Source organism: Bailinhaonella thermotolerans (genome assembly GCF_003594875.1).
In the GTDB taxonomy this organism is placed as follows: Bacteria; Actinomycetota; Actinomycetes; order Streptosporangiales; family Streptosporangiaceae; genus Bailinhaonella; species Bailinhaonella thermotolerans.
In genome coordinates, this window is record NZ_QZEY01000004.1 from 565,279 (window position 1) to 622,949 (window position 57,671).

Consider the following 57,671-nt stretch of genomic DNA (forward strand, 5'->3'; position numbering starts at 1 on the left):
GAGTCGGGCCCGGTGCCCGCGCAAGGGAACATCGCCCAGCAGATCTTCTGGTACACCGCCTTCACCGCCGACCTCACCAAGCCCGGCCTCCCGGTCGTCAACGCCGACGGCACCCCCAAGTGGCGGATGGCCCCGAGCCCCCACGGGGCGTACTGGAAGGAGGGCAACAAGCTCGGCTACCAGGACGCCGGCTCCTGGACCCTGCTCCGCAACACCCCCAAGGAGCGCCGCGCCGCCGCCTGGCTCTACGCCCAGTTCGTCACGTCCAAGACGGTGTCTTTGAAGAAGTCCATCACCGGCCTCACGTTCATCCGCGACAGCGACGTGCGCAGCGACCACTTCACCCAGAACGCCAGGAAGTACGGCGGGCTGATCGAGTTCTACCGCTCCCCGGCCAGGAAGCAGTGGACCCCGACGGGCACCAACGTCCCCGACTACCCCAAGCTCGCCCAGCTCTGGTGGCAGAACGTCGCCACCGCCGTCACCGGCGAGACGACCCCCCAGCAGTCGATGGACAACCTCGCCAAACAGCAGGACGACATCCTCTCCCGCCTGGAGCGGCGAGGCTACGGCGGCCCCTGCGCCCCCAAACTCAACCCGCCCCAGAACCCCCAGACCTGGCTGAACGCCCCCGGCGCCCCCGCCCCCAAACTCCCCGACGAACGAGGAAAACCCGAAACCCTCCCCTACGAAAAACTCCTCTCCCAATGGTCCGACTGACCCCGCCCTCCGGCGAGGACACCGGCCACCGGGTACGGCGGGCTCCCTCGGGCCCGCCGTACCGGAAGGCCCGCGCGGCGCGGGGTTGCCGATATGAGGCGAGGGGGCGTAGACCTCCTTCTGTCAGCCTGAATCGGCCGGGAGTCGTCGTGAACGAGCCGGAATCCGCCGCGCCGGAGATCGTCGGTTTCGGCGCGCTGAACGTCGACTACATCGCCGGGGCGTCGAGGCTGTCGCAGCGCCTGGCGGACCGGGTGACGGAGTCGACCGCGCGCTTCGAGTGGAACCGGGAAGGCCCGGTCGACCAGGACACCATCCTGCGCGCGGTCGAGAGTCTGGGGGCGGCCTCGCTCAGCTACTCCCTGGGCGGCTCCGCCTGGCTGACGATCTACTCGCTGGCGCAGATGCGGGTGGGCCTGCGCCTCGGTTACGTCGGCGTGGTGGGCCGGGTGGAGGCGCCGGGCCTGTCCTTCGTCGGGCAGATGGACGACCTGGGCATCGACCGTCGGTGGGTCGTCCGCCATCCGTCACGCCCGTGCGGTCTCTGCCTGTCGTACATCGACGACACCGACCGGGTGATGCTCACCCATCCCGGGGCCAACTTCGAGATGGGCCGCCTCATCCGGGAGAACTTCGAACCCCTGGCGGAGTACCTGGCCTCGGCCCGGTTCGTTCACGTCACCTCGTTCCTGGACGACGACACGCCCCGCGAGGTGCGGAGGGTGCTGGCCAGGGCCCGGGCCCTCAACCCCTTGCTGCGCGTGAGCTTCGACCCCGGCTTCACCTGGGCCGAGCGGCCGGGCCCGGACGTCATGGGCATCCTCGCGATGACGGACCTGCTGTTCATGAACTACCGGGAGTTCAAATCGCTGGGCCGGTACGCCCCGGGGGAGCGCGACGAGGTGGTCGCCCGCCGGCTGCTGGGGCTGTGCGCGCCGGGCTGCACGGTCTTCGTGACCAAGCGGTACGACGTGGTCGAGGTGTTCCACCAGTCCCCGGCCGGGATCGTGGCCCAGCGGTTCGAGCAGGCCAGGCCGTTGCGCGAGACGGAGCTGGAGGACGCGACGGGGGCGGGGGACGTCTTCGCCGCCGCTGTGCTCGCCTCGCTCGTCGCGCGCCGCCTCCACGTCGAGCTGGGGGCCTTCGTCGGCCTCTACCTGGCCAGGAACAAGCTGCGGTCCCCCGTCGCCGGCGGCTTCCGCGCGCCCGATCTGAGCAAGGGGTTCCTGCGGCAGGCCGAGACCCCGCCTGGCGAGGTCGCGCCCGGCGGGGTCTGCGTGGTGCACGCGGGGAACCCGCAGTGCGGCACCGTGCGCAGGTTCCTCGAGCGCGACTGCGGCCTCGCGACCGTGGAACTGGACGTGTCCGGCGTGGAGACCGACGTGGCGGCCGTGACGGCCCGCGCCCTCGCCGGCTGCGGGTTCGCCGTGTGCCTGCTCGCCGCCGGGGCCGCGCCCCCGGGCGGCCGGGCCCGGGCGGACCAGAACATCGTTTACCAGGCCGGGGTCTTCCAGGGCCGATACGGTTTCGGCAGGGTGGCGATCCTGGTCGAGGAGGGCTGCGACACGTTCTCCAACATCGCCGGCCTGATTCAGCTCGACTTCCGGGACGGGGCGGTGGACGCGACGTTCTTCGAGCTGGAGCGCATGTTGCGGCGGGAGGGCTTCATGGCGAGGGGGCGCTCATGACGGACGATCCGCTGGAACACCTGCGGGCGCGCGAGCCCGGCGACCGGCACACGCTCGACGTGGTCGGGATCGGGGCGCTCAACCTGGACTACATCGCCGACGTCTCGGCCGCGACGGGGGGCGTCGTGGCGCGGATCTCCCGGGTGGTGGAGCGGTCGGGGCCACCGCTGGAGTGGGGGACCGAGCGGTGGGTGGACGAGCAGACCATTCACTCGGCGATCGAGGAGGTCAGCTCCGCCCAGCCGGTGACCGCGCTGGGCGGGTCGGCGTTCAACGCGATCTACGCGATCGCCCGCAGCGGGGTCGGGCTGCGGCTGGGCTACGTCGGCGTGGCCGGGCGGGTCCCGGTGATCGGGGTGTCGAGCGTGCAGCAGCTCGAGTCGTTCGGCGTGGACCACCGCTTCGTCGAGCGCGTGGACGATCGCCTGTGCGGCATCTGCTTCTCGGTGGGAGAGGACGGCGACCGCACCCTCCTGACCCACGCCGGGGCCAACGACGACATGGCCGACCACATCGACCGCCGGTTCGGCGAGCTGGTGGACTACCTCGGCCGCGCGCGCGTCGTCCACGTGACCTCGTTCCTGGACGACCGTACGGCGGGCCGCCTGCTCGCCCTGCTCCGCGCCGTCAAGCGGACCTCCCCGGGGACGCTGATCAGCTTCGATCCCGGGCACGTGTGGAGCGCGGACGGTGGACCAGAGGTGGCCGGCCTGGTCAGGCTCTCCGACTTCCTGCTGGTCAACTACCGCGAGTTCCGCGAGCTCGGCGGCCACGTCCCAGGGGAGCCCGACGAGCGGGTCGCCGGCCGGCTCCTGGACGGCTTCGACGATGAGGGGGCGGTCGTCATCGTCAAACGCCCCACCGGCATCTCGGCCTACCGGCGCGGCGAGGGCGGGGACGTGACAGCCGAGTTCTACCCCCAGTCGCCGCTGCCGGCCGAGGAGATCGAGGACGCCACCGGGGCGGGGGACGTCTTCGCGGCGGGGCTGCTGATCGCGCTGGCCTGCGACCGCATGCAGGTGGAACTGGGATCCCTGCTCGGCATGCGCCTCGCCCGTCACAAGCTCCGCTACGTCGGCAGCGCCGGCCACGCCCAGTTCGCCCAGGTGACGCGGGAGTTCATCGGCCGCCTCGACCGGGAGCGCCGGTCCGACCCCGCCAAGGGCGTGTTCATCGCCCACGGCGCCAACCCCGAGTGGCGCGCGGTGCAGCGGTTCATCGAGGAACGGTTCGAGCTCCCGGTGTTCTCCTTCGAGAGCGGCTCCTGGGGCGGCCGCCAGGTGACCGAGGCCCTGGCCGCCTACCTGGAGCGGTGCAGCCTGGCCGTCTGCGTGCTCACGGCCGAGGACTTCACCGGTGACGGACGGCGTCTGGCCCGGCAGAACGTCGTGCACGAGGTGGGCCTCTTCCACGGGCGGCACGGGTTCGACCGCGTGGTGGTCCTGGCCGAGGAGGGGTGCGACTTCATCCCCCAGACCGCGCGCCCCCACGTGATCCCCTTCCCCCGGAACGGCATCGACCGCACCTTCTACCGCCTGGCCGAGATGATCCGCGGCCACGGCTTCCCCCACGCCGGCGAATCCTGATCCCGCGGCCCTGCGCCCCGTGCTCCCCTGGCGTGGCCCGCCGCTTCTCGCGGGCGGACGGGTTCCGTGCTCCTCGGTGGGGGTCGGGTGGGAGGTCACGAGGGTGGGGGGCCGAGGGCGCGGACGGTCCAGAGGGAGAAGTCGTGGGGGTGGGGGGTGCGGAAGGTGAGACGGATGTGGCGGGCGGGGGTGCCGGGGAGGGGGATCTCCTCTTCTGCGGAGCCGGTGGGGCGGACGAGGGTGGTCTGCCAGGTCTCGCCGTCGTCGGAGAGGTGGATCTCGTACTCGCCGGGGGGTTCGCCGGCCCATTCCAGGGTCACGCGGTTCACCGGGAGCCGGGCGCCCAGGTCCACCTGGAGCCAGGCTTCGCGGGTGGGGCCGGAGGACCAGCGCGTCAGCCGTACGCCGTCGAAGGCGTGGGCGGGGTCGAGGGCGGAGGAGGAGGCCGTGGCGGGGCGGCGGTGGGAGAGCTCGCCGGGCTCCGCCGCGCCGATCGTGCCCCGCACCCGGGTGAGGGAGGGGCCGGGGGCGACGTCGCGCAGGTGGCCCATGAAGGCGGCGTACGGCACGCCCGCCTCGGCGCCGCTCCACATCTTCTGCGCGAGCAGCCCGAACGTGGGCTCGACCAGGCGGTGGACGTCGAGTTCGGTGTACTCGCGGCGGACCAGGTCGTTCCAGACGGCCGACATCGCGCCCTCCAGGAGCGGCTCGCCGGGGGAGACGCTCTGGCCGCCGGGGAACACGTGCGGCTCCCAGTTCTCGTAGAGGTGCCGCCCGTCCAGGCCGTTCCCGTGGTAGTACTTCGCGAACGGGACGATGTACAGCAGGCCGCCGTTGGTGTTGATGAAGCGGTATCCGTCCGCCTTCGCCGCCCGCGGGCCGTACCACTTGTTGCTCCAGGTGTTGATCGTCACGTCGCGGTCGTAGCCGTCCGCGCCGCCGCTCATGGCCGTCGCGCTGCCCCACGCGCGCGGGTGCTTGCCGAGGGAGCGCAGGTGGGCGGCCATGTCGTTGAAGTAGCGGCGGAAGAGCACCGGGTCGCCGCGGTACTCGTCCGCGCCGAAGTGCACGTCGGGGGAGCGGAACCAGGGCGTGAACTCCCCGAAGACCCGCTTCATGAACGCGGTGCTCTCCGGTTTGGCCAGGTCCAGGTGGTCGGAGTTCCCGCCGTTCAGCCCGAGCGAGGGCCGGAACGCGACGAACGCGCGCGCGTGCGCGGGCGCGTCGATCTCGGGGACGAGCGTGACCGCGTGCGCCGCCGCGGTGTCCTCGAAGGAGTCCCAGTCCCGCCGGTCGTACGACCCGTCGGCGGCGGCCAGCCCGGCCAGCCCGGGATCGGCGGTGCGCAGCCGGAACGCGGAGTAGGCCCTGGACCAGTCGCCGCCGGGCGCGCGGATCTCGTTGTCGTTGAGGTGGAGCTGCAGCTCGTTCAGCTTGAACCAGCCCATCATCCGCAGGTAGTCGCGGATGAAGCCCGGCGTGAAGAAGCGCCTGCCCACGTCCAGCATGAACCCCCGCACCCGGTGGCCGGGCCAGTCCAGCGCGGTCCCGGCCGGGATCGAGTCCCGGCCCGGGTCGCGCAGCAGGATCTGGAGCACGCTGCGGGTGCCGTAGTAGACGCCGCGCGCGGTCGGGGCGGTCACGCGCACGCGCTCGCCGGTCACCTCCAGCCGGTACCCCTCCCGCCGGAACCGCTCGCCGCCCGCCGGATGCGCCATCGCCGGGTCGAGGCCGAGCACCAGGTCCCCGCCCGGCCCGGGGATCGCGCGGGCGGCCCGCCCGGTCACCTCCCCGAGCTCGTCCGCGACGCGTCCGGCCAGCGCCCCCAGCCCGGCGTCCTCCGCCGACACCCGCGCCCGCGCGGGCAGCTCGAATCGCCCGCTCCCGCCCGCCCACTCCCGCATCGCCGGCACCACCACCGGCTTCGGCTCCCCCCGTACGGCCGCCGCCGGCCCCGACGGCGAGGCGGCCGCCGACGGTGACGCGGAGACGGCCGCCGACCCGGACGCGGCCGCCGACCCGGACGCGGCCGCCGACCCGGACGCGGGCGCCGACCCCGACCCGGGCGTGGACCCCGACCCGGGCGTGGACCCCGACCCGGGCGTGGACGCCGACCCGGACGCCGGCGCCGACCCGGCCGTGGATGGCGACCCGGCCGCCGCCGGCGGCGCGGTCTCGGACGGCGGCGCGGTCTCGGACGGCGGCGCGGTCGTGGTCGCGGTGGAAGGGCCCGTGGCGGCCCCGGGGGCCAGGGTGGCGAGGACGGCGCCGGCGGCGACCACCCCGCGCCCGGCGAGGGCGATCGCGCCCCCCAAGCGCTCGTTCACGGCGCGAGTATGCGCACAACCTGATCGAAAGGATCAACGAACACGCGGAAGCGCGCACCCAATCATCACGAAACCCTGGAACGCCGCCGACGACGCGAGGGCGAGGAGTGCTCGACGGGTCTCAGGGCCACCTGCCCGGCCCGCCGCCCGCTCAGCCCTCCCAGCCCCCCTCCCGCCTCGTACGGCGCGGCCGGGCGGGGCCGGCGCGCGCCGTACGGGCTCGCGGGCCGCCCGTCAGCCTCCGGCGGCGAGGTAGGCGCCGGTCAGGAGGTGGCCCTTGCCGCCGCCGGCCACGTACACGGCGGAGGCGCCGGGGACCACCGCCAGGGACAGCAGCCGGACCTCCTGGGTCGTCCCCGAGCGCGGCGCGGGCGTGGACGTCCACGCGCCGTCCCGGTAGGCGAGGACGGAGCCGCCGGCCACGTCCCACAGGACTCCGTCGCGGTCGGCCGACAGGCGGCGCGCGCCGCCGAGGCGCTGCGGGTCGGGCAGGTCGGCCCAGGCCGCGCCGTCCCAGCGCTTGAACAGCGGGACGCGCGTCCCGTCGCCGCCGACCGCCTCACCGGACACCACCACGTCCGCGGCCCCGCGCGGCGCGACGGACGTCAGGCGGATGTCCTTCCCGGGCGCCCCCGGCACGTCGACCCGGGACCAGGCGCGGCCGTCGGTGCTGCGCAGCAGGAAGGCGCCCCAGCCGTCGGTGTGCACGCCGGCCGGGGCCGCGAGCGCCCACACGTCGGTCGCGGTCCTGGCGACGATCCGGTGGACGCGCACGCCGGGCACGGCCGAGGACTCCCACCGCCCGCCCGCGCGGCGGTGGACGACCGCGCCGCCGTTCACGCCGTTGACCGCGACCCAGACCCCGTCCGGGCCCGCCTCGACGGCCGGGAACGCGCCCGGGTGCTGGAACGCGAACTCCGGCCGCTCCCAGCCGGCGCCGTTCCAGTGGGTGACGAACGGCGCGTACGGCGTCCCGCCCGCCACCCAGACGTCGTCGGGGGCGGCGGCCTCCAGGGCCGTGACCGTGTGCAGGTCCACGGCGGGGGGCTTGTGGTCGCGCCAGGCCGTCCCGGTCCACTGCCGCAGCACCGGGTTCCCCGTGGGGACGGAGCAGCCCGGGCCGCACCGGAGCGCCTCCACGCCGTGGACCCAGACGTCGCCGGGCGCCGACGCGGAGACCAGCCGCAGTTCGGCCGTGGGGACGAGCGCGGGCGCGTCGAGGACCCGCCACCCGGCGGCCGCCGCGTTCGCCGGGGAGGGCGCCGCCGCGAGCGCGGCGGCCACCAGCGTGCCCGTGAGAAGGGCGATGAGTCGTCTCATGGCGGCCACTATGACGATCATCACACCGGGAGTCTCCGCCCCGGAGCGCCAATGATCGTCTCCCGTTTCGCCGCCGCCGCCAATCCCGGCCGAGAGCGGCGATTCGCCGGTCCGATTCCCGCTTTCCGCCCAGGTCGGAACCCGCTCCGAGGCTCGCGCGCCCCGCGCCGCCGTACGGCCGGGGCGTACGGCGCGGCGGGCGCGGGCGGGCGCCGTACGGCGGGCGGATGGGGGAAGGGCACAACTTTTCCGGCGAGTGGATCATCAAACCGGGCATGCAGACGACATCGAGCCGCGGGTTCGCGGCCATCGCCGCCGGGGTCATCTCGGCCACCTCCCTCCTCGCCGGACCCGCGCAGGCGTTCGCCCCGGGCTCCGCCCCGGCACCCGCCACCGCCTCCGCCAGGACGCCCGTCACCGTTTCCCTCCAGAGCTCGGCGCAGGCGGCCAAGCCGTGCCCGCTGCCGACCAAGGCCGACATCCGCCGGTCGGCGGCGACCGCGGAGGACCGTCCCCCGCGTAAGGGGACGAACGCGCTCAAGGGCGTCCGGGTGGGGTACGTGCCGAAGGGCTTCGTCTCCGGGGGAGTGACGGTCAACCGGCACAAGGGCCTGGTCGAGTACAGCTACACGTGGACGGACGATCGGTCCGATATGGATTACCGGAGGCGGACGCTGTGGGTGCGCGTGGTGTGCGCGCCGAAGGCGACCAAGCTCGACCACCTCCGGAAGACGCCGTTCGACCTGGGGAGCTTCGGGAACGCGCGGCAGGCGACCTACGGAGGCCGTCGCGTGCTGACCCAGTCCGCCGACGGAGCGCTGGGGCACGGCCGCTACCTGGGCTGGGTCGAGCGGCCCGGCACCATCGTCACCGTCCTGGCGAGCCAGCCCCTCGTGCCGCAGCTCAACAAGATCGTCAAGGGCATCCGCCTGCCCTGACCGATCCGCGCCTCCCGCGCCTCCCGCGCGTCCGCCCGTCCCGGCCGCTGACCGCGCCCCGGCGCGTGCGCCCGAGGGCCCCCGCTGAGCCCCCGGCCGCCGTCGGCGCGTTCAGGGAGCCGGGCGGCGGAGCGCGGCGACGCGATCCTCCAGGTCGGGGAGGAGGACCGTGCTCTCCTGCTCGCTGGGATCGGTGCGGGCGATGACGGCCTCGGCGGGCTCGGTCTCGCTGAGGTTGACCGGGAGGTGGGGCACGTCGGCGGGGACGTACACGAACTCGCCGGGCCCCACCTCCTGATAACCCCGCAGGCCCTCGCCGTACCAGACGCCGACCCGGCCCTTGAGCATGTAGATGGCGCTCTCGTGGTGCTCGTGCTTGTGCGCCCGCCCCGCGGCCCCCGCCGGGATCGTCAGCAGGTGCATGCAGATGCCGCGCGACCCCACCGTCTCGGCGGCGATCCCGGAGAAGAACTTCAGATCCTGCTTGCCCTCGTACATCGGGGCCGAGCGCACGATCTTGACCTCGCCCCCGTCACGTGTGTCCCCCATGGCCGTCCCCTTCCCGGCGGAACCGCCGCCAATCGCTCGCACCTCCCGTCACACGCGCCCGTCCCGTCGCCGGGCCCTCTAGTCGCGGGCTTGCGGGCCCGCCCGGGCAGGCTTCCCGGACCGCACCCGGCCGTACGGCGCGACCTGCCCCTTCGGGCGGTCCACTAGCGGCGGACTAGAGCCCCGCAAGCGCCGCCGTGGAACGTGAGCGGCGTGCCAGACCAGGGGCCGGCGCGTCACGAGCGGCCGTCCCCGGGAGCCGAGACGACGGCGGGGAGCCGAGATGACGACAGTCGTCAGTGGCGCGGTCGGACCACGGGACGTGACGACCGCGATGGACGAGGGGCGCGACGACGGCCCCGCCCTGGTGATCCTCAATCCGGGGGCCGGGGCGGAGGCGCTGCGGCGCGTGCTCGCCCGGGAGGGCTGGCGGATCCGCACGGCGTACGTGCCGGACACCGACGGGGACTCCTGCGCGGAGGGCGTCATCGGCCTCCTCTCGGAGCCGGAGAGCCCCGGCCGTGCCGCGCTGCTGGCGTACGGCGTCGCGGCCGCGGCGGCGGCGGAGGTCGCCGACCGCCACCCGGAGCGGGTGACCGCGATCCTGGCCGTGGACCCGCCCGCCCGCGAGGCCGGAGAGCCGGAGCCCTGCTGCCCGGTCCTGACCGTCTCATCGACCGGCGCCGGACCCGGGACCGACACCGACACCGACACCGACACCGACGCCGACACCGACGCCGACACCGACGCCGACACCGGCGCCGACACCGGGGCCGGGGCCGGGGCGGGCGCCGGGGACCTCGTCACGGCCGCCGCGGCCTTCCTGACCGAGGCGGCGGGCCGTACGGCGGAGCCCGCGACGTGCCCGGTGCGGCTGCCGGCGCTGACCCCGGTGCTCCTCAACGACCCCGACGTGATCCGGCGGTTCCGCGAGCTGGGCCCGGTCCACCGCGTGGACGCGCCGGGCGTGGCGACGTCCTGGATCCTGACCGGGCACGCCGCCACGACCGCCGCCCTCGCGGACTCGCGGCTGGCGGGCGAGACGGAGATCACCGCCGGGTTCCGGCCGCAGTCCCCGGCGATCGAGCACCGGGGCGAGCAGGACCTGATCACGATCGGCGCGGCCGAGCACGCCCGGCTGCGCCGCCTCGTCGGCCAGCACCTCACGCCCCGCCGCGTCGAGGCCCTGGCCCCGCGCCTGCGGCGGGAGGTGGACGCCCTGCTCGACGCGATGCCCCGCCACGAGCCCGTGGACCTGGTCGCCGCGTTCGCCCGGCCGTTGCCCGTCATCGTGCTGTGCGAGCTGTTCGGCGTGCCCGCCCGCGACCGGGACTACTTCCACGACTGGCTCGGGGAGCGGCTGCGCCGGACGCCGCCGGACCCCTGCGAAGACGTGGACGACTACCTGCGCGGCCTGATCGCCGAGCGCGCGGAGCGCCCGGCCGACGACCTGCTCGGCTGGATCGTCGAGGCCGAGGGGGACGCCCTGTCCGTGCCTGACCTGGTGGCGGCGGCCCGGTTCCTGATGGTCGGGGGTCACCGCGCCCCGACGGCGCTGCTGGCGAACGGCGTCGCCGCCCTGATGCTGCACCGCGACCAGTGGGACCGGCTCGTGTCCGACCCCGCGCTGGCCGCCCCCGCCGTGGAGGAACTGCTGAGGTTCGTCACGCCGTTCCCGGTCGGGCTCGCCCGCACCGCCGCCCGCCCCGCACAGATCGCGGGCGCGCGCGTCCCCCGGGGTGACCTGGTGGCCGCCTCGCTCGTGGCCGCCAACCGGGACCCGGCGGTCTTCGCCGGCCCCGACGAGTTCGACATCTCCCGGCCGGCGAACCCCCACCTGTCCTTCGGCCACGGCCACCACTACTGCCCCGGCGCGGCCCTGGCCCGGGCCCAGGCCCGGATCGCCGTCGGCGCGCTCGCGGAGCGGTTCCCGCGCCTGGACCTGGCCGGCGGCGCCCTGCACTACCGGCGGAGCCGCGTGCGCTACCTGCTCGAACTGCCGGTCGTCCTCGACCCGCCGTCCCGCTGACCGACGCCCCTCCTCCTCTCCCCTGGGATCCACGATGGACGACGCCTTCCCCCAGCTCCTCGCCTTCTGCCAGGCCGACCCCGTGTTCTTCGAGCGGCTCGACCGCCTGCCCGACGACGCCACCCGCTTCCCCGCCGCGCGCCGCGACCTGCCCGCCGGCTGGAGCTCGTGGGAGGAGAACCTGTGGGTCGTGCTCCGCCCGCCCGGCGCCGCGCTGCCGGAGCAGGGCTGGAAGGTGCACGTGTCCGCGACCGACGCGGACGCCGCCCGGGTCTGCGACCTGGTGCTGGACTTCTGCCTCGCCCGGGACCTGCCGGTGAAGTTCCTCCGCAGCCGGGCCGCCATGCGCCTGCTCAACAGCAAGTACGCCGCCCGGGGGAGCAGCGGCAAGCTGATCACGATCTACCCCGGGGACGAGGAGCGGCTGGCCGGGGTGCTCCCGGCGCTCGCGGACCTGCTGCGCGGGTTCGCCGGGCCGTACATCCTCAGCGACCTGCGCTACGAGGACTCGCCGGTCTACGTGCGCTACGGCGCGTTCCGCCCGATGACCTTCCGGAACGCCGCCGGTGAGACGGTGTACGGCGTCCGCGCCCCGGACGGGCGGCTGGTCCCGGACGAGCGCGGGCCGGTGTTCCGCGTGCCGGAGTGGGTCACCGTGCCCGAGGTGCTGCGCGAGTCCGTCGCCCGGCTCGGGACCGCCGACGACGGCGAGTTCCCGTACGAGATCGAGCGCCCGCTGCACTTCTCCAACGGCGGCGGGGTGTACCTGGCCAGGGAGAAGGGCTCCGGCGGATACGTCGTCCTGCTGGAGGCGCGCCCGCACGCGGGGCTGGACGCGGCCGGCGTGGACGCCGTGACCCGGCTGGCCCGCGAGCGCGCGATCCTCGACCGGCTGGACGGCCTGGACTGCGTGCCCCGGGTGCTCGGCCACACCGTGGTCTGGGAGCACCACTTCCTCGTCGAGGAGTACATCGAGGGCAAGACCCTGATGGAGGAGGTGTTCGACCGGTATCCGCTGGTCGGGCCGGAGTCCTCGGCCGAGGAGACCGCGGCGTACGTCCGCTGGGCGACCGGGGTGCTGGCGAAGGTGGACCACGCCCTGATGGCGGTGCACGCCCGCGGCGTCCGGTTCAACGACCTGCACCCCGGCAACGTGATCGTCCGGCCCGACGGCCGCGTCGCCCTCATCGACTTCGAGATCGCCTGCGACCTGGACGACCCGGACTCGCCCGGCCTCGGCGCCCCGGGGTTCATCGCCCCGGGCGGACTGTCCGGCCGGGCCGCCGACGAGTACGTCATGAACTGCCTGCGCCAGTGGGTGTTCCTGCCGATCAGCCCGCTCCAGGAGCGGGACCCGGCCAAGCTGGCCTCGCTCACCGAGGTCATCGCCGAGCACTTCCCGGTGCCGCCCGGCTTCGGCGCCCGGCTGGTACGGCGGTTCGCCGCCGCCCGCGGGCCCCTCGGCGAGGACACGGCGGGCGGCCTGTTCCGCGGCGGCGAGGCGGACTGGCCGCGGATCCGCGACTCGCTGGTCGCGGGCATCCTCGCGAGCGCGACGCCCGGACGGGACGACCGGCTCTACCCCGGCGACCCCGGGCAGTTCCCGACCGGCGGCATCTCCGTCGCCACCGGCGCCGCCGGGGTGCTCTGGGCGCTGCGCGAGGCCGGCGCGGACATCCCGGAGGAGCACGTGGACTGGCTCGCGGCCGCCGCGCGCCGCGCCGCCGACCCGCGCCCGGGCCTGCTCGACGGGCTCCACGGGGCCGCCGCGGCGCTGGACGCGCTCGGGCGGCGCGACGACGCCCTCGACCTGTTCGACCGCGCCAGGAAACAGCACGCCGACCTGGCCGCGCCCGGGATCCACGGCGGGCTGGCCGGGGCCGGGCTGAGCCTGCTGCACTTCGCCGGGGTCACCGGGGACGAGAGCCTGCGGGCCGAGGCCCTGGACATCGGCGCGCGGCTGGCCCCGCACGCGGAGGACCCGGACCTGGCCCCCTCCCGGGTCGGCCTCGAACACGGGCTGACCGGCGTCGCGCACTACTTCCTCCGCCTGCACGCCGAGACCGGGGAGGACCGGTTCCTCGGCCTGGCCAGGACGGCGCTGCTGCGCGAGATCGACCGGGGCCGGCGGCTGCCCGACGGCACCTTCCAGCTCCTTGAGGACAACCGGTACCTCAGCTACCTCGGCACCGGCAGCGCCGGGCTGGCCCTGGTCCTGGCCCGGTACCTCGCGCTGCGGGACGAGCCCGGCTTCGCGGAGGTCGTGGACGGGGCGCGCCGCGCCTGCCGCGCGCCGTTCATCCGCCACCCCGTCCTGCTCATGGGGCGGGCGGGCGCCATCGCCGCGCTCGCCCTGCTGGGCCGGGCCGAGGACCGGGACACCGTGCGCGACCACGTGCGGCGGCTGTCCTGGCACGCCCTGTCCTACCGGGGGCACCTGGCCTTCCCCGGCAACCAGCTCCTGCGGCTGTCCATGGACCTGGCGACGGGATCCGCGGGGATCCTGGCCGCCCTGAACGTCGTGTCCGACCCGGGCGCGTCGATCATCCCGCTCCTCGACCTGCGGCCCGACGCGGGCGGGGAGAAGGAGAGGAGGTGAACAAGATGGCCTACGTACTCCAGCTCCAGGCGCTCGACGCCGGCGAGGGGCGCGCGGCGCACCCGTGCTACAGCCACGTCACGTCGTACAACAACACCGCCTGCAAGACCGTCGCCACCACCAGCTAAGACGGTGCGGCGCGGCGCCGGGCCCCCGCCCGGCGCCCGGACCGGCCCGGGAGCGCCCGTCGCGCTCCCGGGCCGGTCGCCCGAAGACATCCGGACATCCCTGTGAGGAATCCCGTGGACACCCAGCGCGTCCCGCCCCCGGCCCCGCCCGGCGCCGCCGAGCCGTCCCCCGGCCGGATCGCCCCCTCAGCCGCCGCTCCCGTCGCGGCGGAGGCCGCCGGCGACGGCCCCGTCTGGCGGGCGCTGCTGGGCTACCTGCGGCCGTCGTGGCGCTGGCTCGTCGCGGGCGGGCTGCTGAGCCTGCTCACGGGGGCCGTCGGGCTGACGCTCCCGCTGGCGGCCAGGGAGCTCGTGGGCGACCTCGGCGCGGACCGGCCGCTGGCCGGCGCGCTGGCCACGATGACCGCGCTCGTCGTGATCACCGCCGCGCTCGGGCCGCTGGGGGAGTACGTGCTCCGCCGCACCGGGGAGTCGATCGTGCTCACGGCCCGCCGCAGGCTGGTCTCCCACCTGCTGCGGCTGCGGATCCCGGCCGCCGACCAGACCGAGCCGGGGGACCTCATGACCCGGGTCACCTCCGACACCACGCTGCTGCGCCAGGTCGCCACCGACTCGCTGGTCGGCACCGTCACCGGGGGCCTGACGCTCCTCGCCTCGGTCGCGCTGATGGCGGTCCTCGACCCCGTGCTGCTGGCGATCACCCTCGGCGTGCTGGCCCTGTCCGGGGCCGTCGTCCGCCTGGTCATGTCCCGCGTGAGCCGGGCCAGCGCCGCCGTTCAGGAGTCGGTGGGGGCGATGGGCGCCGCCCTGGAGCGCGTCCTCGGGGCGCTGCGCACGGTGAAGGCGTCCGGGGCCGAGCACCGCGAGGAGGCCGCGGTCCACGGCGCCGCCGAGGACTCGTGGCGGGCCGGCGTGCACGCCGCCAAGTGGCTCTCCCTCGCCGGGCACACCGCCGAGCTCACCCTCCAGATCGCCTTCTTCACCGTGCTCGCGGTGGGCGGGGCCCGGGTCGCCGCCGGGGCGATCGACGTGGGCACGCTGATCGCGTTCCTGATGTACGTCTACTACCTCGTGCTGCCGCTCCAGCAGCTCGTCGGCGCGGCCGGGCAGTACCAGGTCGGGGCCGCCGCCGTCGCCCGGATCCGGGCGGCCGAGCGGCTGCCCGCCGAGCCCGCGGGCCCGGCCGTGCCGCTCCCCGCGCCGGGCGCGCCCCCGGCCGCGCTGGAGTTCCGCGACGTGCGCTTCCGGTACGGCCCCGAGCTGCCGCCCGTGCACCGCGGGCTGACGTTCGCGGTCCCGGCGCGCGGCATGACGGCGTTCGTCGGCCCGTCGGGGGCGGGCAAGACGACCGTGTTCTCCCTCATCGAGCGGTTCTACGAGCCCGGCTCGGGCACGATCCTGCTCGACGGGCGCGACCTCGCGGACTGGGACGTCGCCGAGCTGCGGGCCGCGATCGGGTACGTCGAGCAGGACGCGCCGGTCCTGTCCGGCTCCCTCCGCGACAACCTGCTGCTCGGCCACCCCGGCGCCTCCGATCACGAGCTGCGGCGGGTCCTGCGGACGGCCCGGCTCGACGGGCTCGTGGCGCGGCTGCCCGCCGGCCTGGACAGCCTGGTCGGCCACCGGGGCACGAAGCTCTCCGGGGGCGAGCGCCAGCGCGTGGCCATCGCCCGCGCGCTCCTGCGCCGCCCCCGCCTCCTGCTGCTCGACGAGGCCACCTCGCAGCTCGACGCGGTCAACGAGGCGGCGCTGCGCGACACCGTGGCCGAGGCCGCCCGGACGACGACCGTGCTGGTCGTGGCGCACCGGCTGTCCACCGTCACCCTGGCCGACCGGATCGTGGTCGTGGACGGCGGCGTCGCCCGCGCCGTCGGCACCCACGCCGAGCTGGTCGCCGCCGACCCGCTGTACGCCGAGCTCGCCGCCACCCAGTTCCTCGCCGCCGCCCCCTGACGCGCCCGCCCCGAAGGAGCCCGCCATGGACACCCCGGACACCCTGGACACCCCGGACACCCCGGGTATCCCCGACCGCCCGCTGGAGGTCATCTGGGACGTCACGTACGCGTGCCCGCTGCGCTGCGTCCACTGCTACTCGGAGTCCGGCCGCCGCCCGTCGCGCCAGCTCGCCCGCGACGACCTGCTGCGCGTCGCCGACGCGATCATCGCCATGCGGCCGTACGGCGTCTCGCTGGCGGGCGGGGAGCCCCTCCTCGTGCGCGGCGTCCTGGAGGTGGCCCGGCGGCTGACGGCGGCGGGCGTCCACGTCGCGCTCTTCACCGGCGGGTGGTCGCTGCGCCCGGAGACGGCGGCGGAGCTGTTCGAGACCTGCTCCAGCGTGAGCGTCAGCCTCGACGGCGCCACCGCCGGGGTCCACGACCGCATCCGGGGCCGGCGCGGCTCGTTCGACCGCGCGATGAACGCCCTGGGGGTGCTGGACGAGGCCGCGCGGGCCCGTCCCGGGGACGACCGGCCCGCCTTCGGCGTGGACTGCGTCGTGATGCGGAGCAACCTCCACCAGGTCGCGGACCTGTGCACCGAGATCGCCCCGCGGTTCCCCGCGCTGGGGCACCTGTCCTTCGGGGCCGTGGTCCCCGAGGGCCTGGCCAGCCGCCCCGGGTTCGCCGAGCACGAGCTGCTCGCCGACGACCAGGTCGCGGCCCTGGGCGACCCGGCGTACGGCGAGCGCCTGCGCTCCCTGGCGCCGCCCGGCGTCCAGGTGAGCGTGACGGACAACCTCGCGCTCCAGATGCGCCCCGACCTGATCCGCCGGGGCGTGTTCTTCCCGGCCCTGCAGATCGAGCCGGACGGCGCCGCCCGCGCGATGCCCGCCTACGAGGGCACGGTCGGGAACGTCCTCACCGACCCCCCGTCCGTCCTGTGGCGGCGGGCGGTCGAGCGCTGGAGCCACCCGATCGTCGTCGAGACGCTGACCCCCGTGCGCACGATGGCGCAGTGGGCCGAGGCGACCCGGCGCATCGACCGGCACTTCGCGTCCGGGGCCGACCGCGACCGGCTCGCCCGCCGCCCCGACTTCACGCCGTCCCTCCCCGCCGCCCGGGGCTGAGGCCGTACCGGGCGGCGGGGAGCGGGGCGCCGGAGCGGCGCCCCGCGGGACCGTCAGGCGCGGGCCATCTGCCGGTCGTCCTCGGCCTGGAGCTCGTCCAGGTCCGTGCTGATCACCGCCGTGGGGAGGGCGTCGGGCAGCTCGTCCTCGATGTGGCGGAGGCGGCGGATCCGGGGCCCGATGACGCCCCACAGCGTGAGCAGCACGCCGGAGGCGGCCAGGAGCACCCCGATCGCCGGGCCGGTGCCCTTCCCGGTGAGCGACTGGGCCCAGGCCGTGAGCGGCGCCGCGGTGAGGTACCCGATGGGCGTCATCGCGGTGGCCAGCATCTGGTTCGTCGCCAGGACGCGGCCCTGGAGCTCCATCCTGACCTTGAGCTGGATGATGGACAGCCAGTGCGCGTTGATCACGCTGCTGGCGCCCCAGCGCAGGGCCAGGCCGATCGCGACCAGCGGGAGCCAGGCCGCCGCGCCCGCCAGACCGGCGACGACGGTGGCCACGCCCGCGACGGCGACGAAGCCGACCATGCCGTCGGCCAGGCGGCGGGTGCCGCCCCAGACCATCATGACGACGCTGCCGAGCACGGCCCCGACGCCGCCCACCGCCGTCACCACGCCCAGGTCCGCGGCGTCCCCGAGGGAGAGCACCATCGGGGAGACCACGGCGAGCGTGAGCGCGGTGAAGTAGTTGACGACCATGAAGTACCCGGCCATCACCATCAGCGGGGGACGCCGCGTGAAGTACCGCCACCCGCCGGCCACCGCCGCCCGGAACGTCTCCTCGCGCCGCCGGAACATCCGGTCCGGGATGCGCACGGTGAGCAGCGAGACGAACGCGAGCACGAACGTCAGCACGTCCGCGCCGATGACGACCGGGAGCCCGGCGAGCGCGACCAGCGCGCCGCCGGCCAGGGGGGCGATCAGGTTGCCCAGGCCCAGGCCCGCCTGGGCGAGCGCGTTGGCCTGCGGCAGGTACGGCTTGGGCACGAGCTGGGCGATCGCCGCCAGGTACGCCGGGCGGTGGAACGCCGTCACGATCGAGGTCAGCGTGACGATCGCGCAGACCACCGGGAACGTCAGCCCGTCCAGCCACAGCAGCGCGGCCACGAGGGTCATGCCGAGCCCGTTGAGCGCGTCGCAGACCAGCATGACCTTCCGCCGGTCGAACCGGTCCGCCACCGCCCCGCCGACCGGGCCCATGAGCACGGTCGGGAGCAGCGCCAGCATCGTGATCAGCGCGAAGTCGAAGACCGCGCCGTTCTGCTGGAAGGTCCACACGCCGAGGCCGAAGGAGCTGAGCGAGCTGCCGACCATCGAGGCGAGCTGCCCGAACGCCACCGTGTAGAACCCGCGCAGGCCCCGCGGCTCAGGAGCCACGGGATCGGGCTCGGCCGGCGCCTCGGGCGGGCCGGAGTCCTTCCAGCGTTCGAGCGCCGCCGACACGTGCCCGGCGAGCTCGTCCGGCTGGTGCCGCAGGAAGTAGTGCCCGGCGTTCGGGATCACCGCCAGCTCGACGTGGTGGGCGAACGCCGTCCACTCGCGGTGGCGCTCCTCGTACAGCTCGGTCGCGCGGTCGGCGCCGCCGACGATCACCAGGACCGGCGCGCGCAGCCGCCGCCGCCGCGGGTCGGACAGCCGCCGGGTGAACCAGGCCTGCGCCTGCCGGGCGTCGTGCCGGAGCGCGGCCACGGCCGTCTCGACCGCCGGGCCCTCCAGGTCCTCGGGCAGGCCGCCCATCGCGCGCAGCACGTCGCGGTAGGCGCGGTCGGACAGCCACCGGTCGGCGGGCAGCCGCCGGTTGATCCACGCCGACAGCTTCCCGGGGAGCCGGGCCGTGGGGAAGCTGCCGCCCAGGAACACCCCGGTGACCTCGACGCCGGTCTCCTCCAGGCGCAGCGCGAGCGCCGTGGCCAGCGCCGTGCCGACGCAGTGGCCGTACACCGAGATGGGGCCGTTCTCGCGCGCGGCCAGCTCGGCCACGCAGCGCTCGACCACCTCCTCCAGCGGCCGCGGCTCCTCGTCGGGCCGGGCCGGGTCGTGGCCGGGGAGTTCGAGCGCGAGCAGTTCCACGCCCTCCGGCAGCTCCTCCGCGAGCGGCCGGTAGACCGCCGCCGAGCCGCCGCCGTACGGCACGCAGACCACGGTCGCCGTCGCCTTCGCGCCCTTCTTCGGCCCGCCCAGGCGGTGCAGCAGCCCGGCCGGCCCGCCCGAGCCGCCGTCCAGGTGGGCGGCCAGCTCGCGCGGCGTCGGGTTGGTGAACAGGTCGATCACCCGCAGCCCGGGGTCGATCTCGTGCACGGCCTTCACCGCGGTGAACGAGTCGCCGCCCAGCGCGAAGAAGTCGTCGGTCGCCCCGACGGAGTCCAGGCCGAGCAGCCGCGCCCAGACCTCCGCGACGCGCGCCTCGGTCTCGGTCTCCGGCGCGACCTGCTCGCCGGGGGCCGCCGGGGCCAGCTCCGCGACCAGCCGCGCGCGGTCCACCTTCCCGTTCGGGTTCAGCGGGAACGCGTCCAGCAGCGTGATCGCCGACGGCACCATGTAGTCCGGCAGCGCCTCGCGCAGCGCCGCCCGCACCTCGTCCGCCGTCAGCGCGCCGTCCGGCACGAGCCAGGCGGCCAGCCGGCGGCCCGTGCCCTCGCCCACCGGCAGCACCACGGCCTCCGACACCCCGGGCAGAGCCCGGCAGACGGCGGCCACCTCGCCCGGCTCGACCCGGTATCCCCGGATCTTCACCTGGTCGTCGACGCGCCCGAGGAACTCGACGTACCCCTCGGCCGTCACCCGAGCCCGGTCGCCGGACCGGTACCACCGGCCGTCCTCCCGCGTGACGTACCGCGGGTCCTCCGGGTGCCCCAGGTACCCGCGCGCCACCTGCGGCCCGCCGAGCCACAGCTCGCCCGCCACGCCGTACGGCAGGGCGCGGCCGGACCGGTCGGCCACGAAGCAGCGGGCGCGCGGCAGCGGCGTGCCCAGCGGCACGTTGGCCGTCGCCCGGGGCGCGGTCGCCGCCGAGCACCCGAGGACCGCGACCGTGGTCTCGGTGGGCCCGTAGTGGACCTGCACCTCCAGCTCCGGCCGCACTTCGGCGATCCGGTCCACCAGCGACCACGGCACGGCCTCGCCCGCGAGCACGAGCACGCGGCGCGGGAGCACCGCCGCGAGGTCGCCGTACGACGCCAGCAGCTCCAGGTGGCTCGGCACGCACTTGAGGAAGTCCACGCCCTCCATCCGGGCGGCGAACGCGGGCGGGTCGGTGGCGGCGTCGCGGTCGATCAGGTGGAGCGCCGCCCCGGTGGTCAGCGCGCCGAACACGTTGAGGATGCCCAGGTCGGCGGCGGCGGTCGAGGCCAGCGCCCACGACCCGAGCGGCCCGGCCGGGGCCAGCCGGGACAGGACCCCGTCGAGGTAGGCGGTGATGTTGCCGTGCTCGACCGCCACCCCCTTCGGCGTGCCCGTGGACCCCGACGTGAAGATCACGTACGCGAGGTCGGCCGGGCCCGTCTCCACGGGATCGTCCCCGGCCACCGCCTCGTCCGGGGCCCAGGGCCGTACGGCGACCGCGTCCTCCGGCAGCCGGGCGGCCAGGTCGTCCGCGCAGACGACGACGCGGGCCCCGGCGGTGGCCAGGACCGACGCGATCCGGTCGGCGGGCGCGGCGTCGTCGATGGGCACGTAGCCCGCGCCCGCCTTCATCACGCCCAGCATCGCCACCGGCAGGTCCCGCGTGCGCTCCATGAGCACCGCCACGCGGTCCCCGCGCTCCACGCCCGCCGCGCGCAGCCTGGCGGCGAGCAGGCGGGCGCGCTCCTCCAGCTCGGCGTACGTGAGCCGCCCGTCGACGGCGACGACCGCGACGGCCTGCGGGCTGGTGACGGCGTGCGCGGAGATGCGCCCGTGCAGCGTCGGGCCCCCGGCGGGCTCCCCGGGCGGGCCGGTCAGCTCGGTGGCCGCGCCCGGGTCCAGCTCCAGCTCGCCGACCGGGCGGGACGGGTCGGCGGTGAGCTGGTCCAGGACCGCCAGGTAGAACCCGGCGATCCGGCGCGCGGTCGCCTCGTCGAACAGCTCGGGCCGGTAGGCCAGCGCCGCCCGGAGCGCCGTGCCGGTGTCGCGCACGGTCCAGCTCAGGTCGAACTTGGCCGTGACCGGCTTCAGCTCCACCGCGTGCGCGTCGAGCCCGGGGAACCCGGTGACGGGGCCGTGCGCGTCGTACACGTTGAGCAGCACCTGCGGCGCGACCGGGGGCATCGGCTCGTCCGCGTGCGCGAACGCGTCGAGCGTGCCCGAGCGCGCCAGCTCCACCAGCTCCGCGCCGGTGAGCTCGTCCGCGACCTCCGTGCGGATGATCAGCGTCTGCAGGAAGCACCCCACCAGGCGCTCGGCCTCGGGGTGCCGCCGGCCCGACTCGGGCACGCCGACGGGGATGTCGGACCCGCCGGACACCCGCGCGAGCATCGCCGACAGGCCCGCGAGCAGCACCATGAACACCGTGGCCCCGCTGGAGGCGGCCAGCTCGCGCACGCGGGCGGCCAGCTCGCCGGGCAGGTCCAGGTCCAGCAGGCCGACCCCGGTCCCGGGCCCGGCCTGCCGCACCCGGTCCACGGGCAGCGCGATCTCGGCGGGCACGCCGTCCAGCCGCTCCGCCCACCAGCCCGCGTCTGCGGCCCGGGCGCGCTGCCACTCGGCCACGTCCGCGAACTGCCGGTCCAGCGGCTCGGGCGCGGGCCGCACCCCGGTCCGCGCGGCGTACAGGTCGGCGAGGTCCCGCAGCAGCACCCCGCGCGACCACGCGTCGCTGGCGATGTGGTGCAGCACCAGCGCCACCACGTGCTCGCGCGGCCCGGCCGTGACGACGGCCGCCCGCATCGGGCACTCCTCGGCCAGCCGGAACGGCCGCCGGGCCAGCCCGGCCACGAACCCGGCCCACGCGGTCTCCTCCAGCGACCCGTCCTCGTACGCCGGGGGCGTGGCCGGGCCGGGCTCCGCGAGGCCGGCCGCGTCGACCACCTCCACGGGGATCTCCGCGGCCGGGCGCACCGCGGCGTACGGCTCGGCGTCGCGGACCTCGACCACCGAGCGCAGCACCTCGTGGCGCTCGGCCAGGTCCGTGATCGCCAGCCGCATCGCCTCCACGTCCAGGCCGCCCTCGAACCGGACCACGATCGGCACGTTGTAGGCGGCGCTGTCGGGGTCCACCTCCCCGGCCAGCCACATCTGCCGCTGGACGGGGGTCAGCGGGACGGGCCCGCCGCCGGTCCGGCGCGGCACGCGGTCCCCGGCGGGCGGCGCCGCCGGGTCGCGGGGGAGCGCGTCGAGCGCGGCGGCCAGCTCTTCGAGCACGGGATGCTCGAAGAGCACCCGCAGCGGGACCGTCATCCGAAGGCCCACGCCGAGTCGGCCGGCCGCGCGCACGGCGGTGAAGGAGTTCCCGCCCAGCGCGAAGAAGTCCGCGTCGGCGGAGACCTCCGCGACCCCGAGCAGTTCCTCCCACACCCCGGCGATCAGCCGCTCGGTGCCGGTCTCCGGCGCGCGCCCGGCGCCGCCGCCCCCGGCGGTCCCGGCCGCCGGGTCCGCCGCGAGCCCGGCCAGCAGCGCGGCCCGGTCCACCTTGCCGTTGGCGTTCAGCGGCAGCGCGTCCACGGCCAGGATCGACGAGGGCACCATGTAGTCCGGCAGCGCCCGACGCAGGCCCGACCGGACCGCGTCGGCGGGCGCCGTCCCGACGACCCACGCGGCCAGCCGGCGCGCCGCGCCCTCGCCGACCGGCAGCACCACGGCCTCGGCGACCCCGGGCACCTCGCGGCACGCGGCCGCGACCTCGCCCGGCTCGACCCGGTACCCCCGGATCTTCACCTGGTCGTCGGCGCGCCCGAGGAACTCCACGACCCCGTCGCGCCCGATCCGCACCCGGTCCCCGGACCGGTAGTACCGCCCGTCCGGGCGCTCGGCGAACCGCGCGTCGCCGGGCGCCTGGAGGTACCCGCGCGCCACCTGCGGCCCGCCGATCCACAGCTCGCCCGCCACGCCGTACGGCAGGGGCCGCCCGGCCGCGTCGGCCGCGAAGCACCGGACCCCGGGGAACGGCGTGCCCAGCGGCGCCACCGCGCCCCGGCGCGGGACGTCCGCGACCGCGCAGCCGAGCACGGACACGGTGGTCTCCGTCGGTCCGTAGTGGACCTGCACCGCGAGGTCCGGCCGCGCCGCCGCGATCCGGTCGACCAGCGTCCACGGCGTCGCCTCGCCCGCGAGCACCAGCAGCCGCCGCGGCAGCACGTCCGCCAGCTCGCCGTGCGCCGCCAGCAGTTCGAGCTGGCTCGGCACCAGCTTCACCGCGTCGATCTCGTGCCGCCGCAGCCAGTCCGCGTACGCCTCGGGATCGACCGCGACCTCGCGCCCGAGCAGGTGCAGCGCGGCCCCGGTGGTGAGCGCGCCGAACACGTTCAGCAGGCCGAGGTCGGCCGCGAACGTGGAGACCAGGGCGTACGACCGCATCTCCCCGACCCGGGACAGGACCGCGTCCAGGTAGGCGGTCACCTGCCGGTGCTCGACCGCCACCCCCTTCGGCGTCCCCGTGGACCCCGATGTGAAGATCACGTACGCGAGGTCCTCCGCCGTGGCCTCCTCCGTCTCGCCGCCGGCCGTGCCGTCCGCCTCGCCGCCGGCGGCGCCGGAGCCGCCCGGGACGTCCGCGTCGCCGTCCGCGTCGCCGTACGGCGGGGCGGGCGAGAGGCGGGTGACGTGCCCGGGCAGGCGGCCGGCCAGGTCCGGGGCGCAGACCGCGACCTCGATCCCGGCCGCGGCCACGATCGCGGCGATCCGGTCTGCGGGGGCGGCGTCGTCGACGGGGACGTACGCCGCGCCGGCCTTGAGGACGGCGAGCACCGCCACCGGGAGATCGGCGCCGCGTTCCATGAGCAGGGCCACGCGATCGCCCCGGCCCACCCCGGCCGCGCGCAGCCGCGACGCGAGCGCCGCCGCCCGCTCCTCCAGCCCGGCGTACGTCAGCTCGCCGTCCGCGGCGACCACCGCGACGGCCTCCGGCGTGCGGCGGACCTGCTCGGAGATGCGCCCGTGCAGCGTGGGCGCGCCGAGGGCGGGGGCGGGCGGCGCGGCGAGCGCGTCCTCCGCGCCCGGTTCGAGCTCCAGCTCGCCCACCGGCCGGTCCGGGTCCTCCGCGAGCTGGGTGAGCAGCGCGGTGAACCAGCCGGTCAGGCGGGCGGCGGTCTCGGGGGAGTAGAGGCCCGTGCGGTACGCCAGGTGGCCGCGCAGCGCCTCACCGTGATCGTGGAACGTCCACGCCTGGTCGAACTTGGCGGCGACCGGCTTGACCTCGACCGTCCGGGCGGTGAGGCCGGGCAGCCCGGACACCTCCTCGGGGTTCTCGTACACGTTCAGCAGCACGTCGATGAGCGGCGCCGCCGTGCCCGAGCGCTGGGGGCGGACCCGCTCGACCACGCGGTCGAAGGGCGCGTCGGCGTGGCCGAACACGTCCAGCGCCAGCGTGCGCGCCCGGTCCACCAGCTCCCTGCCGGTCAGGCCGCCGTGCACCGACCCGGGCATGACCAGGGTCTCGACCAGGCAGCCGACGACCTTCTCGGCGTCCGGGTGCCGCCGTCCGGCCTCCGGCACGCCGACCAGCACGTCCACGGCCGCGTCCTCGCCGGTCCCCGCCGTGCCCGACACGCGGGCCAGCGTCGCCTGGAGCGCGGCGAGCAGCACCATGAACACGGTCGCGCCGGACTCCGCGGCCAGCGCGCGCACCCGCGCGACGGTCTCGGGGGAGAGGTCCACGTCCACGGAGGAGGCCCGCCAGTCCGCGGGCCCGGGCAGGTCGGGCGGCAGGACGGGCACGGGCGAAAGGCCCGCCAGCCGCTCCTCCCACCAGTCGATCGTGCGCTCGGTCTGCTCCGACGTCGCGCGCGCGTTCGCCCAGGCCGCCACGTCCGCGTACGTCAGGGACGGCTCTGCGGGGGCGTCCCCCCGCCCGGTGTGGAAGCGGTACGCCGCGGCGAGGTCGTCCAGGAGCAGCGGCATCGCCCACGCGTCGATCGCGATGTGGTGCATGTTCAGGAGCAGCGTGTGCTCCCCGGGCGCGGCGGTCAGCAGATGCGCCCGCATCGGGCGCTCCGCCGCCAGGTCGAACGGCCGCAGCACCAGCTCCGTGACGCGGTCCTCCAGCGCCCCGGCGGCGACGTCCTCCACCGCGAGCTCGACGGCCGCGCCGCCCGGCACGGCGTACGGCTCGCCGTCGCGCACCGCGACGACGCCGCCGAACACCTCGTGCCGCCCGGCCACGTCCGCCACGGCCCGCCGCAGCGCGTCCACGTCCAGGTCGCCGCGCAGGTCCAGCCGGAACGGCACGTTGTAGGCCGGGTCGGAGGCGTCCAGCGCCGACGCCAGCCACATGCGCCGCTGCACGGGGGACAGGCGCCAGGGCCCCTCGTCCTCCCGCCGCGGGATCGCCGCCGCCGCCGTCTGGCGGGCCCGCGCGATCCGCTCGCTGAGCAGGTCGCGCATCCGGTCCTCACTCGAGGCGAGGGTCATGACTGGTCCTCCTGTCCGGTCATCTCCGAGATGACCAGTCGTTCCACGGCCGCCGCGTAGTCCGCGAGGACGGGATGGTCGAACAGGGCGCGCACGGTCAGGTCGCAGGCCAGCGCCTCGCGCAGCCGTACCGTCACGCGGGTGGCCAGCAGCGAGGTGCCGCCGAGCGCGAAGAAGTCGTCCCGGGCGCCGACCCGGGGCAGGCCGAAGGTCTCCTGCCAGATCTCGGCCATGAACTCCTGCATGGGCCCCTCGGGCGGTGTGTACGCCGCGGCCTCGGCCTCGACGCCCGCCAGGGCCCGCCGGTCGATCTTGCCGGTGGCGGTGTACGGCAGCGCCTCGTGCGACGCCCACCGGCGCGGCACCATGTAGCCGGGCAGCCGGGCGGCGGCGTACTCCTCCAGCTCGGCGGTCGTCCCCGTCCCGCGCCACACCACGTGGCCGATCAGGTGGGCGTCGGCGCCGGTGGTGGCGACGACGGCGAAGTCGGCGACGGCGGGGTGGCCGCGCACCACGTTGTCCACCTCGCCCAGCTCGATCCGGTAGCCGCGCACCTTGACCTGGCCGTCGGCGCGGCCGACGAAGTCGAGCACGGGCTCGCCGGCCGCGTCGCGGGTCCAGCGCACCACGTCGCCCGTGCGGTACCGCCGCGCCTCCGGGGACTCGGGGTCGGGCACGAACGCGGCCGCCGTCAGGTCGGGCCGGCCCCGGTACCCCACGGCCACGCCCGCCCCGCCGATCCACAGCTCGCCGGGCACGCCGGTGGGGAGCGCCCGGCCGAGGGGGTCCACGACGTACAGGCGCTCGCCGGGCATGGGACGGCCCACGGGCACCGAGTCCCCGACGGGCTCGGTGACCCGGTGGGCGGTGGAGGCCACGGTCGTCTCCGCCGGGCCGTACACGTTCCACACCTCGCCGGAGATGGCGAGGAGGCGGCGCGCGAGCGCGGGGTCGAGGGCCTCGCCCCCGGCCTTGACGCGCATCCCCGGCCGGCCCCGCCAGCCCGACTCCACCATGAGCCGCAGCCGGCTCGGCGTGGTGAGCACCATCGTCACGCCCGCGGAGTCGCACAGCTCGGCGAGGGCGCGGCCGTCGAGGGCGGTCACGGAGTCGGCGATGACGACCCGGGCCCCCGCGGCCAGCGTGGCCCACAGGTCGAACACCGAGGAGTCGAACACCATCGGGGCCGCGGCGAGCACGGCGTCCCCGGCCTTGATGCCGGGGTACTCCGCGTGGGAGGCGACGTAGGCGGCCAGGCCGCGCTGGGTGATCTCGATGCCCTTCGGCCGCCCGGTCGAGCCCGAGGTGAAGATCAGGTAGGCCGGTCCGTCCGGGTCGGCCTCCGGGATCCGCCCGCGCGGCGTCTCCAGCAGCGCCGCGGCGTCCAGCACCTCGGCCCCGCCGATGCCCGCGACCGCCGCGTGGGCCTCCTCGCCGAGCGCGAGCACCCGCAGCACGCCGCCGTCCTCGACGATGGCGTTCATCCGCCCGGCGGGCAGGTCGGCGTCCATCGCGACGTAGGCGGCCCCCGCGCGGATCACGCCGAGCAGCACGGCGGGGAGCCGGTGGTCGCGGGGCAGGCACGCCCCGACCGCCTCGCCCGGCACGACCCCCGCCGCGACCAGGCCGGTCGCGACCCGGGCCGACAGCTCCTCGAGCTCGCCGTAGGTCAGCCGCCCGCCGGCGGACTCGGCGGCGATCCCGTCCCGGTCGTGCTCCAGGATGGCGTCCACGAAGGTCGCCCGGGGGCGCACCTCCGCGCCGGTCCCGGCCGCGCGCAGCGCCGCCAGCTCCTCGCCGGGGACCAGCGGCAGCTCCGAGACCCGGGTGCGCGGGTCGGCCAGGCCGAGTTCGAGGGCGCGCAGCAGGGCGTCGGCCACCCGGCCGGCGTCCTCCTCGGTGAACCGCTCCGTGGCGTACTCGACCAGCAGCTCCGGCCCGTCCGCGCCCGCGTTGACGAGCACCGACATCTCGCCCATGGCGCAGCCGCAGTCCAGCTCGCCCGCCAGCTCCACGCGGATCGGCGCCGCCCCGCCGCCGGGGGACGCCTCCAGCACCACCGGCACGTCCTCGGGCTGCACGGACAGCATCACCGGCGTCGGCACCGCGCCGGGCGGCCGGGGCAGGGCGTCCGACGCCGCCGACCCGACCAGCTCCCGGTGCGCCAGCGCCCCGGTGATCGCCGTGTTCGCCGCGGCGACCAGGTCCCCGAACTCCGGGTCGTCCTCGAACCGCAGCGGGATCGGCACCGTCCCGAACAGCGGTCCCATGACCCGCTCCAGGCCGGGCCGGTCCCGCTCGGCGGCGGTCAGGCCGATCATCGTCTCGGCCCGCCCGCTCAGCCCGCCGGTCACCGTGGCCAGCGCCGCCAGGTGCACGGCGGCGGGAGTCGCGCCGAGCTCCGCCGCCACCCGGCGGATCGCCGCGTCCAGCTCCGGGTCCAGCGGCCGCCGGGCCCGCCTGCCCCGGTGGGTGAGCGACACGCCCTCGCGCCCGAACAGGTCGTGCGGCACGGCGACACCGGCCAGGACCTTCCGCCAGTGGGCGCCCTCGCGCGCCAGCGCCTCCGCCCGGCGCTCCTCCTCGGCCAGCGCGACGTCGCCGAGCTGGATCTCCGGGTCGGGCACGTCCTGCCCGGCGAGACCGGCCGCCAGCTCCTCGATCAGGATCCGGGTCGACCACCCGTCCGCCACGATGTGGTCGCTGATCAGCACCACCTCGGCGGTGTCCTCCCCGGTCCGGAACAGCTCGGCGCGCAGCAGCGGCACGTCGGCGGTCAGGTCGAAGGGGGCGATCCCCGGCCCGCCGAGGCGCAGGATCTCCGCCTCCCGCTCGGCCGGGGCCAGCCCGCGCAGGTCGTGCTCCTCCAGCGGGACCGGCGCGGGCGGGCGCACCCGCATCATGGGCTCCCCGCCGACCGGCTCGATGACGCTGCGCAGCGGCTCGTGGCGGCGCACGATCGCGTCGAGCGCGGCCTGGAAGCGGGCGGGGTCGGCGGTGCCGGTGACCCGCAGGCGCGTGGAGATCAGGGTCGCGCGGGCGTCGGGCGCGATCTGGAGCAGGGCCCAGAACTGGCGCTGCATGTCGGTGAGGGGATACAGGTCGCGGCCGGTGTTCCGGGTCAGGGGCGCGCGGCCCCCGGGCGCCGAGCGCAGGCGGCGGGCCAGGGCCTCCACCGTGGGCTCGGCCAGGAACTCGTGCAGCGGGACCTCGGCCCCGAACTCGCCCGCGGCCCGCGCGACCACGCGCGCCGCCGCCAGCGAGTGCCCGCCCAGCTCGGGGAACCGGTCGTGGACGCCGACCGAGGGCAGGCCCAGCACGTCCGCGACGATCGCGGCGACCCGCCGCTCGTCCTCGTCGCGCGGGGGCGTGCCTGAGCCGGCCGCCGCGGCCGGCCGGACGTCGGCGAGGGCGCGGCGGTCGATCTTGCCGTTGGGGGCCAGCGGGAGCCGGTCGAGCACGGTCACCCGGTCCGGCACCATGTACCCGGGCAGGAGGCCGCGCAGGTACTCCCGCAGCTCCCGCTCCCCGGCCCCCTCGGCCTGCGCGTAGCCCGCGAGCCGCCGGGTGCCGTCCGCGTCGGGCAGCGCCAGCACGGCGGCGGCGGTCACCTTGGGGTGCCCGGCCAGGGCCCGCTCGACCTCGCCCGGCTCCACGCGGTGCCCGCGGATCTTGACCTGGTCGTCGGCCCGCCCGGCGAAGTGGTACATGTCCCCGTCGAACCGCACCAGGTCGCCGGTCCGGTAGAAGCGCCCGCCGGGCTCCTCGCGGAACCGGTCGTCGTCCGGGCGGTTCAGGTAGCCGCGCGCGACCACCGGGCCGCCCACCCACAGCTCGCCCGTCTCGCCCTCGGGCACCTCCCTGCCGTCCGCGTCCCGCACGCTCAGCACCGCGCCGGCGATCGGCCGGCCGATGGGCGGGTCGCCCGCGCCGTCCCGCGGGATCACGCAGGCCACGCACTGGATCGTGCACTCGGTGGGCCCGTACAGGTTGAACACCCGCTCCACCTGCGGGTGCGCGTAGATGTCGGCGATCAGCTCCGCCCAGGCCGGCTCCGCGCCCGAGTGGACCAGGCGGGTGCGCGGCGGCAGCGGGCCGGTGCGCAGCAGCGCCGACAGCACCGACGGCGGGCCGCCGAGCGCGGTCACCTCGTCCCGCGCGGGCAGGTGCGGCAGCGCGAGCAGGTTGTCGGCCAGGATCACCGTGCCGCCGCACAGGAGCGGCGCGAAGATCTCCATCACCGAGGGGTCGAAGCAGATCGAGGTCGAGGCGAGGTTCCCGGCCAGCGCCTCGGGCCCCCAGGTCTCCACGAGCCAGGAGAGCTGGTTCAGCACGCTCCGGTGCTCCAGGGCCACGCCCTTGGGCCGCCCGGTCGAGCCCGAGGTGTAGATCACGTACGCCAGGGAGTCCTCGGGCACCGCCGTACCGGGGTCGTGTCCCGGGGAGTCCGCGTCGTCGATCCCCGCGAGGATCACCCGCGCCTCGGCCGGCGGCTTCAGTCCCGGCCGGGTGATCACGGTCTTCAGCCCGCTGTCGGCCGCCATCAGGCGCAGCCGTTCGGAGGGATAGGCCGGGTCCAGCGGCACGTAGGCCGCCCCGGCCTTGAGAACGCCGAGCAGGGCGGGGAGAAGGTGCTCTCCACGGTCGAGGAGCACGCCCACCGGCTCCTCGCGGCCCACGCCGTCGCGTAGCAGGGTGTGCGCGATCCGATTCGCGCGCACTTCCGTCTCCTTGTAGGAGACTCGCAGGTCACCGGCTATATAGGCGATCGCATCAGGTGTGCGCGCCGCCTGCGCCGTCATCGCCGCATGAATGGTCACGGGCGCCGACCATAGACAGCATGATCATCGGTCGTACCGAATGTCACTCATCTGGTGTGGTACCGGTATAAAACTGCCGCCAACCCCGCTATTGCGGACAACCGGATCGCATGCGATCCTCAGCCCGGAAATCCCCGCCGCCTTCCGCCGCCGCTGATCCCGCCCGGGCCGTACGCCGGGGGCGCGGATCGCCGGCCGCGCCGGGCCCGTCCGGGGATGTGGCCGGACCCCACTCTCGCGCGCCCCGGCTGTGGGCGGATCACATGGACGCGCGCCCCGGCGGTGCCTACGGTGTGGACCATCCCGGCCGTCCGGTGACGGGAGCGCCGGCCGGACGCGAGCGGGGGAGGACAGGCGGTGGACGTGACGACGGGCTCGTTCCTGGAACTGCTGCTGGCCGACGCCGAGGCCGAGGAGTTCGACGCGCCGCCGGCGCGGGCGCGGGCGCGCGGGGAGCCGCCGGAGACGCTGGCGGAGCTGGACCGGCAGCGCCTGCTGGCGCTGCGGCTGCGCGAGATCCTCATCGGCCAGCGCCGCAACGGCGCCGAACTGCGGCTCCTCAACGACACCGCCAACGACCTGGCGTCCCTGCACGACCTCGACACGATCCTGCAGGCGATCTCCGACCGGGCGCGCCGCCTGCTCAACTGCGACCTGGCCTACATCAGCCTCAACGACGAGGACGAGAGCACGTACGTCAAGGCGGCCTCGGGCAACATCTCCGGGGCCCTGCGCGAGCTGCGCCTGCCGAAGGGGACGGGCGTGGGCGGGCTGGTCGCGCGCACGGGCGAGCCGCACCACGTGCTGTCCTACTCCGAGGACGACTCGATCGTGCACCGGCCGGAGATCGACAAGACGGTGCTGGCGGAGGGCATCCGGTCGCTGCTCGGCGTCCCCGTCAAGCTCAAGCAGAGCGTCATCGGCGTGCTGCTGGCCGCCCACCGCAGCCCGCGCACCTTCAGCTCCCGCGACATCAGCGCGCTGGCCATGCTGGGCGCGCACGCGGCGGTGGCCATCCAGAACGCCCGGCTGCTGGCCGAGACGCAGGCGGCGGTGGCCGACCTGCGGGTCGCGAACGCCACCATCCGGTCCCACGCCGAGGACCTGGAGCGCATCGCCGACGTCCACGAGCGGCTGACGAGGCTGGTCATCCACGGCAAGAGCGTCGAGGACGTGGTCGCGGTCGCGGCCGCCTCGGCGTCCGGTGCGGTGGCGCTGCTCGACCGGGACGGCGCCGTGGTGACCGCCGCGGGGCCGGCCCCGCTGCCGCCCGGCCCGGGCCTGGCCTCGGTCGCGGCCCGCGCGCAGGAGTCGGGCCGCAGCGTCGTGCGCGACGGGCTGTGCGCCGTCCCGATGATCGCCGACTCGGAGGTCCTGGGCAGCGTGGTCATGCACGGCGTCGCGGCGGTGAGCGACATCGACCGGCGCACGCTGGAGGTCGCGGCGCTGGTGGCCTCGCTGGTGCTGGTGACGCGCCGCCGCATGGCCGAGGTCGAGGCGCGGGTGCGGGGCGAGCTGCTCGAAGACCTCCTCGCCACCTCCGCGCAGGACCACGACCTGCTGCGCCACCGCGCGTCCCTGCTCGGGGTGGACCTCGGCGCGCGCCACGTCGTGGTGGTGGCCCGGGCCGACCCGCAGGTGCGGGACCGGCTGCACACCGCCGCGAACGCGCTCGCCCGCCGGTCCGGGGGCCTGGCGACCGGCCGCAAGGACGAGGTCGTCCTCCTCCTGCCCGGCGCGAACCCGGGCGCCGTCGCCCAGGAGGCCGTGCGCGAGCTGTCCGGGGCGACCTCCCGGCCGGTGACCGCCGGGGGCGCGGGCGGGGGCGGCGCCTCGATCGCCGCGGCGTACGACGAGGCGTCGCGCTGCGTGCGGGCGCTGCTGGCGCTGGGCCGGGCCGGGGAGGCCGCGGACGCGCGGGACCTGGGGTTCGTGGGCATCCTGTTCGGCAGCCGCCCGGACATCGGCTCGTTCATCGACGCCACGGTCGGGCCGCTCATCGAGTACGACCGCGACCGCGGCGGCAGTCTGCTGGAGACGACCGAGGTGTTCTGCGCCACCGGACAGAACACGACCGCCACGGCGCAGGCGATGCACCTGCACCCCAACACGGTGGCCCAGCGGCTGGCCAGGATCGCCCGGCTCCTCGGCGACTCCTGGCGCGAGCCCGACCGGATGCTGGAGATCCAGGTGGCCCTGCGGCTGCTGAAGGTGGGCCGCCGGTAGCCGCGGGGCGTCCCCGGCCGGGAGCCGTCAGGCCATGTCGCGGTTGATGAGCTGGTACATCACGCAGTCCTGCCAGCGCCCGGCGATCCGCAGGTACTCCGGGGCCAGGCCGTACCGCTCGAAGCCGGCGCGCTCCAGGATCCGCTGGGAGGCGGCGTTGTGCTTCAGGGTCTCGGCCTGGATCCGGTGCAGGCCCAGGTCGCCGAAGGCCACCGCGATCATCGAGCGCAGCGCCGCCGTGGCGTGGCCGCGCCCGTTCGCGTGCTCGGAGACCCAGTAGCCCACGCTGGCGGACTGGAGGGAGAAGCGCACGATCCCGCTCAGCGTGATCCGGCCGACCACCCGCCCGTCGTCGTCGACGATGACGTGCGGCACGTGCGTCCCGGCCTCGTACCAGTCCAGCGCGTCCCGCACGACGGCGAGCTGGCCCTCCTCGGTGAAGTACGAGTCCTCGCGGTCCGGCTCCCAGGGGGCCAGGAAATCGCGGTTGGACCGGAGGAGCGCGGCAAGGACGGGGGCGTCTTCGGGGCTCATGAGCCGGGTCGTCGTCACCATTCAATGATCTCATGCAATTTTTGTCAGGTTTCGGCGGGACGCCCGGTTATTGGGGGTGTGTCGTCTATACGCTGATATTTAAGTCAATGCAAGATCTTGTAACCCCACGATGGCGGTGTTACCTCTTGCGGAGGTGTGTGCGATTCGCGCGCCCTTTGCTGGCAGGAGGGAATGTTGTCGTCTAGATCCTGGTTACGCAGGGCCACTATCGCCACCGTCGCGGTGGCGGCTCTCCCCCTATCCGCGGCGGCGGCCCGCGGGGAGCCCGGCGCGCAGGCCCCGGCTCCGAAGGTGCTCGACTTCCAGGGCGAGGAGCACGGCATGCCCGACCTGGACAACCGCAAGGGCCGGGTCGCCCCGCCCGCGGGGGTCCAGGCCCGCAAGGCCGGCCCCGAGGCCACGATCCGCTGGAACGCTCTCGGCACCCCCGCCGTCGTGACGAGCGCCAAGCCGCTCGCCGAGGGCCTGGGCGACGACCCCGAGAAGGCGGCCCGCGCCTACCTGAAGGCCAACGAGAGCCTGTTCGGCCTGTCCGCCGAGGCGGTGGACGCGCTGGAGAAGGTCGCGGTCAACCCGATCGGCAAGGGCCACGCCGTACTGCTGCGCCAGCGTTTCGGCTCACTCCCCGCGGGGGTGGACGGCCTGGTGAGCGTGGGCGTGGCCGGCGGCAAGATCCGCCACGTGACGTCCTCGCTGTCCCGCGAGACCGAGGCGCCCCCGGCCGCCAAGATCACGCAGGACAAGGCGCTGGAGGCCGCCGCGCGCGACGCCGGGATGGACCTGGCGACCGCGACCACCAAGCGGGTCACCCCGGTGGCGGTGCCCGCGCCCGACGGCGTGCACAGCGCGTTCGAGGTCGTGCTGATCGGCGGCACCAAGGCCGAGCCGATCGCGGTCACCACCCACGTGGACGCGGTCAGCGGCGCGGTCCTGGTGCGGGAGAACCTGGTCGACCACTTCGACCCGGACAACCCCAAGTGGAAGGTGTTCCCGGCGAACCCGCCGGCCGACTACTCCTCGACCGACAACCGCCAGACCTGGTGCCACGAGTCAGACCCGGACTGTGACTACGTGCCCGGGGGCGACCCGCGCACCGGCAAGGCCTGGGACGTGGACCACACCACGAACGCCCCGACCAACACCAGCCTCGGCAACGCGGCGCGGACCTTCGAGAACCGGGCCAACCCCGACCCGTTCAGCGTCGGCACCCGCAGCAACGCGCCGACCCCGAGCCGCAACTACTTCTTCCCCTGGAAGAACACCTGGTTCAACGCCAAGTGCAACCCGGCCGTGTTCGACCAGCCGGGCGAGGCCGACCTCGAGGCCGCGATCTCCAACCTGCACGTCATGCACAACCGCATGCACGACTGGTCCTACCGCCTCGGCTTCACCGAGACGGCCTGGAACATGCAGGTCAGCAACGGCGACCGCGGCGGGCTCGGCAACGACCCCGAGCAGGGCAACGCCCAGGCCGGCGCGCGCGACCTGACCGTCCGCGACAACGCCAACCAGATCACCGGCCCCGACGGCGTCGCGCCGATCACCAACATGTACCTCTGGCAGCCCATCGCCGGCTCGTTCTACGCGCCCTGCGTTGACGGCGACTACGACATGTCGGTCATCGGGCACGAGTACACCCACGCGATCTCCGGCCGCATGATCGGCGGCCCGAACGCCGGCTGGAGCGGCGCGCAGGCCGGCGCGATGAACGAGAGCACCTCCGACCTGTTCGCGATGGAGTACCTCAACGAGTACGGCTTCCGCCCGCGCGGCGACACGCCGTACGTCACGGGCGGGTACGCCACCGGCGACTCCGGGCGCGGCATCCGCAACTACGACATGTCCAAGTCGCCGCTGAACTACAGCGACATCGCCTACGACATCGTGGGCCAGCAGGTCCACGCGGACGGCGAGATCTGGTCGGCCACCCAGTTCGACGTGCGCGAGGCGTTCGTCAAGCGGTACGGCGCGGGCGACGCGAAGACCCAGCGGGCCTGCGCCGACGGCAAGAAGCCCGTCGAGGAGTGCCCCGGCAACCGCCGCTGGGCCCAGCTCAGCTTCGACGCCCTGCTGCTGATGGCCTCCGGCGCGGTGTCCTACGTGGACCACCGTGACGCGCTGCTCGCCGCCGACGCGATCCGCTTCGACGGCGCGAACCAGGACATCATGTGGCGCGCGTTCGCCGAGCACGGCCTCGGCGCCGCCGCCGCCAGCAACGGCCCGAACGACCCCGACCCCACGCCGAGCTTCGTCGACCCGATCGGCAAGAACGGCAAGCTCAAGATCAAGCCGGCGCGTGACGCCGAGGGCGCGGTCGTGCGGCTGTACGTCGGCGACTACGAGGCGCGCGCCGTCCCCGTCGCCGACACCGACCCGAACACCCCGCTCGGCGACACCGTCGAGATGGCCGCCGGCGGGTACGACTTCGTGGCCGTGGCCAAGGGCTTCGGGCACAAGCGGGTGAAGGCGATCGTCTGGCCCGGCAAGGAGTTCCCGCTCAACCTGGAGATGCCGCGCAACCACGCCTCCTCGGCGAACGGCGCCACCGCCAGCGGTGACGGCGTCAACCAGGCCCGGCTGATCGACGACACCGAGGCCACCAACTGGGCCTCGCTCACCGGCGCGCCCAAGGGCAAGTCGGTCGTCGTGGACCTGGCCGGCGACGAGCCCGTCAACGTCCGCCGCTTCCAGGTCAGCGCCATGCTCCGGCCGGCCGTCGCGGGCGACCCGGACGCGGGCGGCCAGAACCGGTTCTCGGCCCTGCGCTCGTTCGAGGTGCTCACCTGCCTCAAGGACTGCGCGAACCCGGCGAACTTCCGGAAGGTCCTGACCAGCTCGGACAAGGCGTTCGACACCGCGCTGCCGCGTCCGCGCGGGGCCGACCTGCTGATCAAGTCCTTCCAGATCCCGATCCCCGTCCCCGCCACCCACGTCATGTTCCGCGCGCTGACCAGCCAGTGCACCGGCAACCCGCTCTACGCCGGGGAACAGGACAACGACCCGAACAGCGCGACGGACTGCGCCACGGCCAGCCCGTTCCGCGACCAGATCCGCGCCGCCGAGTTCCAGGCCTTCTCCTGGTGATCCCGGCACGCTGATCCGCGGTGACGGGCCGGCCCCCCGGCCCGTCCCGACCGGGCGATCCGCACGGCCCGCGTCCAGCCGGGCGCGGGCCGTACGGCTGCCCGGGGGCGACGGCGGCGGGCCGGGCCCTGAACGGGGACGGAACGCGCGGGTAGATCAACGGCAATGTCACTGAGAGCGGCGGGCCCCGGCGGTCAGGGTAGGTGTTCGTCCGCTACAGACCACCTCACGTCGCCCGGAGGCGCGGCCTCCGGGCGACGCGTCGTGTCGCTCTCGGAAGGAGACTTCATGTCCGCAACCCGCCGGGCCCTCACCGCGGCGGCCGCCGCCGCGGCGACCGCCCTCGTCCTCGCCGACCCCGCCGGCGCGGCGAGCGCCGGGACCGCCCCCGAGGCGAGCGCCGGGACCGCCGCCGGGCACGCCAAGCCCGGCAAGGGCCGCTGCCTGGTGATCGGCGCCGCGAACGGCAGGCTCCAGGTCCTGCACCTGGGCAAGAAGTGCGGCCCGGCCGGCACCTACCACATGGACGTCTGGAGCGGGAAGCTGCGCCGCAAGGTGCCGCCCTACCGCTACGACGGCAGGCTCCGGGCGTTCGGGAGCCGCTGGAACGTGCCGCGCGGCACCCGGATCTGCGCCCAGCTCTGGTACCACAAGCCGGGAGGCGGCCTGGCGAACTGGGGCCGCGCCTGCACCACCATGTGAGCCCGCGCGAGGACGTGCCCGGCGGGCCGCGGCCCGCCGGGCACGTCCCGGCCCCGTCTTGCCAGGGCTTGTCAGAACGCGACCCCGCAGCGCAGGATCACGTTGGCGTACGGCCGGGCCTCGCCGGTCCTGACGACGAGCCGGACGCCGCGCGCGCGGCGCTTGAGCTCGTCGTGCGGGACGTGGACCAGCCCCGGCAGCCGCCCGGCGAGCAGGTCCGCGCAGTCCGGGTTGGCCTCGCGGACCTCGCCCGCGGCCACCGCGCCCTCCACGACCAGCTCGGCCAGCAGCCCGTCCAGGACCTCGGCGAACGCCGGCACGCCCGGCCGGAACGCCAGGTCCACGACCTCGGCGCCGGGCGGGATCGGCATCCCGCTGTCGCACACGAGCACCTCGTCGGTGTGCCCGAGCCGGGCCAGTGCGCCGGACAGGGCGGCGTTGAGGATTCCGCCGCGCTTCACAGGGCCTCCACCTCCTCCGCCGTGGGGAACGAACTCTGGGCGCCGGGCCTCCGCACCGCCGCCGCCCCGACCCTGGCCGCGAACACCGCGGCCTCGCGCAGCCCGTCGCCGCGCGCCAGCCGCCAGGCCAGCGCGCCGGTGAAGGCGTCGCCCGCGCCCGTGGTGTCCACGGCGGTCACGCGGGGACTGGGCACCCGGCCCTCCCCGGCGACGACCGCGCCCTCGGCGCCGAGCGTGACCACGACCGACCGGGGCCCGAGCGTCAGCAGCGCCGACGCCCGCTCCTCCGGATCCTCCGGGGCGTCCTCGCCCAGCAGGAACGCGGCCTCGTGCTCGTTGACGATCAGCGGGTCGCACAGCGCGAGCAGCCCGGCCGGCACCGGGGCGGGCGGCGAGGGGTTGAACACGACCCGGGTCCCGGCCGCCTCCGCCGCGCGGGCGGCCGCCAGCACGGCCGGGAGGGGCACCTCGAGCTGGAGCGAGAGGACCCGGGCGGCGCCGATCAGGTCCGCGGCCCCGGCCACGTCCTCCTCGGTGAGGCGGGCGTTGGCGCCGGGCGAGACGATGATGCTGTTGTCTCCCTCGGGCCCGACGGTGATCAGCGCGACCCCCGTCGGGCCCGGGGTGGCGGCCAGGCGGGACACGTCCACGCCGTCCCGCTCCAGCGATGCCCGCAGCAGCGCCCCGTGCCCGTCGTCGCCGACCCGCCCCAGCAGCGCCGTGCGCGCGCCCAGCCGGGCGGCGGCGACCGCCTGGTTGGCGCCCTTGCCGCCGGGGAAGGTGGCCAGGTCCGACCCGGCCACCGTCTCGCCGGACGCGGGCCGCCGCTCGACCCGCACCACCAGGTCCGCGTTGGCCGAGCCCGCCACCACCACGTCGTACGGCCGGGCGGCGGGCTCCCGCGCGCTCATCGGGCCGGTGGTCATGACGTGGCGAACTGGGCGGCGTTGTCCTTGTTCGCGATCGTGACCGGGACGGCGACGACGGACTCGATCTTCTCGCCCTTGGCGGCCTTGATCGCGTTCTGGACGGCGGTCTGGCCGAGCAGGGCGGGCTGCTGGGCGACGGAGGCGCTCAGGGTGCCCGCCTGGATGGCCTTGATGCCGTCCGGGGTGCCGTCGAAGCCGACGACCTTGACCTCCTTGCCGGCCTTGGCCCCGAGCGCCTTGATCGCGCCGAGCGCCATCTCGTCGTTCTCGGCGAAGACGCCGGTGATGCCGGGGTTGGACTGGAGCAGGTTGGTCATGACGTCCAGGCCCTTGGCGCGGTCGAAGTCGGCCGGCTGCTTGGCGACGACCTGGATGCCGGGGAACGCCTTGATGCCCTCGGCGAAGCCCTGGCCGCGGTCGCGCGAGGCGGAGGTGCCGGGCACGCCCTGGAGCACGACGACCTTGCCCTTCTCGCCGAGCTGCTTGGCCAGCTCCTGCGCGGCGAGCTTGCCGCCGGCCACGTTGTCCGAGGCCACGGTCTGGGTGACCGGCGCGCCGTTGACGCCGCGGTCGGCCGCGATCACCGGGATCTTCGACCGCTCGGCCGCCTTCACGGCGGGGGCGGCGGCGTCGGAGTCCACCGGGTTGAGGATGACGGCCTTCATGTTCTGGCTGGTGAAGTTCTGGACCTGGTTCACCTGCTGGGAGGCGTCGTTCTGCGCGTCGGTGACGGTCAGCTTGACGCCCTGCTTGGCGGCCTCGTCCTCCGCGCCCTTGCGCAGGTGCACGAAGTAGGGGTTGTTGAGCGTGGAGACCGACATGCCGATCTTGATGTCGCCGCCGCCCGAGCCGCCGGAGCCGGAGCCGCCGGAGTCCCCGGAGCCACCGGAGCCGCAGGCCGTCACGGCCAGGGCCAGGGCGGCGCCGGCGGTGGCGAGGGTGAGCATTCGCTTCATGGTCTTACCTCGTTCGTATCAGTTGGACGCCTTGCGGCGGAGGGTGTCGAGCAGGACCGCGAGCGCGATCACCACGCCGATCACCACCTGCTGCCAGAAGGCGGAGACGGAGAGCAGGTTCAGGCCGTTGCGCAGCACCGCGAGGATGAGCGCGCCGACGAAGGTTCCGAACGCCCGGCCCTTGCCGCCGGACAGGCTGGCCCCGCCGATGACGACGGCGGCGATCGCGTCCAGCTCGTACCCGGACGCGGCCTGCGGCTGCGCCGAGGCGAGCCGGCTGGCCAGCACGACGCCGCCGACGGCCGCGAAGGCCCCGGACAGCGCGTAGGTGACGAGCTTCTGCCGGTTGACCTTGATCCCGGAGAGCCGGGCGGCCTCCTCGTTGCCGCCGATGGCGTACATCGCGCGGCCGGGGTAGGTGCGGTTGAGCACGACCGCCGTGATGACGCCCATGAACACCATCACCAGCACGGGCACCGGCAGGTACTCCGCGATCGTGTCGCCGAGGTGCGCCACGGTCTCCGGCATCGGGATCGGGCTGCCCTCGGACAGGACGAGCGCCAGGCCCCTGGCCACGCCGAGCATGGCCAGGGTGGCGATGAACGGCGGCAGCTTGCCGTACGCCACGAGGGCGGCGTTGACCAGCCCGCACAGCAGGCCGACCGCGAGCGCGAGGAGCGCGGCCAGCGGCCAGGGCAGCCCGGCCTCCGTGGCGGACCAGGCCAGCACGATCGCCGACAGCGCGGCCACCGCGCCGACCGACAGGTCGATGCCGCCGGTGATGATGACGAACGTCACGCCGAACGCCAGGATCGCGGTGACGGCGGCCTGGACGCCCACGTTGAGCAGGTTGGTCACGGTCAGGAAGTCGCCCGACAGCAGCGCGAGCGCGACCACGAGCACGACCAGGCCCGCCAGGGAGCCGTTCTCGGCCAGCCAGGCGGACGGGCGCTTGGACAGCACGTTAGTGGACACGAGCATCCTCCACCTCGGTGACCGCGAGGGCCATCACCGAGTCCTGTGTCGCCTCACCGGCGTCGAGCTCGCCCACGAGCCGGCCCCGGGCCATGACCAGCACACGGTCGCTCATGCCGAGGATCTCGGGGAGATCGCTGGAGATCATGAGCACCGCGTGGCCGGAGGCGGTGAGAGAGTTGATCAGTTGGTAGATCTCGACCTTCGCGCCCACGTCGATCCCGCGGGTCGGCTCGTCGAGGATGAGCACGCCGACGTCGGCGAGCAGCCACTTGCCGATGACGACCTTCTGCTGGTTGCCGCCGGAGAGCGTGCGGACCTCCTGGTCCAGCCCGCTCATGCGCACGCCGAGCTGCTCGGCGACCCGGGCGGCGGCGGCGCGCTGCCCGGCCCGGTCCACGAACCCGCCGCGGCTGGCGCGGCCCAGCGTGACCAGGCCCAGGTTCTCGCCGATCCCGGCGCCCAGCACCAGCCCCTGGCCCTTGCGGTCCTCGGGGACCAGCCCGAGCCGGGCGGCCAGCGCGGCCTGCACGTCGCCCCGGGGCAGGGCCCGGCCGTTCACCAGGACCTCGCCGGAGTCGTAGGAGTCCGCGCCGAAGATCGCGCGGGCGACCTCGGTGCGGCCCGCCCCGACGAGCCCGGCCAGGCCCACGACCTCGCCGGCGCGCACGTCGAAGGAGACGTCCGCGAACGCGCCCGCCCGGGTGAGGCCGCGCACGCTCAGCAGGGGAGCGCCGGGCTCGCCCGCCTCGCGGGGGTACTGCTGGTCGATCGGGCGGCCCACCATGAGCCGGACCAGCTCCTCCTCGGAGGTCGTCGCCGGCACCTCGGCCACCGAGCGCCCGTCCCGCAGGACCGTGACGCGGTCGCCGATCTGGGCGATCTCCTCCAGGTGGTGGGTGATGAACACGATCGCCACGCCCTGCTCGCGGAGCTGCCGCACGATCTGGAACAGCCGCTCCACCTCGGTCGTGGTCAGCACGGCGGTCGGCTCGTCCATGATCAGCACCCGGGCGTTGAGCGCGAGCGCCTTGGCGATCTCGACCATCTGCATGCGGGCGATGCCGAGCCGCCCCACCGGGGTGCGCGGATCGACGTCCACGCCCACCCGGTCCAGCAGCTCGCGCGCCTGCGCGTGCATCCGCTTGGTGTCCACGAGGCCGAAGCGGCGCGGCGGGCGGCCCAGGCACAGGTTCTCGCCGACCGTCAGCTCCGGCACCAGGTTGAACTCCTGGTAGATCGTGGAGATGCCGAGGCGTTGCGCGTCGCCCGCCGTGCGGATCTCCACGGGCTCGCCGTCCACGAGGATGCGGCCCTCGTCCGGGTGGTAGGCCCCGGAGAGCATCTTGATCAGCGTGCTCTTGCCCGCGCCGTTCTCGCCGAGCAGCACGTGCACCTCGCCGGACCGCAGCGCGAAGTCCACGCCGTCCAGCGCCACGACGCCCGGGAACCCCTTGCGCAGTCCCTCGACCCGCAGGATCTCCCGCGACTCGCTCACGACCGGCTCCTTTCGTCACCCTGACCGGGATCGCCCGCGCCCGCGCCGCGGGCCGCCGCCGGGCCTCCGCCGTACGGCGTCTCGCCGCAGGAGGTGCGGACGACGAGCTGCGCGGGGAGCGCGGCCGACTCGGCGGGGCGGCCCTCGACGCGGTTGAGGATCATCCGTACGGCGGCGCGCCCGAGCTCGGCGGTCGGCTGGGCGATCGCGGTGATCGCCGGGTCGACGTGGACGAACCACGGCACGTCGTCGAAGGAGGCCAGCGCGACGTCCCGCGGGATGCGCAGGCCGCGCGCCCGGATCTCGCCCAGCGCGCCCAGCGTCATCAGGTTGTCGCCCGTGAAGATGACCTCGGGCGGCTCGGGCAGGTCGAGCAGGCGCGCCGCGCCCGCCCGGCCGCTGCCCTCGCGGAAGTCGCCGGCCTCCAGGTACTCGGGGGGGACCGCCAGCCCGTGCGCCGCCATCGCCGCGCGGAACGCCTCGGTGCGCTCGCGTCCGGTGGACAGCGTGGCCGGGCCGGAGATGAACGCGATCCGCCGGTGGCCCAGCGCCTTCAGGTGGCCGATGAGCTCCCCGATGGCCGCGGCGCTCTCGACCCGCACCGAGGGCACCTCGATGCCGGGGAGCGTCCGGTCCAGGAAGACCAGCGGCCGGCCGGCGCGGGCCACCTCCTCGATGAGGGAGGTGACCTCGGCGGTGGGGCAGATGAGCAGCCCGTCCACCCGCCGTTCCAGCAGCGTGCGCACGTAGTGGTCCTGCTCGTCGGCGCGTTCGTCGGCGTTGCCGATGATCACGGTGTACCCGGCGAGGCGGGCCTCGTCCTCGACGGCCCGGGCCAGCTCGGTGAAGAACGGGTTCAGGATGTCCCCGATGATCAGTCCGAGCGTCCGGGTCGCCTCGGTGCGGAGGGAGCGCGCGACCGCGTTGGGGCGGTAGTTGAGCGCCGTCATGGCGGCGTAGACCCGGTTCCGGGTCTCCTCCGTCACGGACGGGTTGTCGTTGAGCACCCGGGAGACCGTGGCGACGGACACGCCGGCGTGCGCCGCGACGTCCTTGATGCGTGCCATCAGTCCTCCATGTAATCGATTTCATGAGGTTATGTAATCGATTACACGACTGACAACCTGAGACGGGTGTGAAACGGCTCACAGGCCCGGCCTCCCGTGCGGGGTATCGGGGCGCGCCCGCCCCGGGGGCTCACGCGGGGGGGGGGTCACCGGGGGAGGTCCAGGTCGAAGCCGTGGCCGGCCAGCTCCGTCAGGAAGGGCACGGGGTCCACGAGCCGCTCGATGTGGGAGACGCCGGGAGGCAGGAGCGGCAGGCGCTCGGCGAGGAGGGCGGCCGCGAGACCCGTGGCGCGGCTCTGGAGGCGGCCGGAGAAGGACGCCCCCGCGCCGCCGGCCTCGACGGTCACCGCGAAGCCGTCCCCGCCGACGTGGACCCCGGCCAGCGCGGACAGGAGCGCGGCGCGGACCCGGGGGCGCCGGAGCAGGCGGGCCGCGGCGGGCCGGCCGGCGGCGGCCAGCAGCGCCGTGAACGCGCGGGAGTCCAGGCACAGCCCGGTGACGGCGTCCGCGAGCCCGAGGGTGGCCGGGAGCGTGTGCTGGTCGGAGAAGGGGAACCGGTGTACCGTGCGCTCGCCGTACGGCGCGGGGAAGCGGGCCCGCCACGAGCCGCCGAGCCCGGCCAGGCCGTCCAGCGTCCACGCGAGCGCGGCCGGCCCGTGGTGCTCGCCGGATCCCAGCAGTACGGCGACGCGCACGCGGTCCGCGCCGGAGCGCTCGGTGACGTGCCGGGCGAGCAGGTTGGTCACGCCCGGGGCGAGGCCCACGCTGAGGGCGGCGGCCGACCCGCGCTCGCGGGCCAGGCCGTCGAGGCCGGCGATGGCGTCCAGGGTCGGGTGGGACGCCGAGACGTCCAGGTAGTGGATCCCGCGTTCCAGGCAGGCCCGCGCCACCCGCGCGTTGTCCCGCTCCGCGCACATCAGGACGGTCCCGGTCCCGTCCAGCGCGGCGGCCAGGGAGGCGGGGTCCGCCGCGTCCACCCGCGCCGTCCGGCTGCCCGGGACCGGCCTGGCCCGGCCCGGATCGCGCCCGGCCACGACCACGTCGTGCCGCCCGGCCAGCGCTGCCGCGGCGTGCCGGCCCACCGCGCCGTATCCGCCCAGGATGAGGATCGCCGTACTTTTTGTAGTCACACTACAAGAATGTTTTTGTAGTGCTGCTATAGTCAAGTCCCGTGAGCGAGAACGCGGGAACCGGGCGGGGCCGGACGGACGGCCGCGCCGCGCGGGCGCGGGCGACCCGCGCCAAGATCACGGCCGCCGCCGCCGAGCTGTTCACCACCGCCGGATACGCCGCCACCAGCATCGGCGCCATCGCCGCCCGCGCCGGAGTGAGCGAGCAGACGGTCTACTACGCCTTCGGCACCAAGAAGGCCGTCCTCGCCGCCGCCCTCGACCGGGCGGTGGCGGGCGACGACGAGCCCGTGCCCACCCTCGAACGCCCCTGGGCCCGCGCGGCCCTGGCCGACCCCGACCCCGTCGGCCAGATCCGCCGCCAGGTCGCCGGCGCCGGTGACATCTACCTCCGCGCCGCCCCCCTCCTCGACGCCGTGCGCGGCGCCGCCCCCGCGGACCCCGACCTGGCCGAGGTCTGGGCCCTCAACACCGCCCAGCGCCTCACCGTCCAGCGCGCCTTCACCGAGGCCCTGGCCCGCAAGACCCCCCTCCGCCCCGGCCTGACGATCGAGACCGCCGCCGACACCGCCCTGGCCCTCCAGTCCCCCGAGACCTACACCCTCCTGGTCCACACCCGCTCCTGGCCCCACACCCAATGGCTCACCTGGTCCGAGACCACCCTCACCACCCTCCTCACCACCCTCCCCCCACCCCCCTGACGCCGGCCCCCCGAGGACCGGGGGCGCGGTGGCGGTGGCCGCCGCCGGATTCAGAGCGAGGCGGTCTTGGCCAGGGCGGCGAGGAACAGGACGGCCAGGGCTTCCAGGCCGTAGACGATGTTGCGGCCGGTGGGGCCGAAGAACATGAACGCGACCGCGGCGGCGAGGCAGGCGAGGGTGAGGACGACGTCGACGAGGCCGAGGATCAGGGCGGCGATCAGGCGGAGGAGGAACCACGCGAAGCCGGCGCCGTACCCCTGGGAGATCGTCGAGTCGTCGTAGGCCCAGCGGGACAGGGCGAAGGGGGAGTAGACGCAGTCCTTCCAGTACTGGTCCCAGCGGTCGAACGGGCCCGCCGTGCGCTCCCGCACGGTGACGGCGGCCTCCCTGAACTCGATCGTCCGCACGTTCCCCGCGGTGACGTCGATCAGCACCCGGCCCTCGACGACCTCGATCGTGGTCGAGCCGTTGACCACCGCGGTGAGCCGGCCGCCGTGGCCCCGGAGCTTGTAGATGTGGTCGAACCCGAGGCTGCCGGGATCGCCGGGCCGGCCCTTCGCGTCGCGGATGACGACGTAGGTCGCGTCCTTCTCCCGTTCCGGGAGCGCGTATTCCGCCCCGATCGAGAACACGCCGACAGGCGTCACCACCGAGGTCTCCCCCGAGACCTTGACGCCGGACGGGCTCCACTCGAACTTCACCGGGATGAGCACCGGGTGGTAGGTCCCCTTCACCTCCCCGGCGGAGCAGCCGGAGACGGCGAGGACGAGGGCCGCGAGCAGAGCGCGCACGGTCCTCGTGAGGTACGGCCCGCGCCGGTTCCCGTCGAGCCCTCGCGCCGGAGGAGAGAGAACGCCTGCCATCAACCGCTCCTCGCTGCCCGGGCACCCGCCCGGGCATGAACGACCAATGATCGTGACGCGGCCCCGAGTCCGCCCGGTCCCGCCGGGCGATCGCGTTCACCCCATGAACGCGCGGCGCATCGCGAGGGTTCCGGTGCGTGATCGCCCCGGCGCCCGGTTCGGGCGAGATGGGGGTGGTGGGTGGGGGCTGCTTCAGTCGGTTAGGGCTATGAAGAGGGGGGTGGCGAGGGTGCCTGTGGGGGTGGGCCAGTGGGGGTGGGAGGAGGTCGCGGGGCCGGAGGCGAGGCGTTTGGCCAGGAATTCGCATGCGCCGAGGGGGGTGCCGCGGGAGGCGATCTCGTGGGCGGGGGAGTGGAGGCGGCCGGGGACCAGCTCGGGGTGGACGGGGAAGGCGGGGCGGCCGAGCTGGTCGTGTTCCGGGACCGCGGCGCCGATCTCGGCCGCGTACGCCTTGAGGGCCTGCTGGAGGCCGAGCCGGCCGGACGGGGAGAGCCCGCCGCCCTGGATGGGCGGGGCGCCGGCCTGCGAGGTCAGGTGGCGGGCCGCGCCGCCCATGACGAGGAAGGCCCCCGTCTCGGAGGCGCCGGCGAACAGCACGGCCCGGTCCGCCGCGCCGTCGCCGGCCGGGGGGAGGAGCACGGCGGAGAGCGGCATCCTGCCGTAGATCCACGCCGCCGGCTCGTCCACGCTCCCGACCGGCTCGCTCGCGTAGATCCGGTCCTCGACGGCGGTGAGCTTGTCGTAGAGGCCGGGCTCGCCGGTGGTCTCGCTGCGCCGGGTGGCCCTGAGCACCTTCACGTCCAGGCCCACCTCGTGGCTCACGGCCGGGCCCGGCCCGCCGAGCTGGCCGTACAGCATCTCGACCTTGGCGACGGACAGGTACTCGTAGTAGCGCATGAATCCCTTTCCCTGCGGAGGCGGGGACCTCGCCCTCCCATCCTGGCCCCTCGCGCCGCCCCGCGTCCGGCGATCGCCCGCGCCGCCCGCCGCCCTCCCGGCCTCCGGCCGGGACCCCGGTCCCGCGGCCATGACGCCGGTCCTGGCCGCCGGGACCCGGTCCCCGCGGGCTAGGACCCGGCGGCGGGGACCTGGCCGCGGTCGAAGTAGGCGGCGAGACCGGGGTCGAGGGGCGGCACGTCGTACGGCACGCCGCCGTCGCGCAGGGACATCGTGGCCATGTACGCCGCGGCGACGCTCATCCGGGCGGAGACCGGGGAGGTGTCGGTGACCCCGCCGTCCCGGGCGAAGCGGACGAACTCCTCGGCGATCTTGAGGTCGGCCCCGCCGTGCGACCCCTCGGAGCGGGGCACGCGGTAGGTGACGTCGGCCTCCGGGCGGTAGCCGCCGGGCCCGGTGTTCCAGACCCTGACCTCGGCCCCCTCGGTGTCGCCGAAGTTCTCCAGCCGGCCCTCGGTGCCGATGACGGTGTAGTTGCGCCAGTAGTCGGGGGTGAAGTGGCACTGCTGGTAGGCCGCGATGACCCCGTTGTCCAGGCGCATGTTCATCACGCTGACGTCCTCCACCTCGACCCGGTGGTTGAGCCCCGTCATCGCCGTGGGCGGCCACGTGAACTCCCGCAGCCAGCCCTCGGGCCGGGGCGTCCCCGGCTCCCTGCGGGGCGCTCCGCCGTACACCATCAGGTCGCCCAGGGCGTTGACCCGCGTGGTGTGGCCGCCCGCGAGCCAGTGCACCACGTCCAGGTCGTGGGCGGCCTTCTGCAGCAGCAGCCCGGTCGTCCGGGACCGCTCGGCGTGCCAGTCCTTGAAGTAGTAGTCGCCGCCGTAGCCGACGAAGTGCCGCACCCAGACGGTCTTCGGCTCCCCGATCGCCCCGGAGGCGATGATCTCGCGCATGAGCCGCACGACCCGCATGTGCCGCATGTTGTGGCCGACGTAGAGCCGGGTCCCGGTCTCGCGCGCGGCGCGCAGGATGTCGTCGCAGCCCTCGACGGTGATGTGCATCGGCTTCTCCAGGAACACCGCCTTGCCCGCACGCAGGCAGTCGATCGCGATGTCCCGGTGGGTGTCGTCGGGGGTCAGCACGGCCACCGCGTCCACGTCGTCCCTGGCGAGCAGCTCCCGGTGGTCGGTGGTGGCGAACGGCTCGCCGAACGCGGCCGCCCGCTCCTTCAGCGCGGCCGGGTCGGTGTCGCAGACGGCCGTCACCGCCGAGCCCCGCCCGGGCCGGTGCGCGGCCAGGGCGAGGGTCACCCGCAGGCCGAGGCCGATGACGCCGATACGAAGGTCGTCCACTTGCGTCCTTTCCCGCGCACGCGTCCGCGTGCGCTTCGTCGCGTTGAGGTTGCCGCGGCCGTCAGCGGGCGGCCGGGGTGACGGTGGCCCGGTCGCCGTCGGGGAAGACGACGGTCACCGAGTCGCCCTGGACGTCCACACCGACGGCCTCGCGCAGCGCGCCGGGGTGCACCGCGTCACCGGACAGCACCACCAGCGAGACGAGCACGCCGGGGTCGCCGGGACTCCAGAGGTACGGCGTGGCCGAGCGCGGCCCGAAGGCGTTCGCCTCCACGGCGGCCGCGACCTCCGCCTCGCGCCAGCCGTACAGGCCGACGACGGCGCTGGTGAGGCCGTCGGGGCGGCGGGCGAGGGCCCACCCGTCGCCCCGCGCGGTCTCGGGGGCGGACGCGGCGGCGACGGCGTGCCCGCCCTCGCGGACCGCGACGCGCGCGGGGGCGGTGACGTAGTGCACGCGCACCTCCCAGGGGCCGCGCACGAGCGAGTGGGACTCCACCCGCGCCTCCTCCCCGCCGGGCAGGCGGACCTCGTGCCAGGAGGAGGCCTGGCGCCCGGAGCAGGCCAGCGGGTGGACGCGGGCGCGGCGGCTCACCGCGTCCCCGTCGAGCAGCGCCAGGTGGTTGTCCACGCCGCGCCGGAAGGCGTCCGGCGACGCGTCGGGCGCGGTGCGGGAGGAGTACGCCAGCTTCGCGTAGTGGGGGTCGTCGGCGGCCTCGGCGGGCGGCGGCGGGTTGTGGTCGCTGCCGTGGTTGACCAGGCGCGCGATCCCGTCGTGGCGCGTGCCGTGCAGGAGCAGCCCCGCGGCCGGGATCGCGGCGGTCACGTCGCCGGACTCGATCGGCAGCGGCAGCTCGGGCGCGGTCCAGACGGCGTGGCCGGGCGGGAGCAGCAGCCCGAGGAACCCCTTGGCCGCCCAGTACGGCGACGCCGGGCCGGAGTACGGCTGCGTCGCCGGCAGGAACGTGCCGTACCAGCCCAGGGGCAGCAGCCCGGCGCGGTCGGGGACCCCGCGCTCGGCGAAGTGGCGCAGCACGCCCGAGGCCAGCCGCCGGGTCCGCCCCGGCTCCAGGGGCGTGGCGTCGCACAGCGCCCCCAGCCAGACCGGGGCCAGGCAGGCGAACCGGTAGCAGAGCGAGCGGCCGTGGTGGATCGGCGCCCCGTCGGCCCCGAAGAAGTGCTGGTACGTCCCGAGGAACTCGCGCAGGCGCTCCCGGTAGACCGCCGCCCGCCCCTCGTCGCCGGACATCCGTGTCCACATGAGCGGGTACAGGTGCAGGGCCCAGGCGTTGTAGTAGTCGAAGTTGCGCCCGGGCCCGTCGGTGTACCACCCGTCCCCGGCGTACCACTCCTCGATCCGGTCCAGGCCGCGCGTGATCTCGGCGGGCTCGTGCGGCCCGCCGACGGACCGCAGGAACTCCTCCGTCACCGTCTGGAAGAGCATCCAGTTGTTCTCCCAGGTGCGCTTGCCCACGAACCCGGCGAGCCAGTCCACCACCCGCTCCCGCACGCCGGGGGAGAGGCGGTCCCAGATCCACGGGCGGGTCTCGTGCAGCGCCAGCGCGATGGCGGCCGCCTCCACCATCTGCTGGGAGCAGTCGGTGATCTCGGGCCAGGCCTCCCCGCTCGCGGGGTCGGTGCCGGACGCGAGTCCCCTGGCGTACCGCTCCAGCAGCTCGGGGCGGACCTCCCCGCCCGCCCCCGCGATGCGGAACGCGGCGAGCAGGAAGCCGCGCGCGAACCCCTCCAGCCCGTCGAGGACCAGCCCCGACCAGCTCCCCCGGCCCGGGGGCAGGACGCGGGCGAAGCCGGGCGAGGCGTGCGGCACGAGCGCGTCGAGCAGGCGGTCGGCCACCGCCTCCCAGTGCGCCCGCGTCCAGCCGGTGCGGGGGGACAGGACCCGGTCGGTCGGGGGGAGGGCCAGGTAGGGCGGGGTCATCGCGGTCTCCAGTCGCGTCGCGGGGTCGGTCGTGCTCGCCTGCGGGGGTCAGCCGCCGCCGACGCGGAGGACGGCCGTGTGCGTGCGCCCGCGCGAGCCGCCCACCGCGACGGTGAGCCGGGGGTTCCGGCCGGGCGTCACCTCGATCGTCTCGTCCGCCCGTTCCACGCCGTGGGCCGGGTGGCGCAGGACGAGCGTCACCGTGGCCACGGTGCGCGAGGGGTCGGAGACGGCGACGGAGATCCGCCCGGCGTGCCGCCGCACGAGGACGGCGGCGGGCGCGTCGGCCGAGACCTCCTTCAGGCTCCCGGCCGCCCAGAACACGGCGGCGGTGAGGCCGAGCCGGGGCGCGGCGACGGCCTGCAGGTCCGCGGTGTTGGACAGGACGCGGACCGGCGGCTCCTCCGCCCACCGCGCGGTCTCCCCGGCGCCGAGCCCCGGCAGCAGGACGTGGGCGTACGCCGCGCCGGAGGGGTTCGTCCCGTGGTCGTGCCAGAGGGTCAGGTACCGGCGGGTGACGGGCTCGGGCCCGCCGCCGGTGTCCGCGCCGACGTTGATGTCGCGCCAGGCCCCGGTACGGCTCTCGCGCAGCGCGCGCAGCGTGCCGCCCTCGGGGAAGACGTAGCCGCCGACGCCCTCCACGTGCGCCCACCGGGGGTCGAAGGACCCGCTCCAGCCGTCGTCGCCGGGCTGCGCGGCCCCGTCCACGGTCAGCCGGCCGCCGGAGCGCAGGTTCCGGTTCTCCACGATCGTCTCTATCGTCCGGCCGTCGCCGCTGGTGATGCCCGCGCCGAGCGCCACGACCGCGTCGTCGAGGCAGAACCACGACTTCCTGGCGCGCAGCGTGACGCCGTGCCCGATCAGCTCGATGCCCGCCACGCCCAGCTCGCCGAGCGCGGCCCCGCCCGCCCAGGCGTTCGCCGGGCGGTACGTGCTCGTCCCGCCGCCGGTCCCGAGCGGGGCGCGCTCGCGGGTGTCCACCGTCGTGCCGGGCAGCCGGTAGGCGTTCACGGTGGGCCAGAAGCCGTCGCCGAACTGGCCGAGGTCGTCGGTGTAGAGGTAGGTCATGCCGTCGCCGGTGTACCAGCCGCGCAGGTTCTCGCCGTTGCCGGCCTCGTACGCCGCGATCCGCCGGGACGACAGGCTGATCGCGAACGACCAGCCGGGCCGGTGGTGCACGACGCGGTCCATGTCGGGGAAGACGAAGTGCCCCACCGGCCGGGGCGCGGGCGTGATCGCCGGGTCGTCCAGCACCGCCCTGGCCCGCGCGATCGCCGGCACCCCCGCGTGCTCCAGGTACGGCCGGTGCGTGCCGCGCTCGATCCAGCCCTTGGCCAGCGCGCGGAACCGGGAGGCGTACGGCTCGGGCGCGCCCTGGGCGAGCAGCAGCACCGAGGTGATGACGCCGTGCCCCGCCGCGGCGTCGGGCTGGGCCTGCCGGGAGACGGCGCGCCCGCGCACGTGGTCCATGACCAGCCCGTCGCGCATCACCGGGGCGAAGCTCGCCTCGACGGCGTCGAGGATCACCGCCTGGGCCGGGTCGGTCACCCGCCAGCGGGAGCCGCCGAGCAGGCCGACGAGCTGGGCCACGGCCGAGAGCAGGACCGCCCCGTAGGAGCCGGTGTAGGCGACGGAGCCGTGCTGGAGGAACGAGCCGTCGCGGTAGAAACCGTCGCCGGAGGTGACGTAGGCGAACAGGCTGCGCCGCCCGCCGTCGCGCACGTCGGACAGGCCGTCGCGGGCCAGGGCCAGCTTGGCCGCGTCCCGGCCGAGGATGCCGCGCAGCGCCACGATCATCGCCTTGTCCGCCCGGTTCGCCCCGGTCTCGGAGAGCGAGGGCTGCAGGACCCGGCGGTCGGGGTCGGGGCAGAACCGGTCCACGGCCCGCAGGTACGCCGCCAGCCGGTCGGCCGGGATCCGGTCGCCCAGCAGCACGCAGGTGTCCATGAGGGCGCGCGGCGCGCCGATCTCCCAGAACCACCAGTTCCCGGTCTCGCGCCTGGTCTCGTTGTAGGCCCGGTCGTACAGCAGGTCGAGCGCGGAGAGCAGCGCGGCCGCGACCTCCTCGTCGCCGTGCCGCGGGGTGCCGGGGGTGGCCCAGGCGAGCCCGATCGAGCGCAGGCGGGTGTAGCTCTGCCCGAAGCCGGCGGGGTCGGCGCCGAGGGGCAGGTCGGCCCAGAGCCGGGTACGGCTCGCGCCCCGGTCCATCGTGTCCCACGCCGCCGCCGCGCTCGCTTCCAGCGACCCGAGGGCGCGGGCGTAGACGGGGTCGGCCGGGTCGACGGCCTCGCCGGTCAGCAGCGCGAGGGCGCGGGACCGCAGGACGCCGAACTCGTCCCCGGCGGCGAAGGCGGCGGCCGGGAGGTTCGCGGCGCCGAGGGCGGCGGCGCCGAGCAGGAACAGGCCCCGGCGGGTGAGACGTGGAGGCATGCGCACCTCGGTCCTTCGGGGGCACGGCGCGCCGTACCCGGATCTTTCGGACATCGCTGAGCACGATTAAGTAAGCGGTTTCTATAGGAAGTCAAGGGAGGAAAGGAGTTACTACCGTCTTTCCGGGCAACCGCTTGCCGATCATCGTGCGGGTGGGCCCACCGAGGCGCGCACGACGATGTGCGTCCCCAGCCGCATCGACCCGGAGACGGGGGCGAGCTCGTCGCCGGGGTCGGCCAGCGCCAGCCGTACGGCCTGGCGGCCCATCTCCTCCAGCGGGACGTGCACCGTCGTGAGGGCCGGCCGCAGCTCCTGCGCCACCGGCAGGTCGTCGTAACCCACGAGCGAGAGGTCCTCGGGCACGCGCAGCCCCGCCTCCTCCAGGCCGTGCAGCACGCCCGCCGCGACGCTGTCGTTCGCCGCGAAGACGGCCGTGAAGTCCAGCCCCGCGCCCAGCGCGGCCCGGATGCGCTCGTAGCCGAACCGGCGCCCGAACACCCCCGTCTGGATCAGGTCCTCGTCGTACGGCAGGCCGCGGGTCTCCAGCGCGCGGCGGTGCCCGGCCAGGCGGTGCACCGTGGTGGACAGCGCGGCCGGGCCCCCGACGTACAGGATCCGCCGGTGGCCCTGGTTGAGCAGGTAGTCGGTGATCGCGAACGCGCCGCCCTCGTTGTCGTACTCGATCACCGACGTCGGCACGCCGTCCCCGATCGGGGGCCGGCCGCAGAGCGCCAGCCGCGAGCCCGAGGCGTCCAGCGCGCGGGCGCGGCGGGCCACCTCCGCCGTGAAGGCGCGGTCGTTCACGCTGCCGCCGACGAGGATGACCGCGTCGGCGCGCTGCTCGTGCAGCAGGTCGATGAAGGCCAGCTCCTTGCGGGAGTCGCCCTTGGTGCAGCACACCAGGCACAGCCGCCCGGACGCGCTCGCCTCGGCCTCCACGCCCCGGGCGATGAACGCGTAGAACGGGTCCACCAGCTCGTTGACGATGATGCCGACCGTCCGGTTGGTCACCCCGGCGAGCGCTCTGGCGTGGGCGTTGGCGACGTAGCCCAGCTCGGCCACCGCGCGCTCGACCCGCTCCCGCGTGGCGGCGGCCACCGGGTAGTTCTGGTTGAGCACGCGGGACACGGTGGCGGACGAGACGCCCGCCCGCTTGGCCACGTCGGCGATCGTGGCGGGCGCCAGGGGCGCGGTCGCGCGCTGGCGGCCCCGGGCCCGACTGTCCACGGTACGGCCTCCTTCTATGCGGTCAGGGTAACGGCGCGGCGGGTGTGGCGGGGGCTCAAGCGATCTTCTCCCAGTCGCGGGCCAGGACCTCGTAGGCGAGCGGCTCGCCGGCGGCGTACCTGGCCAGCTCCGCCACCGCCAGCGCGCCCAGGCGGGCCTGCTCGTTGCCCAGGGCGCCGGCGATGTGCGGCGTCACGAGGACGTTGGGCAGCTCGAACAGCGGCGAGCGCGGCGGCAGGGGCTCGGGGTCGGTCACGTCGAGCACGGCGTCCAGCCGCCCGGAGGCCAGCTCGTCGAGCAGGGCCGCCTCCTCGATCAGCGAGCCCCGCGCGGTGTTGACGATCAGCGTGCCGTCCCGCATCAGGCCGAGGCGCCGGCGGTCGATCAGCCTGCGCGTGCTCGGCACGTCGGGGGCGTGCAGGGTGACCACGTGGGAGCGCCGGCACAGCTCGTCCAGCCCCACGGGCTCGGCGCGCAGCCGCCGGGCCTCGCCCGGGTCCAGGTACGGGTCGTGGACGAGCACGTCCGCGTCGAGCGTCCGCAGCCTGTCGATGACGAGCCGGCCGATGCGGGAGGCCCCGACGACCCCGACCGTGAGCCCGTGGGTCCCCAGCCAGGCCACCCCGGACAGGTCCCGCTTGCGGCCCGTCCTGGCGTACCCGTGGGCGAGGGCGAAGGCGCGCTTGGCCCCGAAGACGATGGCGGCGAGCGTGTACTCCGCGACGGGGATGGCGTTGGCCGCGGCCGCCGTGGAGATCCGTACGCCCCGGGCCAGCACCTCGCGGTCGAGGAAGGTCTTCACGGTCCCGGCGGTGTGCAGGATCGCGCGCAGCCCCGGGGCCCGGTCCAGGACGGTCCCGTCGATCCGCGGGCAGCCCCAGCCGGTGAGCAGCACCTCGGCCGAGGCGAGCGCCGCGTCGGCGTCCGGGCCGGTGAAGGCGCCCAGCACGCCGGGCCGTACGTCGGCGAGCTCGTGCAGGCGGGCCAGCGTCCGCGGGGTGAACACGCCCGCCGTCTCCCGCCCGTCCATGGCCAGGACCACGCGGGGACGGTGCGGCGCGGGCGGATCCGGGTCCGGAACGGTCTCGCCAGTCGTCTGCACCGCCACCCCCGATAGTAAGCGCGTTCTATGTTCTGGCTGGACGATAGGGAAGCTCCCGGCGGCCGTCAACCGGGTCACTCAATTTGCTCCACATATGCGCTAGTCACCGGGGTTCGCGGGCTGGATTGGCGGAGATCGGGGTCTTGACGAACGGGAAAGCGCTTACCAAACTGCGGGCATCGCGTGACGGATGTCCGGGTTACCGGCGAGGCACGCGAGGACCTGAGAACGACCCGGGCGGCTCGGCCGCCCGGCCCGGCCGAAGAGGTAGTGGGCATGGTCAAGCAATCGGGGCCGCCCCGGGCGGCCCTCCGCCCCCCGGGCGCCTCCCCGCCGGAGGCCGCCGCCGGGGCGCCGGAGCGGGCGGCCGGGCGGCCGGCTCGCCGCAGGGTCCCGCTGCGGCGGCGGCTCCGCAGGGACGGGGTCCTGCTGCTGCTCGCGCTGCCGGGCCTGCTCTACTTCCTGGTGTTCCACTACCTGCCGCTGTTCGGGTACGTGATCGCGTTCCAGGACTTCCAGCCGTTCCTGGGATTCGCCGAGAGCGCGTGGGTGGGGCTGGACAACTTCGCCGCGCTGTTCGGCGACCCGCGGTTCTGGAGCGCGCTCGGCAACACCCTGCGGATCACGCTGGTGCAGCTCGTGCTGTTCTTCCCCGCGCCGATCGGGCTGGCGCTGCTGCTGCACAGCATCCTCAGCGACAAGATCCGCAGGTTCGTGCAGAGCATCGTCTACCTGCCGCACTTCATCGGCTGGGTGATCATCGTCTCGATCTTCCAGCAGGTGCTCGGCGGGGCGGGCGTGGTGCCCCACCTCATGGACGCCCTCGGCCTGCCGCGCTACGACGTCATGACCGATCCGGACGCCTTCCCCTGGCTGGTGGCGCTCCAGGTGATCTGGAAGGACGCGGGCTGGGGCACGATCATCTTCCTGGCCGCGCTGCTCAGCATCGACCAGGGCCTGTACGAGGCGGCGGCGATCGACGGGGCCGGGCGGTGGCGGCGGCTCTGGCACATCACGCTGCCCGGCATCACGCCGGTGATCATCCTGCTGCTCATCCTCAACCTCGGCAGCATCCTGTCGGTCGGCTTCGAGCAGATCGTCCTGCAGCGCGACGCGGTGGGCCCGGAGGCGGGCGAGGTGCTCGACACCTACGTCTACTTCCACGGCATCCGCAGCGGCGAGTGGGGCACCTCGGCGGCGGTCGGCCTGATCAAGGCGGTGGTCGGCACCGCGCTCGTGCTCGGGGCCAACAAGGTGGCGCACCTGTTCGGCCAGGAGGGGGTGTACCGCGGTGCGGACAAGTAGCCGGCCGGTCTGGATGGAGCCGCCCACCCGGCTCGGGCTCGCGGCCAAGGTGATGACGCTGGTGATCATCTCGTTCGTCGTGCTGTACCCCTTCGCGGCCGTGGTGATGACGAGCCTGTCCACCCAGGACGAGATCACCCGCAACGGCGGCCTCGTGCTGTTCCCCGTGGAGCCCACCCTGGAGGCGTACCGGGTGATCTTCTCCGGGGGCACGGTCACCCGGGCGCTGCTGGTCAGCGTGGCGGTCACCGTCGCCGGCACGCTCGCCAGCCTCAGCGTCACCGTGGCGATGGCGTTCGCGCTGGCGCGGCGGGAGCTGACCGGGGGCCGGGCCATCCTCATGGTCGCGCTGTTCACGATGCTGTTCAGCCCCGGCATCATCCCCAACTACCTGCTGGTCAAGGAGCTGGGGCTGCTCAACTCCTTCGGCTCGCTGATCCTCCCGGCGCTGGTGAGCGCGTTCAACCTGGTCGTCCTGCGGTCGTTCTTCATGGGGCTGCCGCAGGAGCTCCTGGAGAGCGCGCGCATGGACGGCGCGGGCGACCTGCGGATCCTGCTGCGCATCGTGCTGCCGCTGTCGAAGGCCGTGGTCGCGGTGGTCTCGCTGTTCTACGCGGTCGCCTACTGGAACGCGTTCTTCAACGCGCTGCTCTACCTCGAGTCCGACAAGTGGCCGCTGCCGCTGATCCTGCGCCTGTACGTGCTGCAGGGCCAGCCGCTGGGGGCCGACATCGCGGCGGCGGCGGGCGAGGTCCCGCCCCCGGCCCAGGCCCTGCAGATGGCGGTCGTCGTGGTGGCGCTCGTCCCGATCCTCCTCGTCTACCCGTTCCTGCAGCGCTACTTCACCAAGGGCGTGCTGACCGGCGCCGTCAAGGGCTGACCGGCGCATTCGAAGGGAGAACGACATGTCCAGCAACCGAGCGGGCATGGACCGGCGCGGATTCCTCCGCGCCGCGGCCGGCGCCGCCCTGCTCACCGCGGGAGGCGGCCCGCTGCTGGCCGCCTGCGGCGGCGGCGGGGGAGGCGCCGTGCGGAAGGCGGGCGCGATCAGCGACGTGCTGCCGGCGCACGTCCCGATCCCCCCGGTCACCCCCGACCTGCCCGGCACCGCGCAGGGGGTGCCGCCCGGCTACTTCAGCTATCCCCGGCAGCTCACCAAGGGCGTGGCCAGGCCCCCGCTCGGCGGCGGCAACGTCAAGATCATGGCCCAGACGTTCGCGCCGCTCGGGCCGGGCCGGGCCGAGAACGCCGCCTGGCGGGAGGTCGAGAAGCGCGCGGGCGGGACGCTCGACCTGACGATCGTCCCCACCTCCGACTGGGGCGCCAAGTTCAACACCACCGTCGCGGGCGGTCAGCTCCCCGACATGTTCGTCTACGACGACCTCGCCGGGATCACCAACCTGCCGGCCTTCGCCGCCTCCCAGTGCGCCCACCTGGCCCCGCACATCTCCGGCGACGCCGTCAAGGCGTACCCCAACCTCGCCAACATCGGGCAGATCCACTGGAAGGACGCCACGGTCGGCGGGAAGCTGTACGGCATCCCCATCCCGCGCGCGCTCATCGGCGGGGCCGGGTTCTACCGCCACGACCTGTTCGAGAAGGCGGGCGCGACGGACCTCAGGACGACCGACGACCTGTTCGACGCGCTCAAGGAGGTGACCAGGCCCAAGGAGAAGGTGTGGGGCGTCGTCTCCTACACCGGCGCGTCGATGAACATCACGATCTTCGCGCAGCTCTTCGGCGCGCCCTTCGAGTGGAAGGTCGACCCGGCCAGCGGGAAGTTCACCGCCGACCTGGAGTCGCCGCAGTACCGCGCGGCCGTCGAGTTCGCCCGCAGACTGTACGAGGCCGGCTGCTACTACCCGGGCTCGGAGGGCTTCAACCCGACGCAGCGCAAGACCGAGTTCGGCGCCGGCAAGGCCGCCCTCACCTACGACGGCCTGCCCGCCTACTACGGCCCCAAC

34 protein-coding genes and 1 pseudogene (2 of these 35 only partly in view) are annotated in these 57,671 nt (G+C 75.1%); 16 read left to right on the forward strand and 19 right to left on the reverse strand.

Features of this window, described 5'->3' with window-relative positions; genetic code table 11:
* From D5H75_RS14995 to D5H75_RS15005, 3 genes are all read left to right on the forward strand, one after another.
* Positions 1-720 carry the final stretch of an ABC transporter substrate-binding protein gene (locus D5H75_RS14995; protein WP_119927022.1) on the forward strand. The gene continues 1,068 nt to the left of window position 1, outside the view, so 720 of the gene's 1,788 nt are visible here — the last part of the coding sequence; its start codon lies off the left edge, out of view; it ends in the stop codon at positions 718-720.
* 149 nt (positions 721-869) lie between these two features.
* Complete coding sequence (locus tag D5H75_RS15000; RefSeq protein WP_202638155.1) at positions 870-2,408, forward strand: PfkB family carbohydrate kinase; 1,539 nt, start codon at positions 870-872, stop codon at positions 2,406-2,408.
* Positions 2,405-3,994 carry a PfkB family carbohydrate kinase gene (locus D5H75_RS15005; protein WP_202638156.1) on the forward strand — a complete coding sequence of 530 codons (1,590 nt, stop codon included), beginning with the start codon at positions 2,405-2,407 and terminating at the stop codon, positions 3,992-3,994. The genes D5H75_RS15000 and D5H75_RS15005 overlap by 4 nt, the downstream gene beginning before the upstream one ends.
* Before the next feature lie 95 nt (positions 3,995-4,089).
* Here the strand turns inward: D5H75_RS15005 and D5H75_RS15010 are convergent, their stop codons facing one another.
* The gene (locus D5H75_RS15010; RefSeq protein WP_202638157.1) at positions 4,090-6,321 is read right to left on the reverse strand and encodes a family 20 glycosylhydrolase; all 2,232 of its coding nucleotides are present in this window, start codon (positions 6,319-6,321) and stop codon (positions 4,090-4,092) included.
* Between the two features lie 234 nt (positions 6,322-6,555).
* Entirely contained in the window at positions 6,556-7,641 is a 1,086-nt protein-coding gene (locus tag D5H75_RS15015; protein WP_147425150.1) for a hypothetical protein, read from the reverse strand.
* Positions 7,642-7,916: 275 nt separating this feature from the next.
* Here D5H75_RS15015 and D5H75_RS15020 point away from each other — a divergent pair, with 275 nt between their 5' ends.
* Positions 7,917-8,579: a hypothetical protein gene (locus D5H75_RS15020; RefSeq protein ID WP_242454245.1), complete on the forward strand. Its 663-nt coding sequence runs from the start codon at positions 7,917-7,919 to the stop codon at positions 8,577-8,579.
* Positions 8,580-8,690: 111 nt separating this feature from the next.
* Here D5H75_RS15020 and D5H75_RS15025 read toward each other — a convergent pair whose 3' ends face one another.
* The gene (locus D5H75_RS15025) at positions 8,691-9,128 is read right to left on the reverse strand and encodes a cupin domain-containing protein (RefSeq protein ID WP_119927025.1); all 438 of its coding nucleotides are present in this window, start codon (positions 9,126-9,128) and stop codon (positions 8,691-8,693) included.
* Positions 9,129-9,411: 283 nt separating this feature from the next.
* Between D5H75_RS15025 and D5H75_RS15030 the strand changes: the two genes are divergently transcribed.
* The 5 genes from D5H75_RS15030 (at position 9,412) to D5H75_RS15045 (ending at position 16,948) form a co-directional block, all read left to right on the forward strand.
* Positions 9,412-11,157 carry a cytochrome P450 gene (locus tag D5H75_RS15030; RefSeq protein WP_147425151.1) on the forward strand — a complete coding sequence of 582 codons (1,746 nt, stop codon included), beginning with the start codon at positions 9,412-9,414 and terminating at the stop codon, positions 11,155-11,157.
* 34 nt (positions 11,158-11,191) lie between these two features.
* Complete coding sequence (lanKC, locus tag D5H75_RS15035) at positions 11,192-13,756, forward strand: class III lanthionine synthetase LanKC (RefSeq protein WP_119927027.1); 2,565 nt, start codon at positions 11,192-11,194, stop codon at positions 13,754-13,756.
* A complete protein-coding gene (locus D5H75_RS44100) occupies positions 13,753-13,884 on the forward strand; it encodes a hypothetical protein (protein ID WP_277949941.1) in 132 nt (43 codons plus the stop codon). Before lanKC ends, D5H75_RS44100 begins: the two co-directional genes overlap by 4 nt.
* 114 nt (positions 13,885-13,998) lie before the next feature.
* The gene (locus D5H75_RS15040; protein ID WP_202638158.1) at positions 13,999-15,837 is read left to right on the forward strand and encodes an ABC transporter ATP-binding protein; all 1,839 of its coding nucleotides are present in this window, start codon (positions 13,999-14,001) and stop codon (positions 15,835-15,837) included.
* A gap of 25 nt (positions 15,838-15,862) precedes the next feature.
* The gene (locus D5H75_RS15045; protein WP_119927028.1) at positions 15,863-16,948 is read left to right on the forward strand and encodes a radical SAM protein; all 1,086 of its coding nucleotides are present in this window, start codon (positions 15,863-15,865) and stop codon (positions 16,946-16,948) included.
* A 53-nt stretch (positions 16,949-17,001) separates the two neighbouring features.
* Here the strand turns inward: D5H75_RS15045 and D5H75_RS15050 are convergent, their stop codons facing one another.
* Positions 17,002-25,488, reverse strand: a complete 8,487-nt coding sequence (locus D5H75_RS15050) for a non-ribosomal peptide synthetase/MFS transporter (RefSeq protein WP_119927029.1) — start codon at positions 25,486-25,488, stop codon at positions 17,002-17,004.
* Positions 25,485-30,308, reverse strand: coding sequence for a non-ribosomal peptide synthetase (locus D5H75_RS15055; RefSeq protein ID WP_147425152.1), 4,824 nt, complete (start codon positions 30,306-30,308; stop codon positions 25,485-25,487). Before D5H75_RS15055 ends, D5H75_RS15050 begins: the two co-directional genes overlap by 4 nt.
* 357 nt (positions 30,309-30,665) lie before the next feature.
* Here D5H75_RS15055 and D5H75_RS15060 point away from each other — a divergent pair, with 357 nt between their 5' ends.
* The gene (locus D5H75_RS15060; RefSeq protein ID WP_119927031.1) at positions 30,666-32,534 is read left to right on the forward strand and encodes a helix-turn-helix domain-containing protein; all 1,869 of its coding nucleotides are present in this window, start codon (positions 30,666-30,668) and stop codon (positions 32,532-32,534) included.
* Between the two features lie 27 nt (positions 32,535-32,561).
* Here the strand turns inward: D5H75_RS15060 and D5H75_RS15065 are convergent, their stop codons facing one another.
* Complete coding sequence (locus D5H75_RS15065; protein WP_340137764.1) at positions 32,562-33,089, reverse strand: GNAT family N-acetyltransferase; 528 nt, start codon at positions 33,087-33,089, stop codon at positions 32,562-32,564.
* Positions 33,090-33,311: 222 nt separating this feature from the next.
* On the opposite strand from D5H75_RS15065, the gene D5H75_RS15070 reads away from it, so the two are divergent.
* Together D5H75_RS15070 and D5H75_RS15075 are read left to right on the forward strand one after the other, a co-directional pair.
* Positions 33,312-36,173, forward strand: a complete 2,862-nt coding sequence (locus D5H75_RS15070; RefSeq protein WP_242454246.1) for a M36 family metallopeptidase — start codon at positions 33,312-33,314, stop codon at positions 36,171-36,173.
* Positions 36,174-36,461: 288 nt separating this feature from the next.
* Entirely contained in the window at positions 36,462-36,875 is a 414-nt protein-coding gene (locus tag D5H75_RS15075) for a hypothetical protein (protein WP_119927033.1), read from the forward strand.
* 71 nt (positions 36,876-36,946) lie between these two features.
* On the opposite strand, the gene rbsD is transcribed toward D5H75_RS15075, so the two are convergent.
* From rbsD to D5H75_RS15105, 6 genes and pseudogenes are all read right to left on the reverse strand, one after another.
* Positions 36,947-37,336, reverse strand: coding sequence for a D-ribose pyranase (rbsD, locus tag D5H75_RS15080; protein WP_119927034.1), 390 nt, complete (start codon positions 37,334-37,336; stop codon positions 36,947-36,949).
* The gene (locus D5H75_RS15085) at positions 37,333-38,247 is read right to left on the reverse strand and encodes a ribokinase (RefSeq protein ID WP_119927157.1); all 915 of its coding nucleotides are present in this window, start codon (positions 38,245-38,247) and stop codon (positions 37,333-37,335) included. Before D5H75_RS15085 ends, rbsD begins: the two co-directional genes overlap by 4 nt.
* An 11-nt stretch (positions 38,248-38,258) precedes the next feature.
* Positions 38,259-40,202 (reverse strand): annotated as a pseudogene (locus D5H75_RS44745) (ABC transporter permease/substrate-binding protein).
* A complete protein-coding gene (locus D5H75_RS15095) occupies positions 40,186-41,694 on the reverse strand; it encodes a sugar ABC transporter ATP-binding protein (protein WP_119927035.1) in 1,509 nt (502 codons plus the stop codon). The pseudogene D5H75_RS44745 and the gene D5H75_RS15095 overlap by 17 nt, the downstream one beginning before the upstream one ends.
* Positions 41,691-42,761 carry a LacI family DNA-binding transcriptional regulator gene (locus D5H75_RS15100; protein ID WP_119927036.1) on the reverse strand — a complete coding sequence of 357 codons (1,071 nt, stop codon included), beginning with the start codon at positions 42,759-42,761 and terminating at the stop codon, positions 41,691-41,693. Before D5H75_RS15100 ends, D5H75_RS15095 begins: the two co-directional genes overlap by 4 nt.
* A gap of 146 nt (positions 42,762-42,907) precedes the next feature.
* Entirely contained in the window at positions 42,908-43,891 is a 984-nt protein-coding gene (locus tag D5H75_RS15105; RefSeq protein ID WP_202638159.1) for a saccharopine dehydrogenase NADP-binding domain-containing protein, read from the reverse strand.
* Positions 43,892-43,932: 41 nt separating this feature from the next.
* Between D5H75_RS15105 and D5H75_RS44115 the strand changes: the two genes are divergently transcribed.
* Complete coding sequence (locus D5H75_RS44115; protein WP_119927037.1) at positions 43,933-44,592, forward strand: TetR/AcrR family transcriptional regulator; 660 nt, start codon at positions 43,933-43,935, stop codon at positions 44,590-44,592.
* A gap of 50 nt (positions 44,593-44,642) precedes the next feature.
* On the opposite strand, the gene D5H75_RS15115 is transcribed toward D5H75_RS44115, so the two are convergent.
* The 7 genes from D5H75_RS15115 to D5H75_RS15145 form a co-directional block, all read right to left on the reverse strand.
* Positions 44,643-45,455: a hypothetical protein gene (locus D5H75_RS15115; protein WP_147425153.1), complete on the reverse strand. Its 813-nt coding sequence runs from the start codon at positions 45,453-45,455 to the stop codon at positions 44,643-44,645.
* 192 nt (positions 45,456-45,647) lie between these two features.
* Complete coding sequence (locus D5H75_RS15120) at positions 45,648-46,352, reverse strand: DUF7019 family protein (protein ID WP_119927039.1); 705 nt, start codon at positions 46,350-46,352, stop codon at positions 45,648-45,650.
* A gap of 170 nt (positions 46,353-46,522) precedes the next feature.
* Positions 46,523-47,707 (reverse strand): Gfo/Idh/MocA family protein, encoded by a 1,185-nt coding sequence (locus D5H75_RS15125; RefSeq protein ID WP_119927040.1) that lies wholly within the window; start codon positions 47,705-47,707, stop codon positions 46,523-46,525.
* Positions 47,708-47,768: 61 nt separating this feature from the next.
* A complete protein-coding gene (locus D5H75_RS15130; RefSeq protein ID WP_119927041.1) occupies positions 47,769-49,643 on the reverse strand; it encodes a DUF2264 domain-containing protein in 1,875 nt (624 codons plus the stop codon).
* Between the two features lie 48 nt (positions 49,644-49,691).
* The gene (locus D5H75_RS15135; RefSeq protein ID WP_119927042.1) at positions 49,692-52,073 is read right to left on the reverse strand and encodes a polysaccharide lyase 8 family protein; all 2,382 of its coding nucleotides are present in this window, start codon (positions 52,071-52,073) and stop codon (positions 49,692-49,694) included.
* Positions 52,074-52,214: 141 nt separating this feature from the next.
* Entirely contained in the window at positions 52,215-53,300 is a 1,086-nt protein-coding gene (locus D5H75_RS15140) for a LacI family DNA-binding transcriptional regulator (RefSeq protein WP_202638160.1), read from the reverse strand.
* Positions 53,301-53,355: 55 nt separating this feature from the next.
* A complete protein-coding gene (locus D5H75_RS15145) occupies positions 53,356-54,402 on the reverse strand; it encodes a hydroxyacid dehydrogenase (protein WP_202638161.1) in 1,047 nt (348 codons plus the stop codon).
* Between the two features lie 276 nt (positions 54,403-54,678).
* Between D5H75_RS15145 and D5H75_RS15150 the strand changes: the two genes are divergently transcribed.
* The 3 genes in view from D5H75_RS15150 to D5H75_RS15160 are tightly spaced (at most 25 nt apart) and all read left to right on the forward strand, a layout consistent with a single transcriptional unit that may run on beyond the window.
* Positions 54,679-55,707: an ABC transporter permease gene (locus D5H75_RS15150; protein WP_202638162.1), complete on the forward strand. Its 1,029-nt coding sequence runs from the start codon at positions 54,679-54,681 to the stop codon at positions 55,705-55,707.
* Positions 55,694-56,587, forward strand: coding sequence for a carbohydrate ABC transporter permease (locus D5H75_RS15155; RefSeq protein WP_242454247.1), 894 nt, complete (start codon positions 55,694-55,696; stop codon positions 56,585-56,587). The genes D5H75_RS15150 and D5H75_RS15155 overlap by 14 nt, the downstream gene beginning before the upstream one ends.
* Before the next feature lie 25 nt (positions 56,588-56,612).
* Positions 56,613-57,671, forward strand: the 5' portion of a protein-coding gene (locus D5H75_RS15160) for an extracellular solute-binding protein (RefSeq protein WP_119927044.1). It continues 624 nt past the right edge of the window; 1,059 of the gene's 1,683 nt are visible here — the first part of the coding sequence; the start codon lies at positions 56,613-56,615; its stop codon lies beyond the right edge, outside the window.

Bases quoted from the DNA above. Each gene is read 5' to 3' on its own strand.
- D5H75_RS15005 (WP_202638156.1), top strand. From the start codon at position 2,405: ATGACGGACGATCCGCTGGAACACCTGCGGGCGCGCGAGCCCGGCGAC.
- D5H75_RS15015 (WP_147425150.1), bottom strand. From the start codon at position 7,641: ATGAGACGACTCATCGCCCTTCTCACGGGCACGCTGGTGGCCGCCGCG.
- D5H75_RS15020 (WP_242454245.1), top strand. From the start codon at position 7,917: ATGCAGACGACATCGAGCCGCGGGTTCGCGGCCATCGCCGCCGGGGTC.
- D5H75_RS15025 (WP_119927025.1), bottom strand. From the start codon at position 9,128: ATGGGGGACACACGTGACGGGGGCGAGGTCAAGATCGTGCGCTCGGCC.
- D5H75_RS15030 (WP_147425151.1), top strand. From the start codon at position 9,412: ATGACGACAGTCGTCAGTGGCGCGGTCGGACCACGGGACGTGACGACC.
- lanKC (WP_119927027.1), top strand. From the start codon at position 11,192: ATGGACGACGCCTTCCCCCAGCTCCTCGCCTTCTGCCAGGCCGACCCC.
- D5H75_RS15045 (WP_119927028.1), top strand. From the start codon at position 15,863: ATGGACACCCCGGACACCCTGGACACCCCGGACACCCCGGGTATCCCC.
- D5H75_RS15050 (WP_119927029.1), bottom strand. From the start codon at position 25,488: ATGACCCTCGCCTCGAGTGAGGACCGGATGCGCGACCTGCTCAGCGAG.
- D5H75_RS15065 (WP_340137764.1), bottom strand. From the start codon at position 33,089: ATGGTGACGACGACCCGGCTCATGAGCCCCGAAGACGCCCCCGTCCTT.
- D5H75_RS15075 (WP_119927033.1), top strand. From the start codon at position 36,462: ATGTCCGCAACCCGCCGGGCCCTCACCGCGGCGGCCGCCGCCGCGGCG.
- D5H75_RS15085 (WP_119927157.1), bottom strand. From the start codon at position 38,247: ATGAGCGCGCGGGAGCCCGCCGCCCGGCCGTACGACGTGGTGGTGGCG.
- D5H75_RS15100 (WP_119927036.1), bottom strand. From the start codon at position 42,761: ATGGCACGCATCAAGGACGTCGCGGCGCACGCCGGCGTGTCCGTCGCC.
- D5H75_RS15115 (WP_147425153.1), bottom strand. From the start codon at position 45,455: ATGGCAGGCGTTCTCTCTCCTCCGGCGCGAGGGCTCGACGGGAACCGG.
- D5H75_RS15120 (WP_119927039.1), bottom strand. From the start codon at position 46,352: ATGCGCTACTACGAGTACCTGTCCGTCGCCAAGGTCGAGATGCTGTAC.
- D5H75_RS15130 (WP_119927041.1), bottom strand. From the start codon at position 49,643: ATGACCCCGCCCTACCTGGCCCTCCCCCCGACCGACCGGGTCCTGTCC.
- D5H75_RS15135 (WP_119927042.1), bottom strand. From the start codon at position 52,073: ATGCCTCCACGTCTCACCCGCCGGGGCCTGTTCCTGCTCGGCGCCGCC.
- D5H75_RS15150 (WP_202638162.1), top strand. From the start codon at position 54,679: ATGGTCAAGCAATCGGGGCCGCCCCGGGCGGCCCTCCGCCCCCCGGGC.